This is a genomic window from Myxococcales bacterium (assembly GCA_016706225.1).
Classification (GTDB): Bacteria; Myxococcota_A; Polyangia; order Polyangiales; family Polyangiaceae; genus JADJKB01.
This window is the reverse complement of the sequence record JADJKB010000014.1, coordinates 1-56,737: the sequence shown is the minus strand read 5'-3', so window position 1 is coordinate 56,737 and position 56,737 is coordinate 1. Positions and strand designations below refer to the sequence as shown.

The window sequence follows — 56,737 nt, the reverse complement described above, 5'->3', positions numbered from 1 at the left end:
GTGAGCGAATCGGGGCTCAGCGCACCTGTACGGGCGCCACACAGACCGAGACCTCGAGCAAGATGTAGAGCAGGGCGCGCTCTTGCGGCAGCATGCCGCCGGCGGCCGCTTCGGTGTGATAGGTGCTGAACAGCACACGACCGCAGGCCTGCTCGAAGCTGATGGTGGCCGGCAGCTTGCCCCAGGGAGTGTTGGCCTCGACCCACACCTTCGGCGTCACGCTGATGGGTTTGCCATCCGGATCGGTCGTGTTGCCGGCGTGCACCGCGCTGATGCCGGTCCAGCTCTCCTTCACGTCGAAGGCGGTGATGCCCTGCGTCGCCAGCCAGGCGGTGAGGCCGGGATCTGGCGAGCTCGCCGCACCGTCCCAGGCGCCCGCGAGGCAGGCGGAGCCGAGGGTGTTGGTCTGGTTCTTCCAGTCCACGTAGCCCGGAAACACCTGGCGCACGAACTCGTAGGCGTAGTCGGTGGTGTAGAGCTTGCCGCCCTTGGCCACGAAGTCTTGCAGGTTCTTCTGAACGATCGGATCGAGCGCCGGAGAGTTCGTGTTGCAGTCCGTCTGATTGCTCCAGGCGCAGGGCAAAAATACGATGTGATACTGCGACAGCGTCGTCCAGTTCTTCAAGATGGCGTCATAGCCGCCTTTCGAACCCGGCGCGCCGTCGTAGTAGTCGTAGGGCGCCGTCGCGCGATCGACCTGCAGTGTGCCAAAGGGTCCGGTCGGACCGATCGAGCCGAGGCCAAGCCGCGCCAAGGAGACGTCGATTGCGTCCCACACCTCCTCGACGATCGCCATCTTCGGAATGGTATCGCCCTTGGCGGAGTCAGTCTTGGCCGGCAACGTGCTCGACTCGAGCGGCACGGCCACGTTGCCCAGCGTAACCTCGATGGGTCGCACCTTCTGGAACTGCCCCTTCTGCACCACGAGCTGAAAGCTGCCGGTCTGGGGCACTCCCAGGTGAAAACCACCGTCGGGGCCCGAGAAGGTGTACGGGGTCTGAAAATCCAGCGTCACACACTTGTCGCAGTACACGCCGTCCGGGATGGGCTTCGGTGAGATCTTCGTCAGGTACACGAGCGCTCCCGAGATCGGGATGCTGCCTTCCGGCGCGAGCACGGTGCCGATCAACGTGGCGACCGCGGGCGGAGGTTCGTCACCATCGCTGAGACCCGAGTCCAGGTTGACGCCCGTGCCGCCGGTTGCGCCCACTCCACCACCCACTCCTGCAGCGCCCCCACCCGGCGACGAGTTGCTCGAGCCATTCGCGGAGCACGCCACGACGATCGCGATCAAGAGCGCAACAACCCAACCTGAACGCATCACGAACCTCCGGGGTGGCGAGAGCCTAGCAGGTGCTCAGCGCGCGCGGTCACTGGCTTCCGCGCGCGCCGCCTCGCGCGACACGTCGAGCACGAAGGCGCGCACATCTTTCGGCCATTTCTTCACGATCGCCTCGAACGCCGATTGTTCGCCGCGAAACAGCGCGCGCAGAGCCTCCTCGTAGCCCGGACGATTGCCCGCCATGGCAGTCATGAAGCGGCTGACCGCCGCGCGCAGCTGCCGAGCGCGCGCCTTGCCAGGCTCGGAGCTCCTTGCCTGGTCCACCAGACGACGGAGCGCCGCGGAGATCCCCTGAGGCTGTTGCTCGAGCCAGTCCCAGTGCCGCGGCAGGAGCGAAACCTCCCGACTCGAGACTCCCAGCTTGGGGCGCCCAGGCCCACGCACCTCCGGTTGCTCCGCCCGCGCGAGCACCTCCTCGAGTGTGCCGCGGAGGTCGAAATCGATCTGAGCGCCGCTCGAGTCCTCGAACACCAGCACGGCCTTGCCGCCGTCCGCCTGGAACCGTCGCCGGAGGGGCGGGAGCACCTGCTCGAGCGTCCCAGCAGCAATGCGGCGCGCCCCGGCAAAGGCCGTGTAAGTCGAGGTCATGGGCCCTCATACTACCCGGGTAATATTGGGTCAATATCTGCCGGGTAAAATTGGGGCCGTGGACGCCACCTCGGACACAACGGGGCCGGGGACTGGGCGGACCGGGGCGACTGACAGCACCCAAGATCAAAGCTAGGGTCGGGTCATGGGGGAAGCGGAGTCGTCGAGCCAGTTCCCTTTGTCGGGGGAGTTCCTGGCGGCGATCGTCGACGCCGTCGCGCATCCGATCTTCGTCAAGGACCGGAGCTTTCGCTTCGTGATGCTCAACCGCGCGTTCTGCGAGATGACCGGCTTCAACCGCGAGCTGATGCTCGGCAAGACCGACTTCGATTTTTTTCCGCACGAGGAGTCCGCGTTCTTCCGCAGCAAAGATGAAGAGATGTTCGCCAGCGGCGCGGCGGTCACCATCGACGAGGAGCCCATCACCGACGCTTCGGGCCAGCGGCACATCCTGGCCACGACCAAGGTTCCGCTGCTCGGCGCAGACGGGCAGCCCACCCATCTGGTGGGAATCATCCACGACATCACCGCGCTCAAAGAAGCCGAGGAGCGGCTCCGCGGCGCGAACGAAGATCTCGAGGTACGAGTAGCCGAGCGCACCCAGGCCCTCGTGGCGACTCAGCAGCGTCTGATCCGACAGGAACGCCTGGCGGTCGTCGGGCAACTGGCGGGCGGGCTGGCCCACCAGATCCGCAATCCGCTGGGAGCGATCTCCAACGCCTCCTTCGTGCTGCGGCGCCTGCTCGGCCAGCACGAGAACCCCGACGTGGCCCGGGCGGTGGACATCTTGCTGGAGGAAGTGCAGCAGGCCAACCGCATCGTCACCGATCTGGTGGACTTCGCCCGCATCCGAGCCCCCATGCTCCAGCGGTTCAGCATCGACGCGCTGGTGGACGACGTGCTCCGTCGGGTGCCAGCGCGCCCCAAGTTGGTGGTCGTACGCGAGTTCGGCAAGCTCCCCGACGTGGCCGTCGATGCCACGCAAGTGGTGGAAGCCCTGAGCAATCTCGTGGCCAATTCCATCGAGGCGATGAGCGGCGCCGGCACGCTGAAATTTCACGCCGCGCTCGCGGCATCTCACGTGGTCTTGAGCGTGGAGGACACCGGCACCGGCGTGCCAAAACAGGTCGTCGATCGACTGTTCGAGCCGCTGGTGACCAGCAAGCCGCACGGACTCGGGCTTGGGCTCTCGCTCGCGCGCAGCTTGATCGAGAACCAATCAGGCTCACTGACCTACCGCAAGTCCGAGAGCGGCGGTGCCTGCTTCGACGTACGCCTGCCGCTTGCCACACAGCAAGACGAGCGGGCCAGCGGCGACTAGCAGCTCTACCGAGCTTCCTTCAAGTGCCGGTCGAACCACGAGCGAGCCGCAGAGCGGACACGACCGCTTGCGTCCGCGAGGACACTCGCGTGCGTCTCACCCGGCAGGAGCATCAGCTGTGCGTACCCTGCCGCTGCCCGGTCGATGCTGCGGGCGCTCTCGACCGATACTTGCGGGTCGTCACTGCCGTGGATGATCAAGAGCGGCGCGTGACTGCGGGCCGCCGCTGCGGCGGGGGCTGCGGCATCGGCGTCGAAGCCCGCCCAGCGGGCACCCAGATCGACGGCCGAGTCGAGCCAGACGTCGGGCACTGCGGGCTGAAGCGCGGGCAACTGCCAGCGCACGTAGTCGCGCGCGACGACTCTGAGTGACGAGAACGAAGACACCGACACGACGGCCCGCACGCGCGAGTCGAGGGCAGCAACCTCGAGCGCCGTGGCGGCTCCGTAGGAAAAACCGTGGAGGCCCACGGGACCGAGTTGAATGCCTCGCGCCTCGAGCGCATCGAGCAGCCCCGAGATGTCCCGCGCCTCGCGGATGCCGTAGCTGAGGTAACGCCCCGCCGAGTGTCCATGACCGCGCAGATCGACCAGAACGACGCGATAACCCGCGTCGACGAGCGTCTCGGCCACCGGCACCATGCTGCGTTTGTCGAGTCGCACGCCGTGCAAGACGACGATGGTGCCCTGCACGGCGCCCCGAGGTTCGACCAACCAGGTCGACAGGGTGTTCGGGTCGGCTCCCACCGCAAACTGCGCGGACTCGGTCGTGCCGCGCCCCGCCAGCTCGGCGGGACATGGATCCGAGGCGGCCGGCGGCGTTCCACCATTGGGTGCGTGCGCCACTGCGTACGCGACTCCCACGGTGCCGAGCCCGTGCGCGACGGCTGCGACGATGCCAAGCCGCCCCGACCAACGGAGCACATTTCGCAAGTGGGTTCGGGGCACCACGGCGAAGCGTAGCTTACTCGGACTCCCGGGGCTCGCCGGCGAAAACGTGAAGGCTCGGACCCGACTCTTCTCGGAACCCACGCCCGCGCCGCCGCAGTCGGTGGCCATGGAAGAGCGACCACGCCACGGCCACGCTGGTCACGAAGATCGCCACCTCCCAGACGAAGACCGCGGCGTCCGCGTCCGGACGCACACCGGCGACACGGTTCACGAGGCGCACCATGAATGTACCCGCCGCGTGGTCGCCAGCAAGCTCCCACCAGTAGCGCGAGAGCGTCGTCAGGAAACACTCCCCCAGGAGGTAGTGCGACACCTGCGACACGAGCACGAAGCCGATGGCGTAGAGGGTGTAACCCAGGCTCAGCCTCGGCCAGCGATGCCATACCAAGAGCGGGAGCCCCAGAGCCCACGCCACCATCGCGAGGATGTGGAGGGCGTCGGTGGTGATGGCGAGGAACGCGGGCATCGCAGGCTCCACGGCTCAAGGCCAGCAAATTGCGCGCCCGAAGCGACAGGCGAGATTTCAGGAAATTCGCCCAGGGTCGCTTGCGAGGCTTGCGCTCACCACCCCGCGACCGGAAATTTTCGCGGCATTCGACCCACGTTTCCGGCGCTGAGGAACGCGGTTCGCTCGTCCGCGTACTGCCCCAGCACTCGAGCCGGTGGCACACGCTTCTGGCACAAATCCAGCTGCCACCGCCCGACCACCTGGCCTGAAATCGCAGCTTCGCGCAGCATTTCTGCGCTGGCACGCGGCCTGCTGAAGCGAGAGTCATGCGTACCCTCCTGTGCTGTTTGCTCACCTCGGCGCTGCTCTTCGGTTGTGGCGGGTCGACCACCAAGGACGGCAGCGGTGGCCAGGCGGGTAGCGGGGCTACGGGCGGAGCCGGGACGGGCGGCACCAGCTTCGGTGGCATGGCGGGTTACGGCGGCATGTCCGGTTACGGTGGCATGGCGGGTTACGGCGGCATGGCGGGCTACGGCGGCATGGCGGGCTACGGCGGCATGGCGGGCTACGGCGGCAGCGCCGGCTTCCCGGGTTGCTGCGCGAGTGACTTCGAGTGCCAGACGCAGACCGACGACGCACCCAGTATCCCGATGGAGTGTGTCAGCGGCGTGTGCAAGGAGCGCCCGAGCCAGGGGCTCTGCTGGTCCGCAAAGGACTGTTTTGGTGGCAACTGCAACGGAGGCAGCGTTTGTCCGTGCGGTGCAGACTGCGACTCGATGGATCAACTGGGCAAGTGCGACAACCTCGCGGGCTGCTGCCAGTTCGACACCGACTGCACTCAGAAGCCAAACATGCCGATGGTCTGCGTGCAGGGCAACTGCGAGCCCAAGCCACCGCTGGGCCAATGTTGGAGCAGCAATGACTGCCCGAACGGCGCCGGTTGCGGCGGCCAGTGTGTCTGCCCCTGCGGCCTGGATTGCGCGTGCGGCGGGCAAATGGGCTGGTGTGAGAGTCCGGCCGCGCAGTGCTGCACCTCGAACTTCGAGTGCGGCCCCGGCATGGTCTGCGCCGCGTCCAGCTGCAAGAAGGTCATCCCGGGCGCTTGCTGGACCAACGCGGAGTGCCCGGCCAACCAGAAGTGTGTCGGCGCTTCGACCTGTCCGTGCGGCGCCCTGTGCGGCGCCGCCGAATACCCCGGCAAGTGTCAGTAACCGCGCTGCGACGAGCGGCCCACTCTGGGCAGCGACTCAGGACTCACAATCGCCGATGCGCACGGGCCCGGCCCCCGAGTCGACGTCCAGGCGGATCGGCAGACGGCCGCCGGTCGTCGTGATGCTGCCTCCGACCTTCAGCAGATCCGGCCGGGTTCCGGTCGCGCGGGCTGCAGCCTCCTGCCAGCTCTGATCCGGCGGGGGGTAGATGATGATGCAGCGTGGGGGCTGAGTGTCCTTCGGTTTCTGGTACGCGAGCACCAAGCTCTCCGCGCCGAGCTCCGCTTTCAGCTGAGCCGGCTCGACGTCGCTCAGCTTGTATCCGCGGCGATCGAAGTAGTCGCGCGCCGCGGCGTAGTTCATCTCGACGACCTGCGGACCGTTGCAGCGGATCTCGTTGCCTGACGCGGAGTGTTTGTACCCCTGCCCCTTCGGACAGTGTGGATCACCCTTGGCCACCAGCTCCGCGAGCTCTTCCGCACTCAAGGGCTGGCGTGCCGGATCGGTCGCCTTGCGTTTCAAGCGCTCGAGGTGCGCCGCGAGATCGACGCGACCCTTGGCGAGCTGTTTGACCTCCTCGTCTCGCCCCGCCTCGGTACAGGCTTGCTCGGCTGCCTCGACCGCCTTCAAGCCGGCCTCGACACTCTCGATGCGTTTGGCGTCGACGTCGTGCGACGCGACCGACGCAGCCTGCACGAGTCGGAAACACTCCTTGGTCTTCGGACCCTGGCAGGCCACGAGGGCCAATGCTGCACAAACGCACGCCGCCTTCATCGCGCTCGACTTTAGGTCAGGTTCGCCGGAAAATGTCGGCTCACCCGCGCTCGCGGGCGAGGTCTGGAGCTTTCGACATGCTGCGCGCCGTCTCGATTTCGCTGTCGTTGTTGGTCTTCGTCGCCTGCGGCGATGACGCTTCGAGCACCGCCAAGGCCACGGGCGGCAGCGGTGGAACGAGCGGCGGCGCGGGAGGAACCGCCGGCGCGGGCGGCGGCTCGACGGGCGGGGCGGCGGGTGCCGCGGGGGGTGGCGGCAGCAGTGCGACCGGCGGAGCGGCAGGCGCGGGCGGCGCGGCGGGGTCGGGCGGCGCGGCCGGCAGCGGTGGCTCCGGCGGCACCCCCAGCTGCACGCTGACCGAATCCGGGGCAGTGACGGTGACCGCAAACGGTCAGATCATCGAGAAGCTGCGCATCACCTCCAAGAGCGGTGCGGCGATCAAGGTCGATGGATTCGACAAGGTGGTGATTCGCAACGTCGAAATCCTCCACGAGGGCGGACCCGGGATCGACATTTCGAACGCCGACGACATCGTGATCGAGAACGTGCGTGTGGTGCACACCGGCGCGCCCACGAGTGGCAAGAACGCGAACGAGAACTTGAACAACATCCAGTGTTATTCGTCGGCCGGTCCCCGGGTCACCGGCGCCACGCTGGAGCGGGGCTCGAGCGGCATCTACCTGGTGCAGTGTCCGGACAGCGTGCTGCAGTTCATCGAGGGGCACGACTTCCGCGGCCCGTTTCCTCGCGGGCAGGTGGTGCAGTGGAACAACTCCGACAACGGTCTGCTGGAAGATTTCTCCGTCGTGAACCCGAAGGGCTCGTGGCCCGAAGACAACGTGAACGTGTTTCAGAGCAAGAACCTGACGATCCGCCGCGGCATGATCGACGGCAACAACTCACCCTCGGGCGTCGGGGTGATCTTCGACGGTGGCCCGAGCACCGGCTTGGTCGAGGACGTCGACGCCATTCGCATGGGGAACGGCTGTTTCTCGGACTACGACGGCGGCCCGGGCGTGGTGTTCCGCCGCACCCGTTGCCGCGAGAATATCTGCGAGGACCAGGGTCGCGGCAAACCCCTGTCGAACGCCCTGATGTGGGCCGGGCACACCACCCACACCGATCTGAAGCTGGAGCAGAGTGCGTACTTCAAGGCCTGCAACCCCGGGAACCTGGTGTGGCCCAAAACCTCCTTTGCCGTCGTCGACTTGAAGGAGCAAGACTTCACGCTGCGCGCGGCGCAGGCCAACAAGTTCTGCTGGAAGTAGCTGATGATGCGAGGCGCGGGGCGGCCTCAGCTCGCCGCGCGCTCGAGGCGCTCCAAAAAGTCAGCCATCGACGGGAACCGGGCACTCGCACGCTGACCGAGCCCACGCCTCAACACTGCCAGCACCTCGGGCGGCACCTCGCCGGTCGGCGGCTCGCGCGGCGGCGCTCGGAGCGCCGAGCGGGTCTCCGCGAGTGAGGCTCCGGCGAACGGCAGCTGTCCATAGAGGATCTCCCAGGCCGTGACCGCAAAGTTGAACTGATCGCTGCGTGCGTCGGTGGCCAGTCCATCGTGTTGTTCCGGCGACATGTAGCCGGGTGTGCCCACCACGGCTCCGGTGTCGATCTCCGACGCCGCGTTGGTGTCACAACCGCAAGCAAAGCTCGCAGGCTCTGCCATGTCCGCGGCGCTACGAGCAACGCCGAAATCGGTGACGAGCACCCGCCCGGCGCTGCTGACCAGCACGTTGTCCGGTTTGAAGTCCCGGTGTACGACGCCGGCGGCGTGAGCCGCCTCGAGGCCGCGACCCGCTTGGTGTAGGGCGTCCATGCGCTCGCGCCAAGTCCGCGCGGGGGTCAACCACTCTCGCAAAGTCTGGCCTTCGACGAACTCCATCGCGACGAAGACACAGCCGCGGAACTCGCCGACGTCGTGGACGGCGACCAGGTTCGGGTGGCGAAGGCGCGCCATGGTGCGGGCTTCGTGCAGCAACAGCGAGCACATCACGCCGCAGGCGCTGGTGCCGGGCACCTGAGCCCGGATCAGCTTGAGCGCCACATCGCGGGAGAGGCGGCGATCACGGGCGCGATACACGACGCCCATGCCACCCATGCCGATCAATGACACGACCTCGTAGTTGCCGACGAGGGCCCCCCGCGCAAGAGCAGACTCAGGCCGCACCACCTCGTTCGCAGTCCCCACCGGCAGCGTCGCTTCACCACCCCAACCCTCAGGCATGGAGGTGAGTTTCGCACGCCTGGGGGGGATGCGTGAAGCGCGGGCGCGCGACACGAGCTTTCGCCGGCGCGAGCGCATGGGTGCCCGTCCCGCGCCGTTCGGATAGTCTCGTGGACCCACTGGAACACCCGGCTGCCGATGTCGCGTCATCGTCCTGTCACCCCGCTCGCGTGGGCCGCGCTGCTCGCGGCGCTCACGACTCACGGCTGCAAGCGTGCCCCGAGCTACGATGAACCGCTCGTCGATCGCAGCGATGGCGCGTTGCCGGAGCTGACGGCGCCGAGGGTCCTTCCCAATGCCATCGTCATCGACGGCAAGCTGGACGAACAGGCCTGGGTCGGCGCCGGCATGTCGAAGATGTTCGTCTCTCCGGGCTCGGGTCGACCGGCACCGAGCTCCAAGGTCAACGCGCGCGCCCGCGTGGTCTGGAACGAGCAGGACCTGCTCGTGGCCTTCGAGGTCTGGGACGCGGGACCGACCTCTCCGTTCGGGCACGACGACGTGGACCCCCACATCTGGGCGCGGGCATCCGGCGTCGAGCTCATGTTGCAGCCCGGCGAGCGCAGCGACAACCGCGACTACTTCGAGCTGCAGGTGGACGTGAACGGCGCGGTCTGGGATACACGCTTCGACGATTACATGAACCCGGTCACGGGCGGGCCGGACGACGCGTCGAAACGCTTCGGGCACCAGGAGTGGAGGAGCGGCGTCGAGCGTGCGGTCGAGATCGATGGGCGCCGCGGCCGATACGTGGTCGAGCTGAGGGTCCCGTGGGCTTCCCTGCGCACCTCCGCGTTCGCGGGCCCCCCGCGACCCGGTGCGACGATGCGCGCGAACTTCTACAGCTTCCGCGACGGACAGAGCGACTCGCTGGCCTGGTCGCCCTTGCTGGCGCAGGGCAACTTCCACAAGAGCGCGCGCTTTGGGCGCGTTCACCTGGGACGCTGAGGACCGCCGGGCTACTTGGCCGCGTAGTGCGCGGCGACGCGCTCGGGCGACAGCGCCTTGTCGTAGAACGCAACCTCATCCAGGCTGCCAACCATCGACGCCCACTCGTTGACGGTCCCGAGCTGCACCGGGTTCGCGTGATCGATGACGGCGGTGGTGGTCGGCGTGCTCTTGGCGGTCTTGCCGTTGAGGTAGGTGGTCAGGTTGAGACCGTCGAACGTCATCACCACATGGGTGTACTCGGTCTTGCCGAGCTTCGGCAGGATGACGCCTGCGCCACCGCGAACACACTGCAAGTCGTCAGAGCCTTCCGCGAGGAACCAGCCGTCGTAGCCCGCGCCCTGCTGGTAGTAGCCCTTGCCCAGAAAACCGCCGTCGTCCGCCAGCGGCCAGATCCAGGCCTCGACGCTCATCTCGACCTGGCCGGCGAACCCGAACTTGTCGCCGAGATTGATGCTGCTCACCCCATCGAACGACGCCGCGCCGTTCCCGGCAATGGCGCCGGGCGCGCCGAGCACGACCTTCCCGCTCAGGGTCCCGTCGTTGCCGTTGCCCGACGAGTCCGCCACGCCAGGCGAGCCCACGGCCTCGTCCAAGCGGTAGTACGCGACGGGGCCATCGGCGAGCACCGCCTTTCCATATTTGTCGTTGGCGGTTGCACCACCTCCGCTCGAGCCACTCGCGAGCTCAGCGTCTTCCAGGCCGGCAATCTGCGCGCAGCCCAGCGACGCCCACGCGAGCAGGACGAAAGAGAAGCGAAGAGGTGCCGACACGCTGACCAGGCAGCATAGCGCGAAATCGCCCGCTTTGCGTCGAGGAGAGAGCCCGCTATCCTGGAGTCTTCATGTCTTCGGGGTACGGGTCCGGCACCGGCGACAAGCCGAGGAAGAGCGCGGCGGAACGCTCCCCGGTGAAGGTGGGCGAGCTCGTCGCCGACAAGTACCGGGTGCTCGAGATCCTGGCGGCCGGGGGCATGGGCGTGGTCGTCGCTGCCGAGCACGTTCAGCTCGGTCAGCGCTACGCGGTCAAGTTCCTGCTCTCCGATGCCCAGCACGCGCAGAGCGTCGAACGCTTCCTGCGCGAAGCGCGGGCGGCGGCGTGCATCGAGTCGTCGCGCGTGTGTCGCGTCTTCGACTGCGGCACCCTGCCCGACGGCTCACCCTACATGGTGATGGAGCACCTCGTTGGCCACGACTTGGGCCACGAGCTCAAGACTCGCGGACGACTGCCCGTGGGCGAGACGATCGACCTGTTGCTCCAGGCGCTCGAGGGCATCGCCGAGGCGCACGCGGTTGGCATCATCCATCGCGACCTCAAGCCCAGCAATCTCTTCCTGTGCCAGAAGCCGGGACGCGCCCGCGAGGTCAAGGTACTCGACTTCGGGATCAGCAAGGTGATGGCAACGGACGAGAGCACGGAGGAAGACCTGACGGCGACCGCGACCATGCTGGGCTCTCCGCGCTACATGTCTCCGGAGCAGGTGCAGAACGCGAAGCACGTGGACGCGCGCACGGACATCTGGTCCTTCGGCGTCATTCTCTACCAGCTCCTCGACGGCAAGAGCCCGTTCGCTGGCACCACGATGGGCGAGACCATCGGCAAGGTCTTGCTCCACATCCCTCCGCCCATCCGCGACACCCGCAGCGACGTCCCCGACGGACTTGGCCAGGTGATCGAGCGCTGCCTGGAACGCGACCGCGAGCGTCGTTACCGCAACGTCGCCGAGCTGGCGCTGGCGCTGGCGCCGTTCGGCACGCCGGCGTCGCAGCCCAGCGTGCAGCGCATCACCGCCTTGCTGGTGGGCGGGCAGCTCGGAGGCCCCGCCGTAGCAGCAGCGCCGGCGGCCGTGGCGCCGGCGCCTATTGCTCCAGCCAGGGACGAAGAGCTGACACGTTTGATGCGGCGTGGGACCCGGGGCGAGGAGCTCAGTGTCGGCACCGTGGGTCCGGTCACCCAGGCCGCCGCCGCGGAGTTCCGGCCCAAGCGCCGCGGGTTGTTCATGGCCCTGGCTGCGGTGGGACTTCTTGGTCTGGGTGGGGCTCTCGCGCTGCTCCTTGCCGGGTCCAGCGAAGCTCCGGCCGCTCCGTCCGCCGTGGCCGCTGCGCCCGGACCAGCGCCGGCGCCTGCTCCGAGCGCAGAAGAGCCTCGCGCCGCGGCGCCGGGCGCTACGCCAAGCGCTTCTGCCGCGAGCACCGCGCCGAGCGACAGCACCGCGCCGAGCGCCGCGCCGAGCGACAGCACCGCGCCAACGCCGAGCGCGAGCGCTGCCCCCGCCGCTCGCTCAGTGAAGAAGCCGGTGAAGCCCGGCGCTCGTCCGGGCAAGAGCACCGAAGACCTCTTGAGCGACAGCTACTGAGCCATGTTCCACCCCACCACTACCAGCCTCTGCACTGCCACCCTGCTGCTGTCGCTCTCGTCCATCGCACTCGCGCAGGAGTCGGCCTCGGACAAGGCCGCCGCCGATGCCCTGTTCGACGACGCCAAGAAGCTGATGGCAGCCGAGAAATGGGACGAGGCCTGTCCGAAGCTCGCCGAGAGCCTCAAGCTCTCACAACGCCTGGGTACACTACTGAACCTCGCCAACTGCCATGCGGAGCAGGGCAAGACGGCCAGTGCATGGGCGGAGTTCAACGAAGCTGCGGCCATCGCCAAGCGTGACAAGAGCAAACAACGCGAGAAGTTCGCCCGGACCCACGTGCAGCAGCTCGAGAAGCGCTTGGCACGAGTGAGCTTCAAGTTGCCCAACGGGCTCGAGGGCGCCACGCTCGAGATCGACGGCACCGCCGTCGGCACCAGCGCGCTCGGCACCGCACTGCCCATCGACCCCGGCACGCACGAGGTCAAAGTGTCGGCGCCCGGCAAGAAGACGTGGACGAAGCAGCTTCACATCGAGGGGGAAGCCCGCACGACCACGGTCGAGGTCCCGGCGCTCGAAGCAGAGGAAGCTGCGCCTGCGGCGGCAGCGGAGAAGGCTCCGACATCGGAGCGAGCGCCGACCGAGAAACCCGCGCAGAAGGCCAGCCCCGGCGGCGGCAGCACCCTCGGCTGGGTCGCGCTCGGCGTTGGCGTGGTGGGCGTCGGCGTCGGTAGCTATTTCGGCCTCAAGACCTTCTCGAAGAAGAACGAGTCCAAGGACCAATGTGGCGAAGCCATCGGTCAGAGTGATCCGAATCGCTGCACGCCGCAGGGCGTCGACCTGCGCGATGATGCCAAGAGTGCCGCGACCTTCTCCACCATCGGCTTTGCGGTCGGCGCCGTCGGTGTCGGCGCGGGTGTGGTCCTGCTCCTGAGCAGTGGCGGCTCGGCGCCCGAGAAGTCCGCGCGTCGCACGCAGTTCGTGCCGATGGTGGGCCCGCGCGGCGGCGGCCTCGGGGTGAGCGGGGCGTTCTAGCTAGCGCACCTGAGCGGCGCGCCGCCGTGCGCGGGGCTGTTTGGTTGGCCGAACCGCGGGACAGTCGATGTCACCGATGCGACGGCAGCGTGAGGACCGCGCGTACTCCGGCCGGCGTGCGTGCGCTGCCGTCGGCGCGCGGATGTCCCAGGTATCGAGCAGGGGCTCCGTTCTGCCGCGGGCGCGTCCTCGGCCGGCTCGTGCCCGTGTTCGTGCCACACTGGCTACGGGATGTCGCAAACGCTCCGCACCAGGGCCGTCTGTTTGGCGCTCGTCATGCCCGCGCTGCTCGCCTCCGCGTGCGGCGACGACTCCGCCGAGACTGCCGGCGCAGGGGACTCCGGCAAGGCCGGGAGCGGTGGCAGCGCGGTCCTCGACGGGAGCCCGTGGACGGGCGGAAGCGGCGGCAGTGCCGCGCTCGATGCCTCGGCCGATGTCGCGGAGGATTCGGCGGAGGGCGGTGACAGCGACGGAGGCTCCGACGCGAGCACGCCAGGACCCGAGGTCAGCCTCATCCACGACCACCACCGCTTCATCTCTGGCGGCATGTTCGGCGGCTGGGGACCCCATCTCGGGCACCTGGTGCGCGCTCCAGCGTCGAGCGGCAACGGCGACAGCCTGTGGTTCGTCGACGACTACTGCTCACAACCCGGAGACTCGGGAGCGACCTGCGACGTGCTCTCGAATCACACCCTCGGATATTTCGAGAAGACGAGCGGCGGATGGCAAGCGCGGGGCACCGTCGCGCTGCCGGGTTCGGTTCAGCAGAACACCGCGACCCTCGCGGTAGGCGGCGAGCTTCAGACCTTCGGCATCGACGTCGTAGCGCACTCGGTGCGCGAGTGCCGGTTTGTGCCGAAGGTCGGCCCGAGCCCGTGCACCTCGCTCCCGTTCACCCTCGGCCCGAGCACCAACTACATTGGTGCGGCCGTGTCGCCCCAGGGCTCACGCCTGGTGTGGTGGACGGGAGTCGTCGACGGCGGTGGGGGTTCGTTCCATTACGTCGTCGACTACGGTGGAGGCTGGAACGGTCCGCGCTCGGGAGGGGTGGCGGGTTACAACGACGCTTCGTACATCAACGTCGCGTTCGGTGGCGCCAAGCCCTCCGCGCTCACGTTCCACGCGCAGCTCGTCGCCGGCAAGGCACCGGCATGGACGTTCCTCGGCGCCGTCGGTTACGCCGATCTGACGACCACGGACGCCGTGAGCTGGTCCAATGTGCTCGCGCCGAGCGCCGGCGACGCCATCAGCTCGACCAACGACGTGTGGACCGACCCCGATTCCGGCGACACCCACCTCATCGCTCGCACCGCCGCCGGCGCGGTTGCCTATTTTCATCGGCCGAACGCCGGCGCCTGGGCGACGGCGAGCTTCAGCATGCCGAGCACCTATCGCGCGCGCTTCGTGCCGAGCGAAGGGCGCTTGAGCCTCGTGTACGGACCCAACGCGGGCGAGCTCGCCCATCGAGTCGCAACCAAGGTCGATCGTCCGAGCGGCAAGGCCATTGCCTGGAGCAATCTGAAGGAGAACCACGTTGCGCTCCCGGCGGGCTTCGGTCCTGTGCTGGCGATCTACCCGGAGAGCACTGCCTATCAGACGACGGCGGTCAGCGGTCTGAACTTCGCGCTCGTCGGCGCTGGAAAAGAGAACGTCGTGGCGCACGTGAGCATCGCCCCCTGACGGCATTTTCATCAGCAATCCCGCTGCTCGATGGGCCTCGCTCGGGCGAGCGCGGATTGAACCCACCCCCGGCGCGACCGAAGACGCTGGCGCCGAGCCCGCTTCCCCCACTAGGGTGCGCCCGTGAAAAACGACGAAGGCAGGCCCCAGGGCGACTCCGACAGCGACGACGACGACGACGACGCGCCGGACGAAGCCGCCGACAAAGCCAGCGTGAAGAAGTCTGCGACCGCCGACGCTGGCGACAAAGCGCCCGCGAAGAAGTCCGCGACGGACGACGACGACGACGACGACGATGACGACGACGACGACGACGACGACGACGCCCCGCCCTCTTCGAAGCCCCCCGCCAAGGCGGTGAGCGCAAGGCCCGAAGCCAAGAAGGCGAGCGCGGAAGGCTCCGCCAAGAAGACGGTGTCGGACAAGAAGAAGACCCGACCGATGCCGCGGCCAGCGTCCCGGATCCAGGAGCCGGAGCCCGGACTCTCGCCCATGACCCGTGGGATATTGATGGCGCTCGTCGGTGTTGCCATCGGCGCTGCAGGCGGCTGGTTCCTCAAGGACGCCCACGCCAAGGGACGCGCCCCGTTCAAACGCGCACCCGCACCCGCCTCGAGCACGGCGACCGGCGAGTGCAAGACCTGGCAGGACAAGATCTGCGCGGAGGCCGGTGACCAGTCTGCGGGCTGCGCTCAGGCGAAGACGGCAGCAGAGATGATGCCGGTCGCGGCCTGCGGGGCGGCGCTCGAGGACGTTCCGGCCACCATGGCCCGCCTCAAACAAGCGCGTGAGGTCTGCGTGAACCTGGAGAACAAACTGTGCGATGAGTTCGGCAAGGACTCGGACACCTGCAAGCTCGTGCGGAGCAAAACCGATCGCATGCCGCCCGAGGGCTGCCGCTCGATGACGGAAAACTACGAGGCAGTCGTTGCGCAGCTGCGCATGATGGAGCAGCAGGGCGGAATGCCGGGGGGCATGCCCCCGGGTGCTGGGCGTCCGCCGGGCGGGATGCCGCCGGGCATGCCGCCGGGCGCCGGGCGTCCTCCGGGAGGCATGCGCCCGATGCCGAAGATGCCGCCACCCGATCCGGGCGGCGCGCCCTGATGTTTGCTCGGCGGCGGGCGGCGCGCGCGACCTGGTTCGCGGCGTCGTTCGCCCTCGGCGTTCAGTTTCATGCGCCGGCCCAGGCCGAGCCGCTCTCGCCGTCGGGGCCAGCGAAGGAAGCGCTGATCGCCGATCTCGGCCAGCACGTGGTCGGAGTCGGCCTTCAGCACTCATTCGCGCCGTTCTTCTCCGCGCAACTGACCGCGAGCTACTACCAGCCGTGGACACAGAACATCAATTTCCTCGGGCTCTCCGGCGAGGAAAATACCGGCGGCGATCTGCGGGGCGTCATCTCCCGCGGACGGGTCTTCTTCTATCCGCTCGCGAGCGCGCCCACCGGACCTTGGCTCTCACCCTTCGGGCAAGCCGGCGTCGGCTGGGGGTTGCGCAACGGAGAACGTAGTCGCGGCTCCGTCTGGGCAGTGGGCGCGAGCGCGGGCTACACGGGGCTCGTGAGTGAGACGGTGCTCGTCGGTGGCGGCTTCGGAGCGCAGTACCACACCGCGCACATCCCCGGCAGCTCGGGTCCGCCGAGCTTCGCGCGCTTCTATCCGCAGGTGGAGATCCAGCTCGGCTACGTCTTCGGCGACTGAATCCGAGCAACTCGCGCCTCACGCGAGGTACTGGATCTTGATCGTCTCGATGATGAGCTTGATCAGCCGCTGGACCTCTCGGGTGTCCTCGTGGCGCACCATCACCCAGCCATCGCCCTCGTAGCTGTCGTTCTTGAGCGCTCCGACGGTCGGCAGCTTCGCCGCGACCAGCCATTTGCCAACGGCCTCGTGGGTCTCCTTCACGCCACGGACCGACACGACGCGACCGTGCCCCATGCCACGAATGTAAGCGCAGCCGGCCGAGTACTTCCGCTCCCACGGGGCCTCGAACTCGGCATCGACGACGGCTCGGGCCCAGGCACGATAGATGTCGACGTCGTGGACCGAGCCGGTCATCTGTAGCAGCTGCGCGCCGGGCGGCCGCGCGGCGATCTCGCCAATGACCAGCGAGCCGTCGGCGCGCTCGAACCACTCCATGTGGGTCATACCGTCTTCGAGACCGAAGGCGCGGACGGCCGCAAAACCCATTTCTCGCACTCGGTCGAGGTGAGGGGAGCCCGTTTCTCGCGGCAGCACGACCGCCCACTGCACCCACGGGTTCTCCAGCACCTCGAGACACCCCGGCAAGTAGTTCGAGATTGACGACGCCCGCGGGACGCCTCCGACCGTGATCGTCTCGAAGCTGTGCTCGCTCCCTTTGAGCATCTCTTCCGCGAGCACCGGTTCGTGAGGGCCTGTCCCGGAGGCCCTCAGACCCGCGACGAGCTCGCCCGGATTGGACACACGAAAGGTCGACTTGGCGCCCATGCCGGCGGGCGGCTTGAGGATCACGGGGAACCCGACCTCTTCGACGAACGCACGCGCGGCTGCCTCCGACGTGAGCAACCTATGGCGAGCGACGGGAAGACCCGCAGCTCGGAGCGCGTCCTTCATCCGCGCCTTCTCCCGAAACAGCTCCGCCGTCTCGACGGACATGCCCGGCACCCCGTATCGCTCTCGGGCGCGAGCCAGCGTGACCATCAACAGCTCGAGGATGCCGACGATGCGGTGGGGTTGTCCGTGCCGCCGCCGGAGCACCTCGACGCCATCGAGCACGTCTGTAACGCTGTTCGGCTCGGTCACACGCACGAAATCGTCGAACAGCTGAGCGTCATCACCGGACGGTGGCGTGTGAACGACCCCGAGCAGGCGCACGTCATCGAGACTGGCCACCGCGCGCACGAAGCGCAGCGTGACGTCCGAGGGGTATGGAGCCACGAAGATCACGTTGCGGGGCAAGACCCAAGAATCGGCGCGAGCGGGCAGTGCGTCAATCCGACATTGAGTCGGGCGCGGGTTTGTGTGCGGGGTCATCGAGCAACCGGGGCGCGGGCCCCGGACAATCGGACAGGCTTCCACGGGCGCGCTTTGTCGCATCGGGCCCAGCGCGCTTGTCAGATCGCTGCTGCCGGATATGCTCGAAGGCCGGCATCCCCCACGGAGAACTCCATGCAGCACAGCAAACACGACCCGTCCTTCGATCTGCGGCGCTTCTCCTCCCGGCTCCTGGGCGTCGCAGCCGTGCTCGGCTCGGCCGCCGCTGCGAGTTGCGGGGCGGACGACAGCGCGCCCGTTGCGACCCTGGGGCAGGCGCTCTCGACCGGCGTCGTGATTGCCGAGATCTACGCCGGCGGTGGCAACTCGAGCGCCACGTACACCAACGACTACGTCGTGCTCTTCAATCGAGGCGCGTCGGCAGTCTCCCTGAACGGGCACGTGCTCCAGTACGCGACCGCTGCGGGCGCGTTCAGCGGGTCCGCCGCGATGGCGCTGCCCAACGTTCAGATCCAGCCGGGTGCCTATTACCTGATCCAGCTGGCCGCCCCGTCGAACCCTGTTGGCGGCGCGTTGCCCACTCCCGACCTGACGCCGGCCTCATCGCCGAACCTCAGCGCGACCGCCGGCAAGATTGCGCTAGTGAACGGCACACCGCTCGACGCCTGTGGAACCTCCGGCTCTCCGTGCGCGATGACCAACGTCGTCGACTTCGTCGGTTATGGCGGTGGAGCCTCTGGGGCGAGTCAGTTCGAGGGCACCGCGCCGACCTCGTACCCGGGCAGCAACGCCAACTCCACCCAGCGCAAGAGCGGGGGCTGCACCGAGACCGACGACAACGCCGCGGACTTTGCCAGCGCCGCGGCGAACCCGCGCAACTCCGCCTCGGCGGTCAACAACTGCGCCGCAGCAGACGCTGGCAGTGACGCCGGCGATGCCGCAGTCGATTCCGGTTCCGATGCAGCGACCGACTCGAGCTCCAATGCAGCGACCGACTCGGGCTCCGATGCAGCGACCGACTCGGGCTCCGACGCAGCGACCGACTCGGGCTCCGACGCAGCGACCGACTCGGGCTCCGACGCAGCGACCGACTCGGGCTCCGACGCAGCGACCGATTCCGGCTCCGATGCAGCGCCTCCGGGACCCAACGGCATCGTGATCGCCGAGGTATACGGGGGCGGGGGGAACACCAACGCACCGTACGACTCGGACTTCGTGGTGCTATTCAACCGGAGCTCGAACCCGGCGTCGCTCAACGGGACGTTCGTGCAGTACGCGGGTCCCACCAGCAATTTCGCCAGCGGAAGCACGGTGGTCACCCTACCGAACACCGTGCTCCAGCCCGGCCAGTATTTCCTGGTGAGCCTGTCGAGCGCCGGTTCCGTCGGTTCGTCTCTGCCGACGCCCGAGGCCTCGGCAAACGTCGGGCTCGGTGCGGGTGCTGGAAAAGTCGCCCTGGTGACCGCCGCGCTCACGGGCTGCGGAACGACGGGAAACTTGTGTCCCACCACCAACATCATCGACTTGGTCGGTTACGGCTCGTCGGCCGAGCAATCCGAGACCGCTCCGACATCAGCGCCCAGCAACACGGCATCGGCGTTGCGCAAGAACGGTGGCTGCGTCGACACTAACGACAACTCGGCGGACTTCACCATCGGCGCACCGAACCCCAGGAACACTGCCAGTCCGTTCTTCGACTGCAGCGCGGTGCCGGACGGTGGCACCGACGCGGGCACGGGCGGCACGGGCGGCACCGGCGGCACCGGCGGCACCGGCGGAGCGACCGGTGGTACCGGCGGCGCGACCGGCGGCACAGGTGGCGCGACCGGTGGTACCGGCGGAGCAACCGGCGGTACCGGTGGCGCAACCGGTGGTACCGGCGGAGCAACCGGCGGTACCGGTGGCGCAACCGGTGGTACCGGTGGCGCAACCGGTGGTACCGGCGGAGCAACCGGCGGTACCGGTGGCGCAACCGGCGGTACCGGTGGCGCCGCAGGCGCAGGCGGTGGTGCTGCAGGCGCGGGCGGTGGCGCTGCAGGCGCGGGCGGTGGTGCTGCGGGCGCAGGCGGTGGCGCTGCAGGCGCAGGCGGTGGTGCTGCGGGCGCTTCGACGGGCGGCACCGGAGGCGGCAGCGGCGGCGCGTCGAGCGGCGGCACCGGCGGTGGCACGGGCGGCAGCGCGGACGGCGGCGTCAAACCGCTCCCAAGCTCGGGTGGCGACAGCGGCGGCTGCGCGTGTCAGACGCCGGGCGGAACTCCGAGCCGCGGCAGCGCCGGCCTGTTTGCGATGCTAGCCGGCGTGTTGGCACTGGGCCGCCGTCGTCGTCAATGAGACGCTTCGAGCGCAATCCGATCTCGACGACAAGAGCGCCGCTCGCGCTCTTGCTCGGCTTACTCTCCACGCTCGGCGTGCCGTCGTGCGCGCCAACGGCTCCGCCCGTGGAGCCACCGCGCACCGAGGGCGCCGCTCCGAGTGGAGCGGACGAAACGCCCGCGTCCGAGGCCGCTGCGCGACCGGCCACCAGCCCTGACAACGCGACGGACGACGGCACGAACGAGCGCCCTTCCACGGAGGCCAAACCTTCTCTCACAGAGGCCATCGCGGACTTCATCAGCGCGGCGAACTCCGCCGACGACGAGAGCCCGCGGTCGCTCGCCACTGCGGCGTGCTGGGCGAGCGAGTGCCGCAGCTTTGCGCAACAAGCGGGCAAGAAGTTTCAGGCACGCTCGGCCGAGCCGCATCGAGAAAAAAACGGGCGCGCGGTGGCGGGTGCGGACGTCATCTGCCCGGGCGACCGAAAATGTGACTTCGTGTTCCTGCTGTTCGAACTGACGAATGGTGCCTGGCTCGTCGCCGATGTCACGGAAGACGACGCCAAGGCCACGGCCTGGGTTCCCTGAGCAGCCCTTTTCAGCGGTAGCCCGCGTCGAGCTTCGGCTTCCCGTCAGCAGCAGCGGAACGCTAATGCCTTCAGCACGGTCAGCGAGTCCGCTGAAAGCCGGCGGCCGTACAGATCGATTTTTCGCCGTACGTCAGCACCAGCTCTGGCCCGCCCCCGCGGGAGCCCCGCGCGAGTTTGTCCAGCAGAATGGGTCTCACGGCCTCGGAGCCTGTCACTTCTCCGCCTTGGCGAGAAGCTCCCGCCGCTCTGCGTGTGCCCGGGTGAAGGCGGCCCCGAGAAAGAAGGCCTGCGCGCTGTAGTGCATCCAGAGCATGAGCACGACGATGTTGGCGGCTGCACCGTAGACGGAGGTGTCACGGCGCGTGACGTACGCCGTGATCAAGAGCGAACCGGCGGTGAAGAGCACGGCGGTGACCGCTCCTCCGACCAGCGCGTCGCCGAGCTTGACCGTTGCTCGAGGCAAGAGCCGGAACACCGCAGCAAACAACAGCGCGGTCAGGGCGAGTGATATCGGTGCTTCGATCAGCCGCGACACCGGCACACTGAAACCCTCGCTGTGCCGGGCAGTCGCCAGCGCACCGTGGAAGAGCACGGTGACCGTGAGCAGGAACCCGACCAGCAACACCATCACGAACGCCAAAGCTCTGCGCTCGAACTGCCGCCATGCTCGCTCCCGAAAGCGTTGTGCCTCGGGCGGCGGCGGAGTCTCCCACAACAGGTCCAGGGCGGTCGTGAGCTGAGAGAAGAGGCGGGTCGCGGCATATACGAGCACGAGCGTCCCGAACACGTTGCCCAGACCCGAGTGCTCGCGGTGCTCGGCGGCCCGTACCAACGCGACGATCGTCTCCGCACCGCCGACCCCGACCCAGCGAGCGAGCTCTGCGGCAACGCGGGTGCGCGCCTGACCCGAGTCGACGAACACACTCGCCAGCTCGAGCGCGATCACCAGCATCGGGACGACGGACACGAGGGCGTAGAACGCGATGGACCCGCTCAGGAGGCGAGCCCCGCGCGCGGAAAATGTGCGAAAGGCCTCTCGGGTGAGGGCCCGCGCGGCCTCGAACGCCTGCTTGAGCACGACCGACACCATATCGAGTGTCGGCAGGCTCGACCTAACCCAACGCTCGCGGCGAAGGATTTTCAGAGCGAAGCCGGGCACGGGACGCCGACCCCGAAGCCCCGAGGGCAGAGAAAGAGTATGTTGAGCGAGCATGGGTCGAGCTATCGCCGCGGCCACGACCGTAAGCCTTGGGCTCGGCGCCCTCTGGTCCGCGCCGGGTTGTTTGAGCGTCGCCGACGCGGTCTCGACCGGCGGCAGCGGCGCCATCTTGGCGACGGGCGGCAAGCCCACGAGCGGCGGCGGCGGCAGCTCGGGCGGCGGCGGAGCAAGCGGTTCGAGCACCGGCGGCAGCGGCGCCGGCACCGGCGTCGAGGACTGCCAGAACGGCGTGGACGACGACGGCGACGCAAAGGTCGACTGCGCCGATCCCGACTGCGTCCCCGAGTACACCTGCGTCGATCTGCCCAGCGGCTGGAGCGCGCTGCGCAAGAAGACCCAGGCGTGGAGCCCGGCGTTGCCGGCTCCGACCGCCTGCGCCGACGGCAGCAGCGCCAAGCGTCAGTACCAGGGCCCTGCAGGACCAGCCCAGTGTGGCGCCTGCAGTTGTGGCTCGCCCACCGGGAGCTGCAACGGCACCACGATTTCTTGCGCCATGGGCAACAAGAACTGCTCTGCCGCGACCTCACTCATTGTTGGCACCTGTACGAATTTCCCTGCTCCGAGCGCCGGCGAGATCTCCTGCTTTCTGGGGACGTCGGTCAGCGGCGGAGACTGCCCCGCCTCCGGTGGCGAGCTCGCGAGCTCGAACCCATGGGCGAGCGCCGTCGACACTTGCCCGGACGTCGCCGGGGGTTGCGCCGCGGGCAAGCTCTGCGCGCCCGCGGCAAACACCATGGAGAACGTGTGCATCAGCAAGCCGGGTGTGTCGACTTGCCCCGCAGCGTGGCCGACGCCCGAGACCGTCTACACGGACGCCGCGGACACCCGAACCTGCAGCGCCTGCAGTTGCACGCCGAACCAGCTCTCGTGTACTGCCGACAAATTCAACCTGATGCAGGCGCCGGGCTGCGTCGACTTCGGTCCGTTTCCCACTTTCACGAGCGCGGCGTGCACGGGGTACAGCATCAGCAGCCAGAATCAGACCTGGTCGATCCAACGGGTACCGACCACCAAACAAATCAGCGGGTCCTGCACACCCTCCGGCGGCGTGGCGAGCGGTAGCCTGCAGCCGACGGGTCAGACCACCCTCTGCTGTCGTTGAGCGGTTGGCTACGACTGGTCGTTGAATGGCGTGGGGTAGAGCGCGCCCCCCGCGAGCTTCACGCTTCCAGCAGGCGGTACGAGCCGACCGCTGACAGATCTTCGGCGACCGGCGGCTCCTCGCACCGCTCCTTGATCGCCGAGGTGAACTCCTTGAAAGCCGCGAGGGCCGCCAGGGGGTTCTGCCCGTCGGCGGTCTCGAGCGACGCGATGTGTACGAAGCTGACCCCGTCCGGCAGCTTGAACGAGGCGTAGCGCAGCCCGTCCGGGCGTTCCTTCTCGAGCTGTGCGAAGACCGCCTGGATCAGCCGCTCGTTCTCCGCGGCACGGTCCTGTTTGACTCGGTATCTCACCATGACTCGTTTCATTGGTTGCTCCTTCAGGTTTGCGCTTCGAAGTCGTCGACGTCTGGGTCCGCGACGAAAGTCAGCTCGCGGCTCAGGTAGGGCACGTAGCGAAAGTCACGGATCAGCGACACGCGTCCGGCCCGGCTCTCGAGCAGGATCACGTACTCCGGGCCGAGCGAGTCCCCGCGGAACGCCCCGAGAGCCTCGCGTCCCTCACAGCGGCCGCTGCGAAGAGACAGGTTCGTCTCGTTGGCGTATCGCGCGAAGTAACCGCTCACCGACTTGCCCTGGCGCTGCGACTTGGCGACCAGATCGAGGCGGCACTCCTCGAGCAGCAGCGCTTGAACCCCGGGCCAATCCCGCTGATTGAACAGCGCCACGTACTCTCGCACCAACGCACGATGCTCGGCTGACGTCGGCGTGGGTTTCGCTTCAGGCGAGTCCGCGGCTCGCTCACGCAGCTTTGCCCGCCCCCGGACCAGTAGCGACTTCACCGCTCCCACCGTGCCGCCAACGTGCTCCGCGATGTCCTCGAGGGACTCGTCGAGCACATCCTTCAGGATGACCGCGCTGCGCTGGGTCACGGGCAGCGCCATGAACGCCGACAGCGCGGCGCGCAGCACCTCGGGGTCGGTCGGGAAGTCGTCCTTTGCCACGGGTTCGATCTCCTCCACCAGGTCGACGTGTTTGCGCTCGTAGCGGCGCAGGAAGTCGATGGCGGTATTGTGGGCGATGCGGAACAACCAGGGCCGCAGCTCCGGCAGCTCCGGTGACTGGCTGAGGGCGTAAAAGGCCTTGGCGAGTGTGTCCTGGACCACGTCCTCACCGTCGATCGCCGAGCCGACGAGCCGCGCGGCGTAGCGGTGCAGATCGGGCCTCATGCCATCAACCAACGCGTTGAACTGCTCGCGCGCGCTGGCCAGCTCCGGCGGGGGCGCGCCGCTCATGCCGCGGACGGTCCTGTCTCACTCGCCCGCTTGAGATCTGCGGCGTACTGCTCGAACACCGGACCGAAGTCCGGCAGTGATTTTTTGATCATCGGCAGCATCAGCCCCCGGAACACCTCGACCATCGAGAACTCGGTCGTGCCATCACTCCTGGGAGTGAGCGTGAAGGTCCGCTCCCCCTTGAACATGGGCGCCATCCCGTCACTCCAGACCATGCGTTGGTTGGGGACCAGCTCGGCGACCTTCGGCGAAAACGCGCGGCCTGGAGCAATTGGCACCCGGATGGAGAGTTTCTCCCCCTGTTTGATCTCCCCCTCGATGCTGGTCACCGTCGAGTTCCACGCCGGAAACGCCGCGGCATCGGTCAGGCGCTGAAAGATGGCCTCGGGTTTCGCCCCGATGCTGACGGAAACCGCATATTCGAGGCGGAAGGTGGACTCGGTCTTGGTGGTGGCGGGGCGGGTCATGAAGACTTCCTGGTTTTGGCCATACTTCGGCCGTTCCTGAGTACACCACGATCAGCAGCCCCGAGAAGATGCGGTGGTCGAACGACGATTTCCCACACCGTGAGCTGGCGCACCCCGAACGGGGCGTCATTCGCGCTAAGCTGTTCGGATGCGACACCTCGCATGGCTGGGCGCGCTCCTTCTCGCGACAGCTTGCCTCGACGTCGCCGCGGTAAAACCCGACGATGGCACCGGGGGAACTGCCTGGCTGGGCGGCGGCGGCGCGGGCGCTGGCACCGGGGGCGGCGCAGCGGGGGCCGGTGGCGGGGGACAAGATGCGGGCCCCCCGGACGCCGACAGCGGCGCAGACGTCATCGACGCGACCAGCTCTCCCTGCGGCACACCCAAGCTACTGGACGACTTCAATCGACCCGATGGACCGCCGGGTAACCTGTGGACCGGCCAGACCAATCTGTTTGCGGTGGCGGGGAACCAGCTCACCAACTCGGTCGGCTCGAGCGGGGTCGTGGGGCTCTTCTTCGTGACGGCGTTGTGCGAGACGCAGCACGCCTTCGTCAAGCTCAGCCATGTTGATACGGCGACGCAGTTCACCTCGCTGGTCCTCAAAGCGCAGGACACCGGGACGTGTAACCGGCTAACGATCACCTATTTTCCGACGAACAAAGCCGTTCAGCTCTGGACCTGCGCGGGCGGGAACTGGAAGCTGCACAAAGAGTGGCCGCGGCAGCTGGTCGACGGCGATACCATCGCGGCGGACGCCGACGAAAACGCTCTGGTCACCGTGCGCGTGAACGGCACACTCCTCGGTTCACAGTCGGTGTCGGGCTGGCCGTTCGCGAGCGCTGGCGGCCGAATTGGGCTCACGGTGTGGAAGAGCACCGGAACCGCGCGCTTCGACGACTTCGGCGGCGGATGAACGACGCTGCTAACGGTCCCGTGCGCTGCGGCGTTGCGCGGCGACGTAGCGCGCGATGGTCCCGACGATCTTGAACGAAGCCCGCGCACACGCGGCAGGTCCTCGGGAGCGTCGCTGCCGTCGGCGTCCAGGAAGACCAGCACATCTGCCCCCGGCTCGCGGGCTCGGGCCACTCCAGCAAGGCACGCACGACCATAACCGCGCCGCGATTCACTCACGACGTCGGCGCCTGCCTCGGCGGCAAGCCGGGCGGTCTGATCGACGCTGCCGTTGTCCACGACGATCACGCGATCGACGTGCGGCGTGACCCCGCGGACGACCCGCGCAATGGCCGCCTCTTCATCCAGCGCGGGCAAGATGGCGACGATCACGCGCCACCAACCAGCGCGGCGGTGCGCGGTGCCCGCTCCGGGTGGGCCTCGAGCTCGAGCCGGAGCCGGTCGAGGTCGGCGGGTTCGTCGACGTCGAAGGTGCGCTCGAGCTCGAGCACCTCGAGCCCAAGCTCGGCGCAGCGGCGCTGCGTCGTCGCGCACACGTCCGCGGTGCTCCAGGGAACCCCCTCGAAGACTCGCGGGACGTCCTCGGCCAGACCAATCAGGTAATACCCTCCGTCTTCACACGGGCCGAGCAGCACCCGCCGGGGATCGGACCACTCGGCGAGAGCGCGCGCGAGGCCCACGAGGGGCGCCGTCGGCGAATCACTGCTCGCGAGCACCACCCTCCCGGTTCCGAGCGCCGTGCGCCCGTGCGCCAATCGCGAGCCGAGATCCGCCCCGACCTGCGACTCCACCGTCCACTCTGCTGGGACCAGCGCGCGCACTGCCGCCACACCGTCGTGCTCTGGGGCCGCGAGCACGACTCGCCGCTGAAACGGCAGCGCCGCGTAAGCGTCCAGGGTATCGAGCAGCATCGCGCGGTACAGCTCGGCAGCGCGTTCGTCCCCGATGCGAGCGGCGAGTCGCGTCTTGCACGAGCCGGGACGCGGCGCGCGGGCCATGATGGCGACGGTGGCGGAAAGCGGCATCTCCCTCGCTCACGCGCAGTGAAAGATCGTCAAGAGCCGGCTCCTGAGCTCGTGCTCGCGCTCGAACTCGGCACGCACGGCGGCGAACGCCCGTCGCAGACCTTTCACTTGCCCGGGCTCTCTGCAGGGCCGCGGAGCATGGAAGCACTGCCGCCCTCCCGATGACAGGAGTTGCAGTCGCCGCTCGGCGCGGGACCCTGCATGGCCAGCGCCCGCCCATCGGGACCAAACACGACGGGGTACAGCGGCGGCTTCAGCTTGCGATGCCGGAAGAAATTGCCGAACGCGTTGGGAACCACGTCGACCGACTGCCCGAGACGATCGGTCACGACCACCCGCGCGATGGCCGGCCCCTCTCGGTCGACGGAGCCTGCCACGCTGAATTCGCCCGTGTGGCAGCACAAACAGGCGCTCCCGTGGCGCTGCTCGCTGACGTCGCCATCGACACAGCCTGCCGTGGGGCCGTCCCCCTCCGGCGGAGGGTCTCCCGGACCGCAGCTCCACACGGTCGCCGAGATCACGAGGGTCAGAGCCGCAGCGCGCATGCTCACTTCACCTCGAGCACGAGGGCCGGGCCGAGGTCGCCCGTCACACATCCTTCGCTGGTCGCACTCAGGAAATACTCGTAGCTGCCGGGCTCGCCGGGCGCCACGAGCTGAAGGCTCCAGGTCCCGTCCGGATAACCCTTGCCCTGTACGCCTGCCGATGGCGGCGCGAGCGCCAGCGCTCGGTTCTCCGCTGGGATGGTGACGATGACCTCGTCGGACAGCGGATCGGCGGCTTCGCCCGCCTTCACCTCGCACGAGATCGTGAACTCGGCGCCGGGCGCCACGCTGACCGCAGATAGCGTCGGGTTCGTGATGGTGGGGAGCGGAGGAAACGGCGTCCGAAACGGCTCCATGTTGATGGTGATCCCGAGGTCCTGATCGAACGGGACAAGCCTCGAACCGTAGTAATAACCGGTCGCGAAGCTGTGCACCCCGATGGTGTCGGTCGGGAGGGTCATGATCAGGGTGCCATCGTCGCCGGCGCGTCCGCCGTATTTGTACGAGGGGCTGGCCTGCGAAGGATCTGGGTTGGTCACGTAGAGGCCGCCGGTCTCGATCGCGATCAGCGCGCCCGCCATCGGCTTCGGCGACTTGGGCTCACTCGTGTCCACCAGCTTGATGCGCAGCTCTGCGCTGTCCGGGGTCTGGTAACAACCCGTGGCGAGACTGCCCGCGACCCCGCTCCAGAGGATCAGAGCCCCCACGCTCACTCGTTGCCTCGACAGCATCACCTCACCTTCCCCTGTCCCGACCGTCTGCGGACAGCGACTGCCCCCGCGGCAAATGCCAGCAGGAACCACACGTCCTGACCCTCGGCATCGGACCGGCCCGGCGTGTCTCGGACGACCCGCGCGCCACAGCCATAGGTTGCGCACAGCAGGCCCTCACCCGGAGTATTCGGGTTTCTGCCCTCGCGCAGCTCGTCCACGTCGGTGACACCGTCGCCGTCGCTGTCGGCGGACTCGGCCTCGAGCCGGGCCAGGGCCTTGGGCAGCTTCTCGGGCGACTTGAGCGTGAGACCCGCGTTCTTGATCGCCGCACCGAACGGCTGCACGGCGGTCCCTACACCACCGTTGGAGTCCCGATGGCAGAGGGTGCAAGGAGGCGCGCACGGCATGTCCAGATCGGCCTGAAGCTCGGGCGGAAAGGTCGGCGACGCCTGCGCGACCGACGGTGCAACGATCCCCACCGCGAGCGCGAGTCCCGCGGCAACACCCGTGAAGAAGCTGGACTTTGCGCTCATAGGTACACGTGGAGCTGCGCCAGCAGCGTGGTGGGCTCGGCCTGCCGCGCCAGCAGATCGACGCGCATTTCCAGCTGCGGCAGGAAGAACCAGTCGACGGAACCCCAGGCGCCGAAGGCCGGCCTGCCAAATCCCGGCAGCTTGCGCAGGGTGTTGAAGCGATCGCCCGTGTCTTGATAACCGGCGTCGAGGACCTCGGCGGTCCCGAGCAGGTGAAGTCCTTGCACGAGCTCGAGGTCGAGCTGCACGAAGCTGACGTACCCGAGGTCGAAGCGAGATTTCTTGAGCACATCCGCCTCGACCAGAACGACCAGCGGTTTGATCGGCGCGAGGCGGCCGAACACGCCGTGTGCTTGCCGGGTCACGTCGTCCGTCAGCGTCTCGAAGTCGGTCTGCGCATGGGTGAGCAGGCTGCTGGCGCCGGCGTTCGCCCAGGGCAAAAGCTGCACCTCGACGTAGGCGCTGTACCCTCGCTCGCGCAGGCGATCGGGGTTCAGCTGGAAATTGCCGGCGATGCCCATGACCTCGCCGCGCACCCGGTCGCCGCTGTAAGCGACGGCAACCCCGTGCTGTTGGTCGGACTCGCGATCGGTGTGGGTAACCTCGCGGGCCCACATCGTGTGCTCTGGGATGCGCACGCCGAATGGCATCTCGATTCTCCCGACCCGCAGCGTGAGGGTCTTGGCCGCGAAGTCGGCACCCAGCCAGTGGCTGCGCGAGATCACGTTCCAGCCATCGCTCTGATTGGTCGTCACTTGCGCGCGGCGTGCGTGGGGCGAGCCGGCTGGAACCTTCGCCCCACCGACGCCGGCACCGGCGCGAAACCAACCAAAGGTCGCCTGCCCCATCAGATCGAGCTGCATCGGAAAAGTGCGAAACGGATCCGACTCGCCGAACTTGTACAGCGTCATGTGCCGGTACTCACCCTGCACCAGCAGCCAGGACGGAGGCTCCACCAGTCCCCACAGCGGCGTCGTGGGCGGAGCCTCCGGCTCACTCTCCACGGCGGGCGCCTTGGGTTTCGCTTTGGCAGGTTTGGCGTCCGCCTCATCGAAGTCGTCGAAGCCATCGAACTCGGTGCTCGGTGCCGCCTCGCTGGTCGTCGTCTTTCTGCCAAAGCGCATGCGCAGCAGCAGATCGCCCTGGGCTCGACCGTAGGGCGTCAAGAGTCCGCCACCGGACGGATCGGCGTGACAGGTGCCGCAACCGAAGTAGTTGTGCCGAAGCATCCAGGTGTAGGCCTGCGCTTCTCCGGACACCAGGAACAACGACGCGAACACCAGCGCCGGCAGGCACCAGCTGAGGAGGACAGTCGGACGGAGAGCGGCGCTCCGGTGCAACGACAATCGCGGCATCAGTCGACGTCGCGCAGCTTGAACTTGACCTTCAACTTCACGGTCGGATCCACGCACACGCCCAGATAACACGGAACCTCGACGTCGAAGTCGCGGAGGTCTACCGAGGCCAGACCTTGCACGTGATAGTCACTGCCGGTGCGCTTGGCGCGGTAGTTGAACTTCACCGACTTGGTCACCCCGTGCAGGGTGAAATCACCCGTCGCGCTCGAGCTGACCGTCTCGTCGTTGGCTGGCTCCTTCAGTTTAGCTCGTTTCACGGACAAGGTAGCGTCTGGGTACTTGTCGGTCTCGAGGTACCCGCGCAGGTGTTTGTTCCGGAGCTTCATCCCGGTCTCGAGATTGCCGAGCGGGACAGTGACCGTGAGCTTGCCGTCCTTTTCTTGGGCCTTGAGCTCCGGCGCGCTGCCGTTGATCTTCATGCCGGCCGGCCCGCGCGCCAGGAACCCGACATCGACGTCGCCCGCGTCCACCCAGCGCGCCTGGGCGGCGGCGGTGAGGCCAAGACCGGCTGCAATGATGGCGGCGAAAGTCAGCGTCGATCGAGTCATCTCGGTGCTCCTCGGCTCCACTCATCCCGGGGCCGCTGTATCTGGAGCTTACGTGGATACCCCCGGATCGGTTTCGAGCTGGCTACCTGCGGCCACAATCCAGCTGAAAGAGTCGGTCCAAACAGCACGCGGGTCCCGAACCAGCCAACCCCCACCAAGACCAGACCCAGTGCGAGCGCCACGCGCTCGACCCTGGCGCGCAGCGTTGGCTCCAAGCTGCCGGCGAGCTGCGCCACCGCAGCATCGCAGCAAGGGGCGGAGCGGCTGAAGGTTGCGCCATTCGTAGTGTGAATAGGCTGGGATCAGCAGCGAAGCGTGCGCGCCGAACAGCACGATGCGCGTGAAGGCACTCGGACGTCGGCTGAGCTTGGCGGACACTACGAGGGCCAAGCGCGAGCCGCGCGGGCCGGGAAGACGTGGGAGGCTCCATGTGCTCGCCGCGAGCACCATAGCGATAACCCGAAGGAGGGTTCCGGGCGAAATCGAGGTGCACTGAACATCTGCCGACGCCAGTCGGCCTTTCGTGCGAGTCGATGCAACCACCTCCCGGGTTGCGGCGTACGCGCGGTTCGCGCAATAAGGAGCAACATGAAAATCGAAGCCGCGGTCGCGACCGCCAAGAAGATCACAGCTGAATTCGTGACCCCGCACGCGTCCGACAACGACCGTCATGCACGCTTTCCCAAGCTTGCGTTCGAGGCGTTGGGCAAGGCCGGGCTCCTGGGCGTCGGCTGCCCGGAGAAACACGGCGGTCTGGGCGCGAACCCACGCATGTTCTTCGAGATCGCGAGCACCCTCGCGGAAGCGGACGCCTCGACTGCCATGATCTTCAACATGCACGTGTGCGGCACGCTGTGTCTGGCCGCCGCGGTGCCCGGCGCGGATACGGCGCCCGTGCTGGCAAAGGTCGCCAAGGGGGAGCACCTCTCCACCTTGGCCTTCAGTGAGCGCGGCTCGCGCAGCCACTTCTGGGCTCCCGTGTCCCGCGCCGAGACGACCCCGGCGGGCGTCCGGCTGACGGCCAAGAAATCCTGGGTCACGAGCGCCAACTTCGCCGACAGCTACGTGGTCTCGGTCTTCGCACCGGCCGGGAAGGGCCCGACCGACACCACTCTCTACTTCGTCGACCGCACCCAAGCGGGCGTGTGATCCGTCGCGTTTTTCGACGGGCTCGGGCTGCGCGCCAACGACTCGGCACCCGTCGAGCTCGAGGGTTGTGAGATCCCGACCGCGCGGCGCCTCACCGAGGACGGCGCCGGCTTCAAGGCGATGCTCGAGGTCGTGTTGCCATTCTTCTGTCTGGGCTCCGCGGCCGTCGCCCTCGGCATTTGCCGCGCGTCCGTCGGCGCGACCGTCAGCCACCTGAAGACGGCTCAGTTCGAGCACCTCGGGGCGACGTTGGGCGAGGCTCTGCCCACCCTGCGTGCGCGACTCGCGGACATGCAGCTCACCACCAGCGGGCTCGCGGCACGTCTCGACGACACGGTCCGGCATCTGGAGGCGCCGAACGACCAGACCATGCTGCGTGTGCTCGAGTCCAAGGCGGCCGGCGGCGACGCGGCCATCGCCGTCACCGGGCTCGCCATGTTGGCCTGCGGTGGTGCGGCCTTCTCGCGCCACACCGGAATCGAGCGCTTCTTCCGCGACGCACAGGCCGGCGCGGTGATGGCGCCGACCGGCGACGTGCTCCGCGAGTTCATCGGCAAGGCACTGCTAGGCATTCCGCTCTTCTGACGACAGCATGACGACATTCACCATCGGCGCAGTGGCCTACGAACCCAAGGTCGTCACCATCTGGGAGGGCCTGCGGAGTTGTTTCCGTGACGAGGCCAAGCTGCCCGTCGAGGTGGTGCTGTCTCTCTCCTACGGCGCGCAAGTCGACGCGCTCCTCGCGGGCAAGATCGACGTCGAACACCAACCTGGCATTCGTGCAGGCGCTCGACGCGAGCAAGGGGCGCGGCAAGCCCATCTGGGAGTCCCCGTCCTTTCACCACTGCATGTTCACGACGAGCCCCGAAGCCGATCCTGAGATGACCCGGCGCTTCGCCGACTCACTCTTTGCGATGAGCTTCGACAACCCCAAGCACCGCCCCATCCTGGAGCTCGAGGGCCTCGAGCGCTGGGTCCCTCCGCAGCTCGAGGGGTACGCCTCGCTGAAACAGGCGTGCGCGGCGCAAGCAATCGGTAGAAACTGAAGCGCTCGGACCGCGGGCAAGCGCTGGCGCACGACGTGCCGATCGGGCACACGCGCGCGCCCGTCGCAATTCGCGGTATGCTCAGGCTTCCGTCAGGCGTGCCCTGCTCACCTAGTTAGGAAGTTCCCATGACGCTCCTGCGTGCGCTGGTTCTTGTTTCGCTCCCGGCGCTCTTCATCTTGCACGCCTGCGGAGGTGCGCCGGACGTGACGCAATCCAACGGCGGCGCCGGAGGCACCGGCGGCTCGGCGGCAGCGGGCGGCAGCGGCGGCGGTGGCGGCAGCGGCGGAACCGGCATCACGTTTGACAGCGGACCGGATGGGGCCGACGCCGGCGGGGTCGATGGGGCTTGCCCGGGCTGCGACGCAGCCGCGGTCTGCGGTGATTCCGTCATCACCACACCGGAGAGCTGCGACGACGGCAACGCAAAACCCGGCGACGGTTGCTCCGGCGTGTGCGAGGTCGAGCCCGGTTATGGCTGCCCCACCCCGGGTCAGCCCTGCGTGGTCAAGGCAGCGGTCTGCGGCGACGGCAAGCTCAGTGGCAACGAAGCCTGCGACGACGGCAACAAGACTCCGGGGGATGGTTGCAGCGGGACATGCACGGTCGAGACGGGCTGGGCTTGCAGCGTACCCGGCGCGCCCTGCACACCCGTGACGACCAGCTTCTGCGGAGACGGAGCCGTCAATTCCGGGGAACAGTGTGACGACGGTGGCACGACCCCGGGCGACGGCTGCAGCGCGACGTGCGCGCTCGAGACCGGTTGGGTCTGTCCGACGCCGGGTAAACCTTGTCTCAAGAACGAGTACTGCGGAGACGGCGTGGTGCAGGCTGGCAAGGGTGAGGCCTGCGACGACGGCGGCACGACCCCCGGCGACGGTTGTTCGGGGGTGTGCACCCTCGAGCCCGGCTACGTGTGTCTGACGCCCGGAAAACCCTGCATCTCGATCTGGGTCTGCGGCAACGGCAAGGTCGATCCCGGCGAGAGTTGCGATGACGGCAACACCAATGCAAGCGACGGCTGCGCCGCTGACTGCACCCAGGTCGAGCCAGGTTACACCTGTCCCGCCACGGGTGGCCCGTGTGTGAAGGCGCCGCAGAACACCTGCGGCGACGCCAAGCTCGGCGGCACCGAACAATGTGACGACGGCAACACGGCACCGGGCGACGGCTGCTCGGGCACCTGCCAGGCGGAGCCCGGCTACAACTGTCCGACTCCGGGCCAGCTGTGTGTGCCCGTCGCGGTGTGTGGCAACAGCAAGCTCGAAGCCGGTGAGGGCTGCGATGACGGCAACAAGACGGGCGGCGATGGCTGCAGTGGGTCTTGCCAGATCGAGCCACTCTTCACCTGTCCGACCCCCGGGCAGCTGTGTGTCACGACCGTGAAATGCGGCGACGCCGTGATCGCCGGCACCGAGCAGTGCGACGACGGCAACACGGGTGGAGGCGATGGTTGCAGCGCGGCGTGCCAGCTCGAGGCGGGCTGGACGTGCCCCGTCCCCGGCGGAAAATGCGTCGCGAAGCAGTGCGGAGACGGCATCCTGGCTGGGCTCGAGCAGTGCGACGACGGCAATCCTGCCAGCAACGATGGCTGCAGCGCCGCGTGCAAGCTCGAGCCGGGTTGGGCGTGCGTGACCGTGAGCGGAAAGAGCGTGTGCCACGCCACGACCTGCGGCGACGGCAACAAAGAGGGCTTCGAACAGTGCGACGACGCCAACAAGATCCCGTATGACGGCTGCTCACCGTCGTGCAAAATCGAGCCCTCGTGCGCCAACGGTCAGTGCACGCCCGTGTGCGGCGATGGCCTCAAGTTCCCGCAAGAGGCGTGTGACGATGGCAACACCCAGAACGGCGACGGCTGTTCGGCAAGCTGCCAGATCGAGAGTGGCTGGTCCTGCAACGTCGTGACCGAAGCTCCGCCGAGCCAGCTGGTGATCCCGATCTTGTATCGAGACTTCCTCTACCGGGGCACCACCTCCCCCGGCCCCGGACATCCCGATTTCGAGTACTACGGAGGCCCGACGCCGAGCACCGGGTTGGTCAAGACGAACCTCGGCAGCGACAGCAAACCCGTCTTCAACGCAACCATCGGCAGCCTGGGCACTCAGCAGCTCACGGACGCGACCGCGTTCTGCTGGTGGTATCACGACGTGGGCTGCGCTGCGGGCAACCCCACGGGCGCGAACCCGTACTCGAAGCTGGTCTACACGACCAACGGGCTGCCGAACGGCCCGCCGACGACGCTGGTCCTGGCGAAGGGCGCGGGCAACACCTACCAGTTCGCGAGCTCGGCGTTCTTCCCGGTCGACGGGCTCGGCTGGGGCAACGCCCAGACCTACAACAACCACAACTTCGCCTTCACCAGCGAGCTCCGTTACCAGTTCACTTATCAGGGCGGCGCAACCCCCGAGGTGTTCGACTTCACGGGGGACGACGACGTCTGGGTGTTCATCAACGGCAAGCTGGCGGTGGATCTGGGCGGCCTGCACCCGGCGGCCAACGGCAGCATCACGCTCGACGCGACCGCGGCCACCAACCTCGGTCTGGTCGTCGGCGGCATGTACGAAATTGCGACGTTCCAGGCCGAGCGCCACACGGACGCGTCGAACTACCGCCTGACTCTCTCCAACTTCGTGCACGCCATTTCCCAGTGCACGACCAGCTGTGGAGACGGCATCGTGGCGGGCAACGAGATCTGCGACGACGGCACCGTCAACAACACGGGCGCCTACGGCAAGTGCAAACCGAACTGTACTCGCGGGCCTTACTGCGGAGATTCGCTGACCCAGAATCCCCCCGAGGTGTGTGACAACGGCAGCAACCTGGCCACCTATGGCGGGACCTCGCAACAGTGCGGACCAGGCTGCGTCTGGGCGCCGTACTGCGGCGACGCCGTCGTCTCGAACGGCGAGCAGTGCGACGACGGCACCGTCAACAACACCGGCGCTTACGGCAAGTGTGGACCGAGCTGTGTGCTCGGCCCCCGCTGCGGCGACGGCGCGTTGCAACTCGGCAACGGTGAGCAGTGCGACGATGGCGCAAACAACGGCGCCACCAGCAGCAAGTGCACGCTGACCTGCAAGCTCAAATGCGGCAACGGCAGCGTGGACGCGGGCGAGGAGTGCGACGACGGTAGCGCCAGCAACACGGGCGGCTACGGCAAGTGCAACGCGAACTGCAGCTTCGGACCGCGCTGCGGCGACGGGATCAAGAACGGCAGCGAGCAGTGCGACGACGGGAAGAACGACGGCAGCTACGGCACCTGCAAGGCCGGCTGCACCCTGGCCGACTACTGCGGAGACGGAAAGCTGACGAAGCCGCCGGAGACCTGCGACCAGGGTGCGGCCAACAGCGCCACGGCGTACGGGACTGCCCTCTGCACCAACGCCTGCACACCGGCGCCCTACTGCGGTGACAAGGCCGTGGATGGTGCGTTCGGCGAACTGTGTGACGACGGGGTCAACAGCGGGCAGCCGGGCTCGTGTACGCCGGACTGCAAGAACTTCGTGCCGCTCCTCAGCTGCGGCAACGGCATCGTGCAACCCCCGGAGAAATGCGACGACGGGGCGGCCAACGGCTCCTTGGCTAGCAACTGCGACATTCACTGCCAGCTCAAGTGCGGCAATGGCTACAAGGATCCGGGGGAGCAGTGTGACAACGGAGTGAACAGCGGCGCCTACGGCACTTGCAATGCCGATTGCACCCTGCCCGGCTACTGTGGCGATGGCGTCAAGAACGGCCCCGAGCAGTGTGACAACGGGCCCGCCAACGCTCCGGTATCGACGGCCTACGGTGCGGGAACGTGCAAGGTGACGTGCACCTGGGCACCCTACTGCGGCGACGGCTACGTGCAGTCCGCCTTCGGCGAGCAGTGCGACGGCGTCACCGGCTGCAACGCCAGCTGTCAGTGGTCGGTTCCGAAATGAGCTGAGAATGACCGCGAGACGCGGGCCACCTCGGGCGGCCGCAGGGTTGGCTGCCGTCGCGGTCCGGCGCTACCACACGACATGTCTTGCGCTTCGGCCACCCCCCTGGCGACAATGCACCTACGCCCTCGAGCACGAGCTGTGCGAGGCTTGGTTGCCACCATGACGCTGATGGATTTCGAACTGGAGCACGCTCGGAGCCCCGGCTTCCCGAGACTGCCCGAGCTGGAGGCGTGAAGCTTGCGGCTCACCCGAACCATCTTGGCGTGTGCCCTCGGCCTGTGTCTCACGAGCAGCGTGGCGAGCGCCGGCGAGGTCGCGACCAAGGCCGCCGCGGACGCGCTCTTTCGTCAGGCCGTGACTCTGGCAGACGGCGGTGACTTCCGTGCCTCCGTCGAGAAGTTCCGCGCCAGCTATGAGCTCGATCCGGCCCGCGGCACACTGCAAGGCTGGGCAATGGCCGAGGAGCGGCTCGACCGAGTGCTGGACGCCTACGCGCGCTTCCAGCGTTTGCTCGAGGTCTCCGTCAAGGCCGGTGACGAGACCCGCGCGAGTTTTGCTCGCGAGCGACTCCGCATCCTAGTGGGGCGCGTGCCTACGCTGGTGATCGACCTCGGTGGCGACGTGCCAAAGGGAACGAAGCTGACCTTGGACGACGACCCACTGCCCGCTGGGGTCGCCGGCACACCCTTGCCCATCAGTCCGGGACAGCACCGGATTGCTGCGGTTGCACCGGACGGTCGCAAGTTCTCTCGCATGCTCGCGGTGCCCGAAGGGGCCCGGGCCCACCTTCGGGTCACCTGGATCACGACACCGCGACCCGCCGATCCCGAACCGCAGCGCGCGGCCGCCGACGAAGGCGCACCGTCGAAGTCCAAATCGGTATTGCCAACGGCGGGACTGGTGCTCGGAGCGGTCGGCGTCGTTGCGGCGGGTGTGGGGAGTTACCTGTGGTTCGATGCCGGGAGTGACTTCTCGACCCTGGAGCAGCGCTGCCCAGACAAGAAATGCGCTGCGGAAGAGCAGGACCGAATCGATCGCGCGAAGCGCAAAGAGACCTGGAGTCAGGTGCTCGTCATCGGCGGAGCGTTGGCGGTGGCCGGGGGCGTCACGCTGTACGTGCTCGGCTCCCGCGAACGCACCGGAGCCCAGGCGGTCGTGAAAGCAACGCCGGGTGGCCTCGTCGTGAGCGGGAGGTTCTGAAGGCCGACCATGGGAGTACCGCAAGAAATCGGCCGCTACGTGCTGTTCGCGGAGCTCGCCTCCGGCGGCATGGCCACGGTGCACCTCGGGCGACTCAAGGGACAGGCTGGCTTCGCTCGCACCGTCGCCATCAAACGCTCCCACCCGGGCTTCGCGAGGGACCCCGAATTCGTCTCGATGTTCCTGGACGAAGCCAGAATTGCGGCGCGCATCCGTCACCCCAATGTGGTGTCCGTGCTCGACGTCGAGGCGCGCGACGGCGAGCTGTTTCTGGTCATGGACTACATCCACGGCGAGTCCCTCGCCCGGCTCTGGAAGCTGTCGGCGGGCAGCCCGGTTCCACCCGGGATCGCGGGGCGGATCGTGGCGGACGTGCTCTACGGTTTGCACGCGGCGCATCAGGCAAGGAACGAACGCGGCGAGCCGCTTCAGGTCGTGCACCGGGACGTCTCACCGCAGAACGTGCTGGTCGGCGCCGACGGCACGGCGCGGGTGACGGACTTTGGCATCGCCAAGGCGGTCAACCGCATCCAGACGACCCACGAAGGACAGCTCAAGGGCAAGCTCTCCTACATGGCCGCGGAGCAGCTCGAAGAGAAACACGTCGATGCGCGCACCGACGTCTACGCGGCGTCCGTGGTTTTTTGGGAATTGCTCACCGCTCGCCGCCTGCACACGAGCGCCGACGCCGGCGCCACGATCACGCGCATCTTGAGCGGCAACGTGCACCCACCGAGTCGGTTGGTGCCCGACATTCCGCCGGAGATCGAGGCCATCGTGATGCGCGGGCTCGCGCGCGAGATCGACGACCGCTTCGCGAGTGCACAGGACATGGCCGTGGCGCTCGAGCGGGCCATGCGGCTAGCGCTACCGGCCGAGGTCGCCGACTGGGTCGACTCACTGGCGCACGACTCGCTCGCCGAACGAGCGCGGGTGGTCGGAGAGCTCGAAACCAGTGACACTGGGCTCGATTCGCGCGAAGACGGCTCGGCGCGAGCGCACGAGCTGGCACGCGCAGCGACCGCGTCGTTTGCCGAGCTGGAGCCTCCAACCGAGCCGCTTGGTTTCGGCCAGAAGAGCATCCCGGACACCGGCTCCGGTGCACTGGCCGGAGAGCTCGGCTCCAAGTCCAACGCCAACGTGGCGCACTCCCTCGTGCCGCCGCCGAGCCCGGTGAAGAGGCTCGGCTGGTTGTCGGCGGTGTTGGTTGTCGTCGCAGGCGTCTTGGTGGTGACGGTGGTGTTCGTCTGGCGCGCGGGACCCGGCACGGCTCCTGCCGCCAGCACTCCCGGGCTCACGGCACCCGCGAACGCGCCACGCGAGGTGGCGACCCCAAGCGCGGCGCCATCGGTGAGCACGCCTGTGACAGCGCTCACCGAAATCACGGACGGGGCTCCGGCTGGTTCGGCGGAAGCGGTACCCGCTGCGGAGAACACCGCGAAACGCCCGAGCCGCGGACGACCGATGTCGCCAGCGTCGACCCCGGCGGCGCAAAAAAAGCCAACGTTTGGCAGCTTGTCACGGGAGTGACCCCCGATCTCAGATGCAGGTGCCGCCGACGCAGGACTGACTGCAGATCTTGGCGCAGCCACCGCAGTGAAGCGGATTCGTCTTGGTATCGACGCAGGCGGAGCCGCAGAGTGTTGGCGTACTCCCCGAGCACGTGATGCCGCAAGCTCCGCCGATGCAAGTGGCCGATCCCGTCCCCGCCGACGGTCCCGGGCAGGGTGAACAGCTCGTGCCACAGCTGCCCACGTCGGTGTTCGATTTACACAGTCCGCTGCAGGCGTGGTAACCCGAATTGCACGTCAGCTTGCACGCGCCATTCGAGCACTCGTTGCTGCCGTTTGGCGGGTCCGTGCATTGGGTGGCGCAACTGCCGCAGTGGTTCTTGTCCGTCTGGAAGTTGTAACAACTGTTGCCGCACTTGCCCGAGGTCGGGGGGCTACAATTGATGCCACAACTCCCAGCGCTGCAGGTCGCGCTGCCGGCGCCACTGCCGGGCCCCGGGCAGTTGGAACACGCGCTGTTGCATCCGCCTCCGGAGCAGCAGTGCGTCGGGTCATTCCCGTTCTGAAAACACTGGGTCGTGCCGCACGACGCCCAGCCGCCGTTGCAAATGAAACCACAGCCCCCCGCGCTGCAGGTGGCCGTGGCGTTCGCGGGCGGAGTGCACTTCGCGCCGCAGCCGCCGCAGTTGTTGACGTCGGTGGCCGTCGCGACGCAGGTGCCGCCGCAGTCGGTGAGGCCAGTGCCACAGCCCGTCCCGCAGCTACCGGAGTTGCAGAGCGCCGAGCTGCCACTGCAGGTCTTGCCACAGGCACCGCAGTTGGTCTTGTCCTGGAAGATGTTGGTCTCACAACCGTTGGCCTTGTTGCCATCACAGTCGGCAAACCCCGCCTTGCAAGCGGTGTAGCTACAGGCCCCGTTGTCGCAGAGCGCAGCCTGAGCATTTTGCGGATTGCAGGCCTTACCGCAGCCGTTGCAGTGCAGTGCATTGCTCTTGAGATCGGTCTCGCAACCGTTGTCAGGGTTGCTGTCGCAGTCGCCGAAGCCGGGGAAACACGCCGGCAGACAGCTGCCGCTATGGCAGGTAGCGCCAGCGTTGGTCTCATTGCAGGTCTTGCCGCAGGCCCCGCAGTTGCCCTTGTCGCCGTCGCTGACGTTGATCTCACAACCGTTGACGTCGTTCTTGTCGCAGTTTGCCCAACCACCAACGCAGACCGTGACTACGCAGGCAGCCTGAGAGCACGAGCTCTGAGCGTGCGGCAACGCACAGACGTTGCCGCAGGATTTACAGTTGTTCGCGTCCGTCGCGAGGTCGACCTCGCAGCCGTTCTGTTTGTTGCCGTCGCAGTCCTGCTTCGTTACGCACGCGGGATTGCCGTCGGGGCAGCACGGGTTGACCTCGCACACGCCGCTCGAGCAGATCCAGCCGGGGCCCTTGGCGGTCAGGCAGTTGTTGTCACACGTGCTGCAATGCTCCTTGTCGCCCGTCAGATCAACCTCGCAACCGTCCGCCGGATCCCCGTTGCAGTCGGCCCAGCCCGCGTCGCAGCTGCCGATGGCGCAGTTTCCCGCGCTGCACTTGGCTTGCGCGTGGGGCAACGCGCAGGGGGAGCACGCCGTCGAGTTGCTGCAGCCATACGCTGGTTCATCCGAGGTCAGGCACAGCAGGACCTTCGGGTCGTTCGGATCGGGACACACCTTCGCTCCGGGGAAACAAGTCCCGCCACCGATGCCACCTCCGCCGACCCCACTTCCCCCCGCGCCGCCCGAACCTCCGGTTCCGTCGCCGACCTGGAACGAGTCCCAGTCGCGGCTGCAGGCCGCCGAGGCTCCGAGCGCGACCAGCGCCCATCCCCATCCGGTCTGCGGCCTCATGGCTCGGATTCTAACCGACAACGTCAATCCGCGCGCGAGGGAACCTTCGCAGCCGCGCGCGCACCAAACCGTCGAGGGCTCGCAGCCGAAGGATCCGGGCCAGCGAACCCGTCGCCGGCTCTCCGCTTCTTTGCGCTCAGCCTGCGGCAGGTTCCCGACAGGCCGCGAGCTTCCGCTTCAGATCATCCACCCGCGCCTTCGCGTCGCGGACCGAAACCTCCGCGGCGTGCGCCGTCGTTCGCGCGAGGTTCAGCCCCATGTCGAGCTCGGCCATCTGGGTGATGGTTCGCTGACCGCTGGCCTGGGCCTCGGCCTGTTTTTTCGCCAGATGACGCCGAGCCGTCTTGTGCGCTTCTTCCGCGGACTCGAGCACCCCGCTCTCCCGCTCGACCCGCTCGGTGTAATACGCCGTGGCTTGCTCCCGCGAAAACGCCAAGAGCACCTCGATCTCTTCGCTGAGCTCGCTGGCCAGCGCGTTCAGTCGCTCCAGGTAACTCTCGCGATCGCGCTCGATCAGCTCGGCCTGGAGCTGCACCGACTGCAGCTCCGCCTGGGTGCGCGCGTGCTCGATCTGCGCGCGGGTCGAGGCGGTGGCCAGCTCGAGCTGCGCTCGGTGCTGAACCTCGAGCGCCGCGAGCTGCGCGTCGTGTCGCGCGCGAACCTCGCTAATTTTCTCGCGAAGTGACTCGACCTCGGCCCGGAGCTCCGCGAGCTCGGCCTGGTCAGCAGCGTCGGAGTTTGGGTCAGCCAAGTGACGATCCGGATTATCCGCCCAACTCCCCGCCGAGGTCCAAACAGTTGCGCATTTCTACCGGCGGCGCCGGCCGGACAGTGCCCAGGAAGCCGACCAGCCTCACACCGGCATGACGCCGCGCTTCTTTTGCGGCCGCTCGACCCGTTTGTTGGCGCTGAGCTCGAGCCCCCAGGCGATGGCGCGGCGGGTGTCCCGGGGATCGATCACGTCGTCCACGAAACCCCAGCCGGCGACCTTGTAGATGTCGATGTTCTTCTGGATCAGCTCGACCAGCTGTTTTTTCAGCTCCGGGTCCGGCTCACCCCCGCCAAACAGCTTCTTGCCGGCGATGCCCACCATGCCCTCGGCGCCCATCACGCTGACCTCGCCTGTCGGCCAGCTCACGATCAGATCCGGCTCGTACGCCCGACCGCACATCACGTAGTACCCCGCCCCGTAGGCCTTGCGCACGATGACGGTGATCTTCGGCACGGTCGCCGCGCTCATGGCGTGCAGCAGCTTGGCGCCGTGGCGAATGATCCCGGCGTGCTCGACCTTGGAGCCGACCATGAACCCCGGCACGTCCTGCAAAAACACCAGGGGCACGTTGAACGCATCACAGATCTGGATGAAACGCGCGGCCTTGTCCGCGCTGTCGTTCTCGAGGATGCCCCCGAGGTACTTCGGCTGGTTCGCGACGATGCCGACACTCTGCCCGCCGATGCGGGCCAGACAGGTGATGATGCTGCGTCCAAACTTCTTCTTCAGATCGAGGTAGTCACCATGGTCGACCACACTCTTGATCAGCCCGTACATGTCCCAGGTCTGACGCGGGTTCTCGGGCAAGAGGTCGAGCAGCGCGTCGTCCCGCCGGTCGATGGGATCGTCACACGGCACCAGCGGCGGAGCCTCGCCCTCACTCGACGGCATGAAGGACAAGTACTTCTTCACTTCGGCAATACACGCGCGGTCATCCTTGACCTCCGAGTCCGCCACACCGCTGACTTCGTTGTGCACCTTGCTGCCACCCAAGGTCTGTTCGTCGATCTCTTGACCGGTCACCGCCTTCACGAGCGGCGGACCGCCGAGCGCCAGGGAGCCGATGTCCTTGACCATCGGGACGAAGTCCGCGAGCCCCGGGATGTACGCGGTCCCCGCTGCCCCGGGCCCCATCATGGCCGCGACCTGCGGCACGACCCCGCTCATGATGACCTGCTCGCGAAACAGGTGGCCGGAGCCGGCGAACGTGCTGAGCTCGTCCGGGTGGTGGCCGCTGCCGGGGTCGATGCGCGCGCCCGCCGAGTCGATCAGCCAGATCATGGGCCGGCGCCCCGTGAGGGCCATCTTGCGCAGCCGCGTCACCTTCTCTTCGCCGGTCTGCCCGATGCTGCCGCCCTTCACGGTGAAGTCGTAGGCCGCCGCACACACCATGCGTCCATCGACCTTGCCGAAGCCGCAGATGACGCCGTCGGCGGGCGTGTCACCCCGCTCGCCCGCGGCGCCCATCTGCCGCCCGTGCATGCCGACCTCGAACCACTCGGCGGCATCGAACAGCAAGTCCATTCGCTCGCGCGCCGTGAGCTTGCCGCGCTCGTGCTGTCGGGCCACGCGGTCTGGGCCGCCCATCTCACGGATCTTCGCGCGCCGCGCCTCGAGCTCGGCGACTTTGTCCCTCATGCTCATGAGCCAGGTTCTCGCACGCATTCAGGGTGCGGATCCAGGGCGCTGCCATCAGCACCAATCCGCCTCAACCCGTTCGAGGCCACGAGCCAGCGCTGCTCTCCGCTTCTCCGAAGCAAAAATCTCTGCCGCCCTTCCGACTTCCTGTGAATTCTCTCCTCTGCTCCGAAGCAAAAATCTCTGCCGCCCTTCCGACTTCCTGTGAATTCTCTCCTCTGCTCTGCTCTCCGCTTCTCCAGCCGAGCTCGGCCGACCTTCAGCGCTTCGAGCCGCCGCCGCCCTCGAGGGTGACGTCGGTGGTGCCCGAGTTGTAGAGGACGACACCGGTCACGGTGAGCGCAACACCCCCGACCAACGTGATCCCCCCCCACTTGACCAGGCTGTCGCCGCGAGAGGCGCTCGAGCTCGAGCCGGAGTCCGTGGAATTGATCAGCGCCCCCGTGAGCAACAGGCTGCCACCGGTGATGGCCGCCAGGACACCAACCGAGCCCGTGACCGCCGACCAGGTCAACTTCGATGAGCTCCCCGGTCGAACGCGCGCGGTGACATCACCCTCCTTGTCGTAGACGGTGAACGCCGCCGAGGTCGGGATGTCCGGCCCCGCAATCATCAGGGGTTGCCCGAGCCGTGCGTCGATGAGGGTGTCACACGGCGCGCGGCAGAGCAGCGTGCTCGCGCCTTGCCCCAAGTATCCACTGCCGACCTTGTCGAGCCGCTGCGCTCCGAGGCCCTGGAGCTCCACGTTCGGATCGGGGCTGTCGATGTGAATCCGGACGATGCCGGGGCCAGAGCGGATCGTCGTGCCCTGCGCACCCGTGGCCAACCCGAGCCCCCCGCCGGGCGACACATCCGCGACCGGAACCGATTTGGCCAGCGTGGCGAGGCTCCCCAGCTCCGACACCTCGAGCCGCAGGATGGCGCCGCAGCCCGAGGGGGGACCTTCCGCGCTCGAAGCTCCTTCGCACGACGCAGCCTCACCATCCTTGCTGAGCAGCTCGTTCCGGGTCGAGCTCTTCGCGCCGGCTCCGGCCCCGAGCACGGACGCGCCGCCTCCCGCCTCGGCCTCGGCCCCAGCAAAGAACTCGAACGCGCCCGTGGTCATCGCGGTGACGACGTGCGTTGCGCCGTCACACGCGCCGTCGAGCTTGGGTTTCTCCGGCTCGACCGCGTCGAAGCGACCCACGACGTGCATCGCGACGTTCAGCTCGCCGGCCTTCTCCAGCTTGCCTTCGAGCTTCGCGGCCCCGACCGGGATCTGCGCGTAGAGCTCGTCGGCATCTCGGATCGACACCTTCTCGAGTTTGCGCGTCGTCGGGGTGTAACGATACGAACCGCCGATCTGACAGCGCGGCAGCACCTCCATCTCACAACCGGAGTAACGCACGACCACCATGCCGCGCTTGGCGATGGACTCGAGGGCCGCGCGATCCGACGACGGCCACTCGATGATGAGCGGGCGGTCCGAGCTCTTCTTCACCCGACACTTGCTCTGGCCTTCGGGTTCGAACTCCGGCGCCTTGGCAACCGGGCGAGCCGCCGAGCCGCAGCCCAGCCCCACGAGCGAGAGCACCAGAAGAAAGCCGTCGAGTCGCGCCATGCGCGGCGTTATACCCGAAGCGCGGGCAGACCTCCCCGGGGTCGGGACACGGCGCTGACTTGCATCACCTTCCGGTCGATGCGATTCTGCTCGCCATGAAACCGAGGGGAAAACGTCGTTCGTCGTTCGTGCCGGAGATCGTCTTCACCACCCTGTGCGCGGTGACGGTGATCCCAGCCTGCGGGGGTTCGGGCAGTGATGGCGGAAAGAAGGACGGCGGCGGCATGGGCGGCGCGTCCGTCGCCGCCGGCGGGTTCGCGGGCGTGGCGGCTGGAGGCTTCGGCGGTTTCAGTGTCGCCGACTCGGGCTTTGGCGGTGCATCCGTTGCGGCCGGTGGGTTCGCGGGCATGTCGGTCGCCGCCGGGGGTTTTGGCGGTGCATCCGTCGCAGCTGGGGGCTTCGGAGGTTTTCAGGCGGTCGCAGCCGGCGGCTTCGGCGGGCTCGGAGTGGCCGACTCAGGCTTCGGCGGCGCGCCGGCCGACGCGAGCCCCGACGCCATGAACGACGCCACCGACGCAACTCCGGAGTTCGGCACCTGGGCCGTCAGCGACGCCTTCTCCGAGATGGCCCTGCCCGCGCGGCGTTCACGTCGTTCCACCCGCGGCCGAACCCGCAAGCGCAAGCGGGCCTGACATGGCGGCCACCGCGCTCACGCTCAATCGCACCTTCACCCAGACTCCACTGGCTCGGCAGCACGAGCGTTTCATGGCCAAGGGCGTCGTGCGACGGCCGCGGGCCATACCCTGGAGGCGCTTTCAGCGTTCGCGTTACCCTGAGCCAGCACTCGCGCTCGCAGCCCACGAGATGAGCGCGCTGGCGCTGGGTGAGTACATCGCGGTCGATCAGTTCTCACGCATTGCGTCGGCGCTGGCCCTGAATGGGGTGCCCATGGATCTGGTGTCGACCGCCGCTGCGATCCCGGCGGACGAGATCCGCCACAGTGACTACACGCTGCGGTTTGCGTCGCTGCTCACCGGGCGCGACGTTGCCCTGCCGCTGCACCCGCCGGACTATCTGGCCCGCTTCCGCAAGGACATCGATCTCCCCGCCCTCGATCTGATCATGGTCGAGCTGCCCACCATCGCCGAGACCCTGGCGGCGGCGTTGCTCAAGGCCTGCACCGACCACGCAACCGATCCGGTCGCCAAGGCGGTGTTCGCTTCCATTCTGAGTGACGAGGTCCATCACCTGCGCCTGGGCTGGTACTACCTGACCTGGCGCTCGGCGGTGTGGACACGAGCCGAACGCCAACGCGTCGCCGACCATGCCGCCGGACTCATCATGGGCGTCGAGCGTCAGTTCTGGCAGGGGCGCGACGCGCCACCGGGCAGCAAACAGGCTGCGCGCGCCCTCGGTGTGCTCGACACGAAGTCGCAGCGGCGTGTGGTGAAGGACGTGATGCAAAACGAGATCGTGCCGGGGCTCGACGCCCTCGGCCTGGGTGCCTCCCACGCATGGCGCGCGCGCAAACGCGGCTCAGCCTGAACGCTTTCCCGTTCGGAGCCCTGTCCCGCCCGCTCACGAAGACGGAGCGCACACGGGTCCAGGGACACGTGACGAAGCTGCTCGCGTGGCAGCGCACCCTGATCCGCTGGCCAAGCGCCAGGGCCGCCGGTTTTCCCGCCGCGGTGCCGTTTGTGTCCATCTACGCGGGCGGACGCCTCCTCGGCTGCTTTGGCACACCCGAAGGCAGCGCCGCGGAGCGTCTCTCCCGAGCGTTCCTCCTGGCGCTCCACGACGGGCGTTTTGCCTCGCCCGCCGGGCAGCGTGATGCCCTCGCGATCGAGGTGGCGTATCCGCGCTCACCCGTCCGATTGAACCGCCTCGAGCTCGAGTCCGCGCTCGAACCCGGACACCATGCGATCGGTTTCGCGAAATCGGGCGCGCCGCCGGTGCTGCTCTTGCCGTCGGTGGCGCGGGACGGTGGGCTCGAAGTCCAGGCCAATCTCGAGCTGGTGGCAAGGAAGGCCGGTGTCACGCCGGACGCGCTGGCAGAAGGCGCGCTGTTCGTTTGTGAGATGGAGACACTCGTCGTACGCGCTCGACCCCACGTTGCATCGAAGCTGGACTCACGAGAGCAAGCAGCACGTTGGCTTGCGCGCCGCATCGACGGCGCCGGCGGCATCGAGTTCGGCTGTGATCCCCGCACGGGTCAGCGCGCGCTCCGCGGTGAATTTCATCACGGCCGCTCCGCGATCGTCATCCGTGCGCTCGACGAACACGGCACGGAGCCCGCGCTCGTGAGACGCGCCAAGCGCTGCCTCCTGGCTGAGATTCGCGCGGGACTGCGCGGAACCGCGCCGCCCGGTTGGCCGCGCTCCGTCCCCGAAGTCGCGGGCACGCTCGCGCTCGCGCTCATGGCGGGAGTCGATGTTCGGCGCGAGCTCGCCGCCCTGGCGAAACACCGGCACCTCGCGAGAGTCCCTTGGCACGCGGCGCAGGTGGTGCTTGCTCTGGGCAAGGACGCGCCGCCTGCGCTCTGGCGAGCGTGCGTCACAGATCTCGCAGCGACCCCTTGGGCGCCGTGGACGTGCATGGCGGCCCGCGCGCTCGGAGATGGCCCAACCCTCGCCCGCACCACGCGCGCGCTGCTGGCGTCGGTGCGCAGCACCGAGCCCTACCGAGGCGGCGTCGGCAAGACATCGACCCCGGAGCTGGCGTTGACGGCTGTGGTCGTCGAGGCCCTCGCCGGCGACGAGAGTCGCGCCGCGCTCGGAGCGATCCGCGACGCACAGGCATTCTTGCGGCGCTGGCAGCACGTAGACCCCATCCCCGCGGCCTACGCTCCCGAGGTCGCCCGCGGCGGGTTCCCCCTCGCGCCCATCGCCCCGCTCCAGCGCGCGGACGTGACCGCGCACGCGCTCCGCGCCCTCAGTGTGCCGGCGTAAGGGCGGCCCTCGCCACCCCTGCCGTCAGGCGCTTCTCAGCTCCCCCACTCACTTCCGCTGACGAAGGTGAGATCTGGCGCACCGACCACGCCGGCAGACTGCATCGCCTGCTTCAACTCGGGCGAGGTAGCGAAGCCGCGCAGCGAGTCGATGGACTCCGCCTGCAGGTACACGACCACGACGTTGGGGTTCTGAGCGCTTCGATTCATGGCGTGGCCACAAATACCGGCCTTCGCCCGCGCTTGTGCATGCGCGTCGAACGCGGCCTTCCACTGGGCAAAGTCGCTGACCTCGTGGCGCACGATCAAGCCGGCCAGGGCCCGCTCCTTGTTCGTCAGATCTTCGACTGGAGTCACCATCGCGATGCGCGGCGGGCCCTTCACCCCGGCTTCACGCATCGCGGTTGCCAAGGCCGGGCTCGAGAGGAAGGCCTCGATCGGGCCCGCGTCGGCCCCAGCGAGGTAGACGCTCAGACGGTTCGGGTCGTCCGCATGGCGATTGATGTGGGCGGCGATGATGCCCGCATTTCGGCGAGCCGGTGCGTGAGCGTCGAAGGCCGCCTTCCAGGTGTCGTAGTCCGTGACGTCGTGGGTGATGACGACGGCGGCTTTCGGGAGCTGCTTCTGAGTGTTGGTCTGGGTCTGCATGAGTCTCGTCCTCCTCTTTTCGCCAGCCCCTTGCTGGCCTCGAGAGGAGTACCGGAGACGCCCACGCCCGCAGAGACGGAGAGTTCGCATCGCCCCCTTGCACAGATCGACAGACCCAGCCCACCATGGCAAATGTGGCCGTGAATTGGGACGATCTGCGCTTCCTCCTGGCGCTTCGCCGCGCCGGCTCGCTGGGCGCCGCGGCCCGTCCTCGTCATCCCGCCGGATCACCAGCACACGGTGCGCGTGCGTCTGGTGATGGACGCAGTGGTCGCGCTCTTCAGCTCCGAGCGGGCTCTGCTCGAGGGGTGGGTTCGAGTGTGAAGCGGGTTGCCGCGCGCTGGCTCTGGCTCCCGTTTTTCCTGGCCGCAGGCTCGGCAGCCCCGGAAGCTCGCGCAGACAAAGCTCCACCCGCCTGGCCCGTGCGCGCCAACGTGTCCATGCCGTTCGGCAGCACCGGTGGCCGCGAACAACTGCAAGGTTTCACCTGGGGTTTTCGCGGTTCGGTTAGCGTCTACCCGACCGATAGCGGTCGCGGCGTCGGCGTCGGTGTTTACATCGACACGTTGATCGACGCACAGACCCACTCGCTCTCATCGTGGGGCGGAGCCTTCGCGGTGCCCTTCGCGTCCGCCGACTGGATCGACTTTCGTGTCGGCGCCTACGCGGGTAGCCGAGGCAGCAGTGAAGGCGGCGACAACCAACGGCGCCTGGCCGCCGGGGTCTTCACCGACGTCGTGCTCCCCGCGTACCTCTACGACCTGCGCGGGGGACTGCGCCTGGACTCGAGCTTCGACGGACGCGGCATGAGCAGCCGGTCCTTGTTGTTCGAGGTCGACATCGCTGCGCTGCTCGGTCTGTTCGCGCTGGCTGGCAGCGGCGTGCGCTGAGCTCAGCGCCCCGTCCAGCTCGGCTCGCGCTTCTGCAAGAAGGCCATCAGCCCCTCCCGCGCGTCGTCGGTGGCGAGGCACTCGTGCAGCCGCTGCTCGAGGACGGGGAGCTTTTCGTCGAGCGTCATCTCTTCCGTGTCCCGGAGCGCCGTCAGCCCGAGCCGCAGGGTGTTCGGGCTCTTCTGCCCGAGCATCGTGGTGTATTCGGCGACCGCAGCGTCGAGCTCGGCAGCGGGAACGGCCTTGTTCACCAGGCCAAGCCGCGCCGCCTCGTCCCCGCTCATGTGTTTGCCCGACAGCATCATCTCGACCAGCGCGCGTCTCCCCATCAAGCGCTCGAGCAGAGCCATGATCATGAAGGGGAAGAGCCCGACCTTGATCTCCGGCGTGCCGAGCTTTGCGTCAGACGCGGCGACGGCGAAGGTGCAGGCGGCCACCAGGCCAAGACCGCCGCCCATGGCGTGCCCGTTCACGCGAGCAATCGTCGGTTTGTCTCCACGCCAGAGGCGCAAGAGCAAGTCCTTGTAGTCACCCTTGAACGGCAGCTCCCCCGCCTCGCTGCCGGCCGTCATCTGCTGGAAGTCGCCGCCGGCACAGAACGAGTTGCCAGCCCCGGTGAGCACCACACTCCGCACCGATTCGTCGTCCCGCGCGTCGTCGAGCGCCCACACCAGCTCGTTGACCATCTGGGTGCCGATGGCGTTGCGGCGTTCCGGGCGATTCAGCGTGACGGTCGCGACGCCGCCATCGCTGGCAACGAGCAGGGTCTTGTACTCGCGCGCCTCCATCACGACACCCGAGACAAATTCAAGATCTGACGGGCCTCGTCCACGGTCGCGGGCCTGCGGCCGACGGTGCGGACGAGCCCCACGGCGGTCTCCACCATGTCGCCGTTGGACTTCGCCATCTCACCGTTCGGCAGGTAGAGGTGGTCCTCGAGCCCGGTGCGGATGTTCCCGCCGAGCACCAGCGCCGTGGCCAGCATCTTCCAGTGCCCGTGGCTGATCCCGATCACCTCCCACTCGCTGCCCGGCACGGTGAGCTTGCTCTGGAGCTGCAGTGACTCGACGAGCGGCGGAATTCCGCCGAGCACGTTCACGATGAACGAGTACTGAAGCGGCGGTTTCAACACCCCCATGTCCACGAGCGGCCAGACGCCGTGGGTATGTCCGCTGTCGAAGCACTCGAGCTCGGGTTTCACCCCGGCTTCGTTCATGGCCGAGAGCAGCTTGATGATCTTCTCGTAGGTGTTCGGGAACACCATGTCGAAGACGAAGTCTTTGCGCTTCGCCGAGTACTTCGAGTAGTTCATCGTGCCCATGTTGAGGGCGGCGATCTCGGGGCGGGTCTCCCGGATGTACGTGCTCTGCTCGGAAACGTCGTCGCTCATCGTGCCGGTGGAGTAGTTCAGGATGATCGGCGACCGGGCGCGCACCTCCTTGCGGATGTTCGCGAACACCGCGGGGCTGAAGGTCGGAGAACCGTCGTCGTTACGCGCGTGGATGTGCACCACGGATGCGCCCGCCTCGTAGGCGCGCCGGGCTTCCTCCCCGATTTCAGCCGGTGTGTACGGGATGCCCGGGCACTGGCTGCGATTGGCCAGCACACCCGTCAGCGCGCAGGTGACCACACAGATGTCTGGATCTCGAGTGCCCTTGTCACGACTGGTGCTCATACGGTTTCACCTTTCTCTTCGACCAGCTCGCGCACACGGCGAGCCAAACGTGTGAGGATTCGGCTGAGCTCGGCGGCATCCCGCGCGCTCAGCTCACCCAAGATCTGCCGGAAGATCTGCACCGGCTCCACCGGGATGTCGGCCGCGAGCCGATGACCTTTTCGGGTCAGTGTGATGTGGATCACCCGCCGGTCGTCCTCAGAGCGCCGGCGTTCGACCAACCCCTCGCGCTCCATGCGGTCGATGATGCCGGTCACGGTGCTGTTGCGCGCGCGGATCTTCCACGAGAGCTCCGACAGCGAGAGTTTGCCCACCGGCTCCAGCATCTTCACCACGGCAAGCTGCGGTCCAGTCACCCCGTGTCGCGCCGCGACGTCCTTCGTGATGCGCCGGCTCTCGGTGTAGAGATACAGGATCGCCTCGACGATGGAGTCGAGCTCCGGTTGCTCGGCGAGGCTGGGTTTTGGGCTCGAACGCACCGTCTTGGGCTCCGCGGCGAATTGTTTCGCGTGCGAAGTATTCGCCCGCCGCTCCGGCAGGGTCAAGCCCGGCGAGGCCCGCGGGCGAAGCCGCTTCCGAGCCCTGCCGCCCGCGTCCCGGTTTTTGTGCCACCCGCTGGCACAGCTCCGGCTCGAGCCGGTCGAAGCAGCGGAAATCGCGGCGCTCGAGCCGGCGTCACGCTGGCATGCCCACTGCAAACTCGTGCTGCATGCGCAAGCTCTCGGCCCTGATGGGGGCGCTCTTTTTCATCGGCTGCGGCGGTTCGGTCACCCAGGGTGAGGCGACAGGAGGCGCGGGCGGCGCGGCGGGGGCAGGAGCCGGCGCGGGCTCGGGCGGTGCAGCGGGCGCCGGGAGTTACGGCGGCGCGGCCGGCTTCGGGGGCTCGATGGGAGGCGCGGCGGGGTTCGCCGGCGCCGGCGGTTACGCCGGCGAGTTCTGCTGCAAGGACGACACGGACTGCGGAACCAACCCATCCCCACCGAATGGTCCGCCTCAGCTCCCACTGCAGTGGGTAGCGGGCGTGTGCCGAGAGAAGCCACCTCCCATGAAGTGCTGGCAAGACGGGGACTGTCCGTACGGCATGTGCATCGGCGCGTCGGCGTGTCCGTGCGGCGCGGACTGCATGGCAGACCAGCTCGGGTCGTGCATGGCGCCCACCGACTACTGCTGCAAGACGGACAACGACTGTGGCGACTACGCCTACTCACCCTGTGTCAGCGGCGTGTGCAAACAGCCCGTGATCGGGCATTGCTGGAAGACCGAGGAGTGTCCAGCGGGTCAGAAGTGCGTCGGCGTGAGCGTCTGCCCGTGCCCCTACGAGTGCGGCATGCTCGAATCGCCGGGGCAGTGCCTGTAGCTCCCGCGCCGGCGCTGGTTCAACCGTGCTCGGCGCCCACGCCTGGCGCGCCGCCGCGGTCGCGGCGTCGTACGGCTGCGAGCAAGCCAGCGAGGACGAGCCAGCCCTTGCTCGAGCGTCGCTGACCCGGACCGGTGACTGAACATCCCTCATCGAGCTCGGTCGTCCCGGACTTCGGTGAGATCGCCGCGGAGCCACCGCTCGCCGCACCCGCGCCGCCCGCCTTGCCGCCACTTCCGCCTGAGGCGCCGCCGCTCGCGCCGCCGGCTCCACCCGAACCGTCATCGCCCGCGGCCCCAGCACTTCCGCTCGCACCGGATGCACCCCCACCACCCGGCGAGGGCTTCGGAGCGCCGCACTGCGCGCTGCCACCACCCTGGGTGCAGGGCGCACTTGCGGGGCACTTCTCCGTGGTGATCCCGCCAAGGTCGTTGCAGTGAGCGAGCTGGCCGTCCGGTAGACACACGTCGTGCGCAACGGTGGGTTTGTCGAGACAGAACACCACCACGCAACGGGCACCCTTGGCGTCCGACACACAGCCCGCGCCGTACACCGAGCAGTCTCCCGTCGAGATGGCGCCGTCGTTGCAGTCACCGATCAGCTTGTCGTTGACACAAACTTTCTTCTGACCGACCGCGGGGCAGAAGACACTCGCGCAGCGCACACCCTTGGCGTCATCGACGCAGGTCGCGCCGTAGACCCCGCAGTCGCCGACTCCGCAGTCAGCGCTCACGATCTTGCTGCCCTCACAGTGTGGTTTGCACTGCTGCGGGCAGGAGGTGTGATCCACCGCCTGAAGGTGCGGAAACGGATCGATGCCCTGCTCGTAGACGCCCGGGTAGATCGAAAAGTGAAGATGGGGTGACGTGCCCGACGCACTGCCGGTGTTGCCCAGCGTGCCGATCACCTGGCCCGCGCTCACCTTCTGCCCCTCGCTCACCGCGATCGTGGTCAGGTGGGCGTGGTAGTAACTCCAGCCGCAACCGTCTTGGACGGTGACGCGGTTGCCCCCGACGGTGTTCCAGCCCGCCTTGACGATGGTGCCGTTCACCGGCGCGACGATCGGCGTGCCCTTCGGGCCGAAGATGTCGTTGCCGTAGTGACTGCCGCCGATGTAGTCCGAGTTGTCCGGTGAGCTCCCGGGGTGGGCGGGACAGGTGTAATTGAGAGCGTTCGCGTCGTAGCCGCCATTGTGGGGACCCGCCACCGGGTAACGCTGGAGGCTCGGGCCACAGGTCACGGCCTCGCCGACCTCCTGCAGCAGATCGTCGTCTGCCGCGTGGTCCCCGGGCGGCTCACTCGCGCTGCAGCCCGCCAAGACCAGCATCAGCCCGAACCCGCAAAAGTGCTTCACACCGGGCTCTCTCTTCAAGAGCCGTGCCGCCGAAAAATCCGCGGCTTTCGCGCTGCATTGTCCGGCGCGAGAACACCGCGCGTGGCGCGATGCCCGGGATTTGTCTGCGTTTCGCCGCCAGCGGTGTTGGCTGACAGTGTTTTCCGAGCAGCTCTCGCCGCGGTTCAGGGCTTTTTCGACTTCTTCCGCAGCTCTTCGAGCTCCGCGACGTTTGCCTTCACTCGCGGGTCGCTCGGATCGATGGCCGCGGCCTTCTTGAACGCGGCCTCAGCCTCGTCGAGCTCCCCCTTCTGCGCGAGCGCCGTGCCCAGGTTGATCCAGGCCGACCCGAGCTTGCTGTCCTTCTTGAGCGCCAGGCGATACGTGGCGATGGCCTTGTCGAGCTGACCGCGCTGCTGCATCGCGTAGCCGAGGTTCGACAAGAACGTCGCCCGGTCTGGGGCCAGCTTCACGGCGGCCTCGAGGTGCGGAAGCGCCAGGTCCGGTTTGTTCGCTGCCAGGTACGCGGTCCCCAGATCGCCGCGCGCACGCGCGTCGTTCGGCGCGAGCGCCGCCGCGCGCTCGTACGCCTTGATGGCGTCTTCGACCTGACCACGCATCATGAGCGCCGTGCCGAGGTTGCCCAGGCGCGCAGGGTTGTCGCGGTCCAGCTCCGCCGCCCGACGAAAGCGCGCGAGCGCCTGCTCTGCCTTGCCCGTCGCCAAGAGCGCCACGCCGAGCGCCGAGTGCGCTTCCGGATCGTTCGGCTCGAGCCCAACGGCCTTCTCGAGCTCCGCGAGCGCTTTGTCCGCCTGTCCCAGGATCAAGAGCAGTCGGCCGCGGTCGACCCGGGCCGGACCGTAGTCCGCGTTTGCCTTGATCACCGCGCTGACTCGCTTCTCGAGGGCAAGGATGCGCTTGTCCTTCGGCGCTACCGCAAAATCCGTGGCCACACCGGACTCGGCCAGGAGCACGCGCACCAGACCGATCTCCGGAGCCGGGTCCTTCGGCGCGAGCTTCTTTGCCTTCGTGAAGTGCTGTTTCGCGAGGGCGAGCTGATCGTTGACGTAGGCCTTGTCACCCTCGAAGAGCTCCGCATCGAGGGCATCTCCGGTCCCGCGAGAGAGCCCGCCCGGCATCTTCCCCGCGCGGGGCGGCTCCGGGGGGGGCGTAGGCGGTGGAGCGCTGTTCGGCGTGCCGCTCGCCGCGATTGGCGGAGTGCAAGGTGCGCCGGGCGCACAGGCGGGCGCGCTGCCGAGCGGTCCGGGGTTCGGACCTGGGCTGTGCAGGTCCGAGTAGAGGGCCGGCTCACCGCTCGGTCGCGGAGGCGGTGGTGCGCCCCGAGCGTCGGCGTTCTCGGCCCCGGCGCCGCAAGCGATGAACGGCGCAGCAGCCAGCAGCAGAAACAAACCCCAGCGCGACTCGCTCATCGACGGCTCACGGCGTCGCATCCGTCTTGACGCTGTGCTCCTTGCCATCGAAGCGCAAGAGCGACGGTTTGTTGTCGAGCACCGTGGCCAGCACGACAGGGCGCTTCCAGATGCGGACCAGCGCCTGCAGGGTTTCTTTTGCGTAATCAGCCCGCAGATCCACACCCTGGTGGTCGTGCGACAAGAGCAGCTCTCCGGTGTTCTCGAAGTTCGCGTCCACCACGTAGATGTAGGGGTTCCCGAAGTTGGTCAGCGAATAGAGCAGCTTCTCCTTCACTGCCTTGAACTCTCGCGTGTCGATCTCGAAGCGCTCGTTGCGGTTCGACCAACCAAAACTGAAGAACTTGTGCTCGAGGCAGAACTCCGGGGTCAAGAACTCGTCGATGAACGTCACGTCGGTGTAGAGCGCGCGCACCTCGGAGATCTTCTGCCTTCCGAGTCCCAGGCGCAGATCCCAGTTCCGCTTCTGATCCAGGTCGTCACACTCGTCCCACTCGCGGCCGAACTGGCCCTTGTTCCAACGATCTTCGATGTGGCGGAAGAGCTCGACGCCGAGTTTGTACGGATTGAGCCGCCCGCCGCTGGTCGCCATCACGCCGGCGTTGTTCTCGGCGTAGTCGATGATGTCGCTCGGGTCGGCCACCCGCTCCGTCATCAGGCGGCTGTGCCAGAAGCTCGCCCAGCCCTCGTTCATGACCTTGGTCTGCATCTGCGGCACGAAGTAGTAGGCCTCCTCGCGAATGATCGAGAGGATCAGGCGTTCCCACTTCTCGAGCGGCGCGTTCTCGAGCAAGAAGGCGAGCACGTCCTGCACCGGCTCCGGCGGGTACTTCTTGAGCTTCTCGCGATCGGCCTCGATCTTCTGCTTCTGCTCCTCGAGGAACTCCTGGGGATTGATGAAATCCTCCATGTAGTCCTTGGAGCGGAGCCGCGGGACCTCCACCTCGTTCGGCTCGTCGTCCGACGACGGGGGTCGGTCGCGAACCACGAAGCGCGAGTAGGCGTCGATCAGGTTCTCGAGCGACAGGCACACGTCGATGAACTCTTCGACCCGACCGATGCCGAAGCGATCGACCACCCGCCGCACCGCCGTGGCGTGGTTGGCCATCTTGTCCACCCACTTGCGGTTCGGGGTGTACTCCCCTGGGTGCTGCCGCATTGGATCGACGACCTCACCGGCGTCCAGATCGGTGGGGCGAAACGCGAAGTTGTTCTTGAAAAAATCGACGTGCCCGAAGACGTGACACATGACGAGCTTCTGGTCGGTGAAGCTGTTGCCCTCGAGCAGGTAGGCGTACGAGGGGTTGTTGTTGATGACCATCTCGTAGAT

Annotated in this window: 51 protein-coding genes and 2 pseudogenes (1 of these 53 cut by a window edge); 23 read left to right on the top strand and 30 right to left on the bottom strand. The window is 67.7% G+C overall.

Going from position 1 to position 56,737, the window contains the following annotated elements:
- Nucleotides 1-4: the end of a hypothetical protein gene (locus IPI67_22620; GenBank protein MBK7582976.1), read on the top strand. 1,052 nt of this gene lie to the left of the window's left edge; the window shows 4 of its 1,056 coding nt (coding positions 1,053-1,056); the start codon falls outside the window, past its left edge; it ends in the stop codon at nt 2-4.
- 12 nt (nt 5-16) lie between these two features.
- Here IPI67_22620 and IPI67_22615 read toward each other — a convergent pair whose 3' ends face one another.
- Entirely contained in the window at nt 17-1,321 is a 1,305-nt protein-coding gene (locus tag IPI67_22615; protein ID MBK7582975.1) for a hypothetical protein, read from the bottom strand.
- Between the two features lie 36 nt (nt 1,322-1,357).
- On the bottom strand, nt 1,358-1,930 hold the full coding sequence (locus IPI67_22610; protein ID MBK7582974.1) for a DUF2239 family protein: 573 nt from the start codon (nt 1,928-1,930) through the stop codon (nt 1,358-1,360).
- Nucleotides 1,931-2,075: 145 nt separating this feature from the next.
- On the opposite strand from IPI67_22610, the gene IPI67_22605 reads away from it, so the two are divergent.
- Nucleotides 2,076-3,251 carry a PAS domain S-box protein gene (locus IPI67_22605; protein MBK7582973.1) on the top strand — a complete coding sequence of 392 codons (1,176 nt, stop codon included), beginning with the start codon at nt 2,076-2,078 and terminating at the stop codon, nt 3,249-3,251.
- Nucleotides 3,252-3,256: 5 nt separating this feature from the next.
- Here the strand turns inward: IPI67_22605 and IPI67_22600 are convergent, their stop codons facing one another.
- Nucleotides 3,257-4,198 carry an alpha/beta fold hydrolase gene (locus IPI67_22600; GenBank protein MBK7582972.1) on the bottom strand — a complete coding sequence of 314 codons (942 nt, stop codon included), beginning with the start codon at nt 4,196-4,198 and terminating at the stop codon, nt 3,257-3,259.
- A gap of 16 nt (nt 4,199-4,214) precedes the next feature.
- Complete coding sequence (locus IPI67_22595) at nt 4,215-4,667, bottom strand: hypothetical protein (GenBank protein MBK7582971.1); 453 nt, start codon at nt 4,665-4,667, stop codon at nt 4,215-4,217.
- 308 nt (nt 4,668-4,975) lie between these two features.
- Here IPI67_22595 and IPI67_22590 point away from each other — a divergent pair, with 308 nt between their 5' ends.
- Complete coding sequence (locus IPI67_22590) at nt 4,976-5,860, top strand: hypothetical protein (protein ID MBK7582970.1); 885 nt, start codon at nt 4,976-4,978, stop codon at nt 5,858-5,860.
- 36 nt (nt 5,861-5,896) lie between these two features.
- On the opposite strand, the gene IPI67_22585 is transcribed toward IPI67_22590, so the two are convergent.
- A complete protein-coding gene (locus IPI67_22585) occupies nt 5,897-6,634 on the bottom strand; it encodes a hypothetical protein (protein MBK7582969.1) in 738 nt (245 codons plus the stop codon).
- Between the two features lie 77 nt (nt 6,635-6,711).
- Here IPI67_22585 and IPI67_22580 point away from each other — a divergent pair, with 77 nt between their 5' ends.
- Entirely contained in the window at nt 6,712-7,902 is a 1,191-nt protein-coding gene (locus IPI67_22580) for a right-handed parallel beta-helix repeat-containing protein (GenBank protein ID MBK7582968.1), read from the top strand.
- A 26-nt stretch (nt 7,903-7,928) separates the two neighbouring features.
- Here IPI67_22580 and IPI67_22575 read toward each other — a convergent pair whose 3' ends face one another.
- On the bottom strand, nt 7,929-8,858 hold the full coding sequence (locus IPI67_22575; protein ID MBK7582967.1) for a serine/threonine protein kinase: 930 nt from the start codon (nt 8,856-8,858) through the stop codon (nt 7,929-7,931).
- 138 nt (nt 8,859-8,996) lie between these two features.
- Between IPI67_22575 and IPI67_22570 the strand changes: the two genes are divergently transcribed.
- Complete coding sequence (locus tag IPI67_22570; protein MBK7582966.1) at nt 8,997-9,806, top strand: carbohydrate-binding family 9-like protein; 810 nt, start codon at nt 8,997-8,999, stop codon at nt 9,804-9,806.
- 11 nt (nt 9,807-9,817) lie between these two features.
- Here IPI67_22570 and IPI67_22565 read toward each other — a convergent pair whose 3' ends face one another.
- Nucleotides 9,818-10,579 (bottom strand): LamG domain-containing protein, encoded by a 762-nt coding sequence (locus tag IPI67_22565; protein ID MBK7582965.1) that lies wholly within the window; start codon nt 10,577-10,579, stop codon nt 9,818-9,820.
- A 71-nt stretch (nt 10,580-10,650) separates the two neighbouring features.
- On the opposite strand from IPI67_22565, the gene IPI67_22560 reads away from it, so the two are divergent.
- The 5 genes from IPI67_22560 to IPI67_22540 all read left to right on the top strand — a co-directional run bounded on the left by IPI67_22560 (nt 10,651) and on the right by IPI67_22540 (nt 16,574).
- Entirely contained in the window at nt 10,651-12,162 is a 1,512-nt protein-coding gene (locus IPI67_22560; GenBank protein ID MBK7582964.1) for a serine/threonine protein kinase, read from the top strand.
- A gap of 3 nt (nt 12,163-12,165) precedes the next feature.
- Entirely contained in the window at nt 12,166-13,197 is a 1,032-nt protein-coding gene (locus IPI67_22555; GenBank protein MBK7582963.1) for a PEGA domain-containing protein, read from the top strand.
- Nucleotides 13,198-13,473: 276 nt separating this feature from the next.
- On the top strand, nt 13,474-14,877 hold the full coding sequence (locus IPI67_22550) for a hypothetical protein (protein MBK7582962.1): 1,404 nt from the start codon (nt 13,474-13,476) through the stop codon (nt 14,875-14,877).
- A 123-nt stretch (nt 14,878-15,000) separates the two neighbouring features.
- Nucleotides 15,001-15,981 (top strand): hypothetical protein, encoded by a 981-nt coding sequence (locus IPI67_22545; protein ID MBK7582961.1) that lies wholly within the window; start codon nt 15,001-15,003, stop codon nt 15,979-15,981.
- Nucleotides 15,981-16,574, top strand: a complete 594-nt coding sequence (locus IPI67_22540) for a hypothetical protein (protein MBK7582960.1) — start codon at nt 15,981-15,983, stop codon at nt 16,572-16,574. Before IPI67_22545 ends, IPI67_22540 begins: the two co-directional genes overlap by 1 nt.
- Nucleotides 16,575-16,592: 18 nt before the next feature.
- On the opposite strand, the gene IPI67_22535 is transcribed toward IPI67_22540, so the two are convergent.
- Nucleotides 16,593-17,813 (bottom strand): ATP-grasp domain-containing protein, encoded by a 1,221-nt coding sequence (locus tag IPI67_22535; protein ID MBK7582959.1) that lies wholly within the window; start codon nt 17,811-17,813, stop codon nt 16,593-16,595.
- A gap of 210 nt (nt 17,814-18,023) precedes the next feature.
- Here IPI67_22535 and IPI67_22530 point away from each other — a divergent pair, with 210 nt between their 5' ends.
- Nucleotides 18,024-20,180, top strand: a complete 2,157-nt coding sequence (locus IPI67_22530; protein MBK7582958.1) for a lamin tail domain-containing protein — start codon at nt 18,024-18,026, stop codon at nt 20,178-20,180.
- Nucleotides 20,177-20,749 carry a hypothetical protein gene (locus tag IPI67_22525; GenBank protein ID MBK7582957.1) on the top strand — a complete coding sequence of 191 codons (573 nt, stop codon included), beginning with the start codon at nt 20,177-20,179 and terminating at the stop codon, nt 20,747-20,749. Before IPI67_22530 ends, IPI67_22525 begins: the two co-directional genes overlap by 4 nt.
- 213 nt (nt 20,750-20,962) lie before the next feature.
- Here IPI67_22525 and IPI67_22520 read toward each other — a convergent pair whose 3' ends face one another.
- Nucleotides 20,963-21,829: a YihY/virulence factor BrkB family protein gene (locus IPI67_22520; protein MBK7582956.1), complete on the bottom strand. Its 867-nt coding sequence runs from the start codon at nt 21,827-21,829 to the stop codon at nt 20,963-20,965.
- Nucleotides 21,830-21,962: 133 nt separating this feature from the next.
- Between IPI67_22520 and IPI67_22515 the strand changes: the two genes are divergently transcribed.
- A complete protein-coding gene (locus IPI67_22515) occupies nt 21,963-23,072 on the top strand; it encodes a hypothetical protein (GenBank protein ID MBK7582955.1) in 1,110 nt (369 codons plus the stop codon).
- 58 nt (nt 23,073-23,130) lie between these two features.
- Here IPI67_22515 and IPI67_22510 read toward each other — a convergent pair whose 3' ends face one another.
- From IPI67_22510 to IPI67_22465, 10 genes are all read right to left on the bottom strand, one after another.
- On the bottom strand, nt 23,131-23,439 hold the full coding sequence (locus IPI67_22510; GenBank protein MBK7582954.1) for a hypothetical protein: 309 nt from the start codon (nt 23,437-23,439) through the stop codon (nt 23,131-23,133).
- Nucleotides 23,440-23,450: 11 nt separating this feature from the next.
- On the bottom strand, nt 23,451-24,365 hold the full coding sequence (locus tag IPI67_22505; GenBank protein MBK7582953.1) for a sigma-70 family RNA polymerase sigma factor: 915 nt from the start codon (nt 24,363-24,365) through the stop codon (nt 23,451-23,453).
- Complete coding sequence (locus IPI67_22500; protein MBK7582952.1) at nt 24,362-24,832, bottom strand: SRPBCC domain-containing protein; 471 nt, start codon at nt 24,830-24,832, stop codon at nt 24,362-24,364. Before IPI67_22500 ends, IPI67_22505 begins: the two co-directional genes overlap by 4 nt.
- Nucleotides 24,833-25,501: 669 nt before the next feature.
- Nucleotides 25,502-26,119, bottom strand: coding sequence for a glycosyltransferase family 2 protein (locus IPI67_22495; protein MBK7582951.1), 618 nt, complete (start codon nt 26,117-26,119; stop codon nt 25,502-25,504).
- Complete coding sequence (locus tag IPI67_22490; protein ID MBK7582950.1) at nt 26,116-26,772, bottom strand: TIGR04282 family arsenosugar biosynthesis glycosyltransferase; 657 nt, start codon at nt 26,770-26,772, stop codon at nt 26,116-26,118. The genes IPI67_22495 and IPI67_22490 overlap by 4 nt, the downstream gene beginning before the upstream one ends.
- Before the next feature lie 104 nt (nt 26,773-26,876).
- Nucleotides 26,877-27,317 carry a hypothetical protein gene (locus IPI67_22485; GenBank protein MBK7582949.1) on the bottom strand — a complete coding sequence of 147 codons (441 nt, stop codon included), beginning with the start codon at nt 27,315-27,317 and terminating at the stop codon, nt 26,877-26,879.
- 2 nt (nt 27,318-27,319) lie between these two features.
- Entirely contained in the window at nt 27,320-28,048 is a 729-nt protein-coding gene (locus IPI67_22480; protein MBK7582948.1) for a hypothetical protein, read from the bottom strand.
- Nucleotides 28,048-28,563, bottom strand: coding sequence for a hypothetical protein (locus IPI67_22475; protein ID MBK7582947.1), 516 nt, complete (start codon nt 28,561-28,563; stop codon nt 28,048-28,050). The genes IPI67_22480 and IPI67_22475 overlap by 1 nt, the downstream gene beginning before the upstream one ends.
- Nucleotides 28,560-29,918 carry a hypothetical protein gene (locus IPI67_22470; GenBank protein ID MBK7582946.1) on the bottom strand — a complete coding sequence of 453 codons (1,359 nt, stop codon included), beginning with the start codon at nt 29,916-29,918 and terminating at the stop codon, nt 28,560-28,562. Before IPI67_22470 ends, IPI67_22475 begins: the two co-directional genes overlap by 4 nt.
- Nucleotides 29,918-30,469 carry a YceI family protein gene (locus tag IPI67_22465; protein MBK7582945.1) on the bottom strand — a complete coding sequence of 184 codons (552 nt, stop codon included), beginning with the start codon at nt 30,467-30,469 and terminating at the stop codon, nt 29,918-29,920. The genes IPI67_22470 and IPI67_22465 overlap by 1 nt, the downstream gene beginning before the upstream one ends.
- A gap of 588 nt (nt 30,470-31,057) precedes the next feature.
- On the opposite strand from IPI67_22465, the pseudogene IPI67_22460 reads away from it, so the two are divergent.
- From IPI67_22460 to IPI67_22440, 5 genes and pseudogenes are all read left to right on the top strand, one after another.
- Nucleotides 31,058-32,203, top strand: a pseudogene (locus IPI67_22460) (acyl-CoA/acyl-ACP dehydrogenase).
- 7 nt (nt 32,204-32,210) lie between these two features.
- Nucleotides 32,211-32,664 (top strand): annotated as a pseudogene (locus IPI67_22455) (hypothetical protein).
- A 128-nt stretch (nt 32,665-32,792) separates the two neighbouring features.
- Nucleotides 32,793-36,590 (top strand): DUF4215 domain-containing protein, encoded by a 3,798-nt coding sequence (locus IPI67_22450; GenBank protein ID MBK7582944.1) that lies wholly within the window; start codon nt 32,793-32,795, stop codon nt 36,588-36,590.
- 240 nt (nt 36,591-36,830) lie between these two features.
- Nucleotides 36,831-37,793, top strand: coding sequence for a hypothetical protein (locus tag IPI67_22445; GenBank protein ID MBK7582943.1), 963 nt, complete (start codon nt 36,831-36,833; stop codon nt 37,791-37,793).
- Between the two features lie 9 nt (nt 37,794-37,802).
- Complete coding sequence (locus IPI67_22440) at nt 37,803-39,323, top strand: protein kinase (GenBank protein MBK7582942.1); 1,521 nt, start codon at nt 37,803-37,805, stop codon at nt 39,321-39,323.
- Nucleotides 39,324-39,332: 9 nt separating this feature from the next.
- On the opposite strand, the gene IPI67_22435 is transcribed toward IPI67_22440, so the two are convergent.
- From IPI67_22435 to IPI67_22420, 4 genes are all read right to left on the bottom strand, one after another.
- Nucleotides 39,333-41,177: a hypothetical protein gene (locus IPI67_22435; GenBank protein ID MBK7582941.1), complete on the bottom strand. Its 1,845-nt coding sequence runs from the start codon at nt 41,175-41,177 to the stop codon at nt 39,333-39,335.
- Between the two features lie 136 nt (nt 41,178-41,313).
- Entirely contained in the window at nt 41,314-41,928 is a 615-nt protein-coding gene (locus tag IPI67_22430; protein ID MBK7582940.1) for a hypothetical protein, read from the bottom strand.
- Between the two features lie 102 nt (nt 41,929-42,030).
- Nucleotides 42,031-43,593 carry an acyl-CoA carboxylase subunit beta gene (locus IPI67_22425; protein ID MBK7582939.1) on the bottom strand — a complete coding sequence of 521 codons (1,563 nt, stop codon included), beginning with the start codon at nt 43,591-43,593 and terminating at the stop codon, nt 42,031-42,033.
- Nucleotides 43,594-43,846: 253 nt separating this feature from the next.
- The gene (locus tag IPI67_22420) at nt 43,847-45,187 is read right to left on the bottom strand and encodes a hypothetical protein (GenBank protein MBK7582938.1); all 1,341 of its coding nucleotides are present in this window, start codon (nt 45,185-45,187) and stop codon (nt 43,847-43,849) included.
- A 95-nt stretch (nt 45,188-45,282) separates the two neighbouring features.
- On the opposite strand from IPI67_22420, the gene IPI67_22415 reads away from it, so the two are divergent.
- The 3 genes from IPI67_22415 to IPI67_22405 are packed head-to-tail and all read left to right on the top strand — an operon-like array spanning nt 45,283 to nt 48,075.
- On the top strand, nt 45,283-45,819 hold the full coding sequence (locus IPI67_22415) for a hypothetical protein (protein MBK7582937.1): 537 nt from the start codon (nt 45,283-45,285) through the stop codon (nt 45,817-45,819).
- A gap of 1 nt (nt 45,820) precedes the next feature.
- Nucleotides 45,821-46,672: a ferritin-like domain-containing protein gene (locus IPI67_22410; protein ID MBK7582936.1), complete on the top strand. Its 852-nt coding sequence runs from the start codon at nt 45,821-45,823 to the stop codon at nt 46,670-46,672.
- Nucleotides 46,642-48,075: an AMMECR1 domain-containing protein gene (locus IPI67_22405; GenBank protein MBK7582935.1), complete on the top strand. Its 1,434-nt coding sequence runs from the start codon at nt 46,642-46,644 to the stop codon at nt 48,073-48,075. Before IPI67_22410 ends, IPI67_22405 begins: the two co-directional genes overlap by 31 nt.
- Nucleotides 48,076-48,110: 35 nt before the next feature.
- Here IPI67_22405 and IPI67_22400 read toward each other — a convergent pair whose 3' ends face one another.
- Nucleotides 48,111-48,722 (bottom strand): hypothetical protein, encoded by a 612-nt coding sequence (locus tag IPI67_22400; protein MBK7582934.1) that lies wholly within the window; start codon nt 48,720-48,722, stop codon nt 48,111-48,113.
- A gap of 320 nt (nt 48,723-49,042) precedes the next feature.
- Between IPI67_22400 and IPI67_22395 the strand changes: the two genes are divergently transcribed.
- Entirely contained in the window at nt 49,043-49,612 is a 570-nt protein-coding gene (locus IPI67_22395; GenBank protein ID MBK7582933.1) for a hypothetical protein, read from the top strand.
- A 2-nt stretch (nt 49,613-49,614) separates the two neighbouring features.
- Here IPI67_22395 and IPI67_22390 read toward each other — a convergent pair whose 3' ends face one another.
- From IPI67_22390 to IPI67_22380, 3 genes are read right to left on the bottom strand one after another with little or no spacing between them, the layout of a single operon-like run.
- Entirely contained in the window at nt 49,615-50,400 is a 786-nt protein-coding gene (locus tag IPI67_22390; GenBank protein ID MBK7582932.1) for an enoyl-CoA hydratase/isomerase family protein, read from the bottom strand.
- Nucleotides 50,400-51,287: a 3-keto-5-aminohexanoate cleavage protein gene (locus IPI67_22385; protein MBK7582931.1), complete on the bottom strand. Its 888-nt coding sequence runs from the start codon at nt 51,285-51,287 to the stop codon at nt 50,400-50,402. Before IPI67_22385 ends, IPI67_22390 begins: the two co-directional genes overlap by 1 nt.
- On the bottom strand, nt 51,284-51,766 hold the full coding sequence (locus tag IPI67_22380; GenBank protein ID MBK7582930.1) for a MarR family transcriptional regulator: 483 nt from the start codon (nt 51,764-51,766) through the stop codon (nt 51,284-51,286). The genes IPI67_22385 and IPI67_22380 overlap by 4 nt, the downstream gene beginning before the upstream one ends.
- A 230-nt stretch (nt 51,767-51,996) precedes the next feature.
- Here IPI67_22380 and IPI67_22375 point away from each other — a divergent pair, with 230 nt between their 5' ends.
- Nucleotides 51,997-52,644 (top strand): hypothetical protein, encoded by a 648-nt coding sequence (locus IPI67_22375; GenBank protein ID MBK7582929.1) that lies wholly within the window; start codon nt 51,997-51,999, stop codon nt 52,642-52,644.
- Between the two features lie 19 nt (nt 52,645-52,663).
- Here IPI67_22375 and IPI67_22370 read toward each other — a convergent pair whose 3' ends face one another.
- The 3 genes from IPI67_22370 to IPI67_22360 form a co-directional block, all read right to left on the bottom strand.
- Nucleotides 52,664-53,998 carry a M23 family metallopeptidase gene (locus IPI67_22370; GenBank protein ID MBK7582928.1) on the bottom strand — a complete coding sequence of 445 codons (1,335 nt, stop codon included), beginning with the start codon at nt 53,996-53,998 and terminating at the stop codon, nt 52,664-52,666.
- Nucleotides 53,999-54,162: 164 nt separating this feature from the next.
- Nucleotides 54,163-55,407, bottom strand: coding sequence for a tetratricopeptide repeat protein (locus tag IPI67_22365; protein ID MBK7582927.1), 1,245 nt, complete (start codon nt 55,405-55,407; stop codon nt 54,163-54,165).
- A gap of 7 nt (nt 55,408-55,414) precedes the next feature.
- Nucleotides 55,415-56,737 (bottom strand): SpoVR family protein (locus IPI67_22360; GenBank protein MBK7582926.1); only part of this gene is annotated, 1,323 nt, incomplete at its 5' end.

What these genes read in the sequence shown, in the direction of transcription:
- IPI67_22615 (MBK7582975.1), bottom strand. Translation starts at nt 1,321, where the DNA reads ATGCGTTCAGGTTGGGTTGTTGCGCTCTTGATCGCGATCGTCGTGGCG.
- IPI67_22610 (MBK7582974.1), bottom strand. Translation starts at nt 1,930, where the DNA reads ATGACCTCGACTTACACGGCCTTTGCCGGGGCGCGCCGCATTGCTGCT.
- IPI67_22605 (MBK7582973.1), top strand. Translation starts at nt 2,076, where the DNA reads ATGGGGGAAGCGGAGTCGTCGAGCCAGTTCCCTTTGTCGGGGGAGTTC.
- IPI67_22595 (MBK7582971.1), bottom strand. Translation starts at nt 4,667, where the DNA reads ATGCCCGCGTTCCTCGCCATCACCACCGACGCCCTCCACATCCTCGCG.
- IPI67_22590 (MBK7582970.1), top strand. Translation starts at nt 4,976, where the DNA reads ATGCGTACCCTCCTGTGCTGTTTGCTCACCTCGGCGCTGCTCTTCGGT.
- IPI67_22585 (MBK7582969.1), bottom strand. Translation starts at nt 6,634, where the DNA reads ATGAAGGCGGCGTGCGTTTGTGCAGCATTGGCCCTCGTGGCCTGCCAG.
- IPI67_22580 (MBK7582968.1), top strand. Translation starts at nt 6,712, where the DNA reads ATGCTGCGCGCCGTCTCGATTTCGCTGTCGTTGTTGGTCTTCGTCGCC.
- IPI67_22575 (MBK7582967.1), bottom strand. Translation starts at nt 8,858, where the DNA reads ATGCCTGAGGGTTGGGGTGGTGAAGCGACGCTGCCGGTGGGGACTGCG.
- IPI67_22570 (MBK7582966.1), top strand. Translation starts at nt 8,997, where the DNA reads ATGTCGCGTCATCGTCCTGTCACCCCGCTCGCGTGGGCCGCGCTGCTC.
- IPI67_22560 (MBK7582964.1), top strand. Translation starts at nt 10,651, where the DNA reads ATGTCTTCGGGGTACGGGTCCGGCACCGGCGACAAGCCGAGGAAGAGC.
- IPI67_22555 (MBK7582963.1), top strand. Translation starts at nt 12,166, where the DNA reads ATGTTCCACCCCACCACTACCAGCCTCTGCACTGCCACCCTGCTGCTG.
- IPI67_22550 (MBK7582962.1), top strand. Translation starts at nt 13,474, where the DNA reads ATGCCCGCGCTGCTCGCCTCCGCGTGCGGCGACGACTCCGCCGAGACT.
- IPI67_22540 (MBK7582960.1), top strand. Translation starts at nt 15,981, where the DNA reads ATGTTTGCTCGGCGGCGGGCGGCGCGCGCGACCTGGTTCGCGGCGTCG.
- IPI67_22530 (MBK7582958.1), top strand. Translation starts at nt 18,024, where the DNA reads ATGCAGCACAGCAAACACGACCCGTCCTTCGATCTGCGGCGCTTCTCC.
- IPI67_22525 (MBK7582957.1), top strand. Translation starts at nt 20,177, where the DNA reads ATGAGACGCTTCGAGCGCAATCCGATCTCGACGACAAGAGCGCCGCTC.
- IPI67_22515 (MBK7582955.1), top strand. Translation starts at nt 21,963, where the DNA reads ATGGGTCGAGCTATCGCCGCGGCCACGACCGTAAGCCTTGGGCTCGGC.
- IPI67_22510 (MBK7582954.1), bottom strand. Translation starts at nt 23,439, where the DNA reads ATGAAACGAGTCATGGTGAGATACCGAGTCAAACAGGACCGTGCCGCG.
- IPI67_22505 (MBK7582953.1), bottom strand. Translation starts at nt 24,365, where the DNA reads ATGAGCGGCGCGCCCCCGCCGGAGCTGGCCAGCGCGCGCGAGCAGTTC.
- IPI67_22500 (MBK7582952.1), bottom strand. Translation starts at nt 24,832, where the DNA reads ATGACCCGCCCCGCCACCACCAAGACCGAGTCCACCTTCCGCCTCGAA.
- IPI67_22490 (MBK7582950.1), bottom strand. Translation starts at nt 26,772, where the DNA reads ATGCCGCTTTCCGCCACCGTCGCCATCATGGCCCGCGCGCCGCGTCCC.
- IPI67_22485 (MBK7582949.1), bottom strand. Translation starts at nt 27,317, where the DNA reads ATGCGCGCTGCGGCTCTGACCCTCGTGATCTCGGCGACCGTGTGGAGC.
- IPI67_22480 (MBK7582948.1), bottom strand. Translation starts at nt 28,048, where the DNA reads ATGCTGTCGAGGCAACGAGTGAGCGTGGGGGCTCTGATCCTCTGGAGC.
- IPI67_22475 (MBK7582947.1), bottom strand. Translation starts at nt 28,563, where the DNA reads ATGAGCGCAAAGTCCAGCTTCTTCACGGGTGTTGCCGCGGGACTCGCG.
- IPI67_22470 (MBK7582946.1), bottom strand. Translation starts at nt 29,918, where the DNA reads ATGCCGCGATTGTCGTTGCACCGGAGCGCCGCTCTCCGTCCGACTGTC.
- IPI67_22465 (MBK7582945.1), bottom strand. Translation starts at nt 30,469, where the DNA reads ATGACTCGATCGACGCTGACTTTCGCCGCCATCATTGCAGCCGGTCTT.
- IPI67_22450 (MBK7582944.1), top strand. Translation starts at nt 32,793, where the DNA reads ATGACGCTCCTGCGTGCGCTGGTTCTTGTTTCGCTCCCGGCGCTCTTC.
- IPI67_22440 (MBK7582942.1), top strand. Translation starts at nt 37,803, where the DNA reads ATGGGAGTACCGCAAGAAATCGGCCGCTACGTGCTGTTCGCGGAGCTC.
- IPI67_22435 (MBK7582941.1), bottom strand. Translation starts at nt 41,177, where the DNA reads ATGAGGCCGCAGACCGGATGGGGATGGGCGCTGGTCGCGCTCGGAGCC.
- IPI67_22425 (MBK7582939.1), bottom strand. Translation starts at nt 43,593, where the DNA reads ATGAGCATGAGGGACAAAGTCGCCGAGCTCGAGGCGCGGCGCGCGAAG.
- IPI67_22420 (MBK7582938.1), bottom strand. Translation starts at nt 45,187, where the DNA reads ATGGCGCGACTCGACGGCTTTCTTCTGGTGCTCTCGCTCGTGGGGCTG.
- IPI67_22415 (MBK7582937.1), top strand. Translation starts at nt 45,283, where the DNA reads ATGAAACCGAGGGGAAAACGTCGTTCGTCGTTCGTGCCGGAGATCGTC.
- IPI67_22410 (MBK7582936.1), top strand. Translation starts at nt 45,821, where the DNA reads ATGGCGGCCACCGCGCTCACGCTCAATCGCACCTTCACCCAGACTCCA.
- IPI67_22405 (MBK7582935.1), top strand. Translation starts at nt 46,642, where the DNA reads ATGGCGCGCGCGCAAACGCGGCTCAGCCTGAACGCTTTCCCGTTCGGA.
- IPI67_22400 (MBK7582934.1), bottom strand. Translation starts at nt 48,722, where the DNA reads ATGCAGACCCAGACCAACACTCAGAAGCAGCTCCCGAAAGCCGCCGTC.
- IPI67_22390 (MBK7582932.1), bottom strand. Translation starts at nt 50,400, where the DNA reads ATGGAGGCGCGCGAGTACAAGACCCTGCTCGTTGCCAGCGATGGCGGC.
- IPI67_22385 (MBK7582931.1), bottom strand. Translation starts at nt 51,287, where the DNA reads ATGAGCACCAGTCGTGACAAGGGCACTCGAGATCCAGACATCTGTGTG.
- IPI67_22375 (MBK7582929.1), top strand. Translation starts at nt 51,997, where the DNA reads ATGCGCAAGCTCTCGGCCCTGATGGGGGCGCTCTTTTTCATCGGCTGC.
- IPI67_22365 (MBK7582927.1), bottom strand. Translation starts at nt 55,407, where the DNA reads ATGAGCGAGTCGCGCTGGGGTTTGTTTCTGCTGCTGGCTGCTGCGCCG.